Annotated in this window: 61 protein-coding genes (2 of these 61 only partly in view); 38 read left to right on the top strand and 23 right to left on the bottom strand. The window is 54.0% G+C overall.

All coding sequences use genetic code 11. The features are described 5' to 3' along the window. Nucleotides 1-898: the 3' portion of a class II fructose-bisphosphatase gene (gene glpX / locus ACXKZD_RS00815; protein WP_022624919.1), read on the top strand. Its footprint begins 113 nt before the window's first position; only the last 898 of its 1,011 coding nucleotides appear in the window; its start codon lies beyond the left edge, outside the window; the stop codon is at nt 896-898. Here glpX and emrD read toward each other — a convergent pair. Further along, nucleotides 888-2,081 (bottom strand): multidrug efflux MFS transporter EmrD, encoded by a 1,194-nt coding sequence (gene emrD / locus ACXKZD_RS00810; RefSeq protein ID WP_022624918.1) that lies wholly within the window; start codon nt 2,079-2,081, stop codon nt 888-890. The two genes, glpX and emrD, sit on opposite strands and share 11 nt — an antisense overlap. A gap of 273 nt (nt 2,082-2,354) precedes the next feature. On the opposite strand from emrD, the gene fpr reads away from it, so the two are divergent. Next, nucleotides 2,355-3,101, top strand: a complete 747-nt coding sequence (fpr, locus tag ACXKZD_RS00805) for a ferredoxin--NADP(+) reductase (RefSeq protein WP_033759204.1) — start codon at nt 2,355-2,357, stop codon at nt 3,099-3,101. Here fpr and ACXKZD_RS00800 read toward each other — a convergent pair. Next, entirely contained in the window at nt 3,092-3,526 is a 435-nt protein-coding gene (locus tag ACXKZD_RS00800) for a DUF805 domain-containing protein (RefSeq protein ID WP_010258192.1), read from the bottom strand. The two genes, fpr and ACXKZD_RS00800, sit on opposite strands and share 10 nt — an antisense overlap. A 98-nt stretch (nt 3,527-3,624) precedes the next feature. On the opposite strand from ACXKZD_RS00800, the gene ACXKZD_RS00795 reads away from it, so the two are divergent. Beyond that, nucleotides 3,625-4,215: a DUF1454 family protein gene (locus ACXKZD_RS00795; RefSeq protein ID WP_033759209.1), complete on the top strand. Its 591-nt coding sequence runs from the start codon at nt 3,625-3,627 to the stop codon at nt 4,213-4,215. 120 nt (nt 4,216-4,335) lie between these two features. Further along, a complete protein-coding gene (tpiA, locus tag ACXKZD_RS00790; protein WP_033759211.1) occupies nt 4,336-5,103 on the top strand; it encodes a triose-phosphate isomerase in 768 nt (255 codons plus the stop codon). Nucleotides 5,104-5,130: 27 nt separating this feature from the next. On the opposite strand, the gene ACXKZD_RS00785 is transcribed toward tpiA, so the two are convergent. The 6 genes from ACXKZD_RS00785 to cpxP form a co-directional block, all read right to left on the bottom strand. Next, a complete protein-coding gene (locus tag ACXKZD_RS00785) occupies nt 5,131-5,904 on the bottom strand; it encodes a CDP-diacylglycerol diphosphatase (RefSeq protein ID WP_033759213.1) in 774 nt (257 codons plus the stop codon). Nucleotides 5,905-6,065: 161 nt separating this feature from the next. Continuing rightward, entirely contained in the window at nt 6,066-7,055 is a 990-nt protein-coding gene (locus tag ACXKZD_RS00780; protein WP_022624915.1) for a sulfate ABC transporter substrate-binding protein, read from the bottom strand. 143 nt (nt 7,056-7,198) lie between these two features. After that, nucleotides 7,199-8,161, bottom strand: a complete 963-nt coding sequence (gene pfkA, locus ACXKZD_RS00775) for a 6-phosphofructokinase (protein WP_003851263.1) — start codon at nt 8,159-8,161, stop codon at nt 7,199-7,201. Nucleotides 8,162-8,368: 207 nt separating this feature from the next. Then, nucleotides 8,369-9,271, bottom strand: coding sequence for a CDF family cation-efflux transporter FieF (fieF, locus tag ACXKZD_RS00770; RefSeq protein ID WP_033786471.1), 903 nt, complete (start codon nt 9,269-9,271; stop codon nt 8,369-8,371). 239 nt (nt 9,272-9,510) lie between these two features. After that, nucleotides 9,511-9,666 carry a con-10 family general stress protein gene (locus ACXKZD_RS00765; RefSeq protein WP_010258211.1) on the bottom strand — a complete coding sequence of 52 codons (156 nt, stop codon included), beginning with the start codon at nt 9,664-9,666 and terminating at the stop codon, nt 9,511-9,513. A gap of 456 nt (nt 9,667-10,122) precedes the next feature. Beyond that, on the bottom strand, nt 10,123-10,632 hold the full coding sequence (cpxP, locus tag ACXKZD_RS00760; protein WP_010258214.1) for a cell-envelope stress modulator CpxP: 510 nt from the start codon (nt 10,630-10,632) through the stop codon (nt 10,123-10,125). Between the two features lie 148 nt (nt 10,633-10,780). Between cpxP and cpxR the strand changes: the two genes are divergently transcribed. The 3 genes from cpxR to trmL are packed head-to-tail and all read left to right on the top strand — an operon-like array spanning nt 10,781 to nt 13,364. Then, complete coding sequence (gene cpxR / locus ACXKZD_RS00755) at nt 10,781-11,479, top strand: envelope stress response regulator transcription factor CpxR (RefSeq protein WP_009088062.1); 699 nt, start codon at nt 10,781-10,783, stop codon at nt 11,477-11,479. After that, complete coding sequence (cpxA, locus tag ACXKZD_RS00750; protein ID WP_010258221.1) at nt 11,476-12,855, top strand: envelope stress sensor histidine kinase CpxA; 1,380 nt, start codon at nt 11,476-11,478, stop codon at nt 12,853-12,855. The genes cpxR and cpxA overlap by 4 nt, the downstream gene beginning before the upstream one ends. A gap of 35 nt (nt 12,856-12,890) precedes the next feature. Continuing rightward, nucleotides 12,891-13,364, top strand: coding sequence for a tRNA (uridine(34)/cytosine(34)/5-carboxymethylaminomethyluridine(34)-2'-O)-methyltransferase TrmL (gene trmL / locus ACXKZD_RS00745; protein ID WP_010258223.1), 474 nt, complete (start codon nt 12,891-12,893; stop codon nt 13,362-13,364). On the opposite strand, the gene cysE is transcribed toward trmL, so the two are convergent. The 5 genes from cysE to ACXKZD_RS00720 form a co-directional block, all read right to left on the bottom strand. Beyond that, the gene (gene cysE / locus ACXKZD_RS00740) at nt 13,361-14,182 is read right to left on the bottom strand and encodes a serine O-acetyltransferase (RefSeq protein ID WP_010258225.1); all 822 of its coding nucleotides are present in this window, start codon (nt 14,180-14,182) and stop codon (nt 13,361-13,363) included. The two genes, trmL and cysE, sit on opposite strands and share 4 nt — an antisense overlap. Before the next feature lie 68 nt (nt 14,183-14,250). Next, nucleotides 14,251-15,267, bottom strand: coding sequence for an NAD(P)H-dependent glycerol-3-phosphate dehydrogenase (gpsA, locus tag ACXKZD_RS00735; RefSeq protein ID WP_488981813.1), 1,017 nt, complete (start codon nt 15,265-15,267; stop codon nt 14,251-14,253). Next, complete coding sequence (secB, locus tag ACXKZD_RS00730; RefSeq protein ID WP_010258229.1) at nt 15,267-15,737, bottom strand: protein-export chaperone SecB; 471 nt, start codon at nt 15,735-15,737, stop codon at nt 15,267-15,269. The genes gpsA and secB overlap by 1 nt, the downstream gene beginning before the upstream one ends. Nucleotides 15,738-15,775: 38 nt before the next feature. Continuing rightward, nucleotides 15,776-16,030 (bottom strand): glutaredoxin 3, encoded by a 255-nt coding sequence (gene grxC / locus ACXKZD_RS00725; protein WP_010258231.1) that lies wholly within the window; start codon nt 16,028-16,030, stop codon nt 15,776-15,778. 19 nt (nt 16,031-16,049) lie between these two features. Beyond that, nucleotides 16,050-16,481 (bottom strand): rhodanese-like domain-containing protein, encoded by a 432-nt coding sequence (locus ACXKZD_RS00720; RefSeq protein WP_010258234.1) that lies wholly within the window; start codon nt 16,479-16,481, stop codon nt 16,050-16,052. Between the two features lie 252 nt (nt 16,482-16,733). On the opposite strand from ACXKZD_RS00720, the gene envC reads away from it, so the two are divergent. The 4 genes from envC (at nt 16,734) to ACXKZD_RS00700 (ending at nt 21,179) form a co-directional block, all read left to right on the top strand. Next, the gene (gene envC / locus ACXKZD_RS00715) at nt 16,734-18,035 is read left to right on the top strand and encodes a murein hydrolase activator EnvC (RefSeq protein ID WP_029519509.1); all 1,302 of its coding nucleotides are present in this window, start codon (nt 16,734-16,736) and stop codon (nt 18,033-18,035) included. 3 nt (nt 18,036-18,038) lie between these two features. After that, nucleotides 18,039-18,941, top strand: a complete 903-nt coding sequence (locus tag ACXKZD_RS00710) for a divergent polysaccharide deacetylase family protein (RefSeq protein WP_052061768.1) — start codon at nt 18,039-18,041, stop codon at nt 18,939-18,941. Nucleotides 18,942-19,045: 104 nt separating this feature from the next. Beyond that, nucleotides 19,046-20,275 (top strand): glycosyltransferase, encoded by a 1,230-nt coding sequence (locus ACXKZD_RS00705; protein WP_033759218.1) that lies wholly within the window; start codon nt 19,046-19,048, stop codon nt 20,273-20,275. Then, nucleotides 20,268-21,179 carry a hypothetical protein gene (locus ACXKZD_RS00700; protein ID WP_033759220.1) on the top strand — a complete coding sequence of 304 codons (912 nt, stop codon included), beginning with the start codon at nt 20,268-20,270 and terminating at the stop codon, nt 21,177-21,179. Before ACXKZD_RS00705 ends, ACXKZD_RS00700 begins: the two co-directional genes overlap by 8 nt. Nucleotides 21,180-21,207: 28 nt before the next feature. On the opposite strand, the gene tdh is transcribed toward ACXKZD_RS00700, so the two are convergent. Both tdh and ACXKZD_RS00690 read right to left on the bottom strand, forming a co-directional pair. Next, nucleotides 21,208-22,236: an L-threonine 3-dehydrogenase gene (tdh, locus tag ACXKZD_RS00695; RefSeq protein WP_033759221.1), complete on the bottom strand. Its 1,029-nt coding sequence runs from the start codon at nt 22,234-22,236 to the stop codon at nt 21,208-21,210. 10 nt (nt 22,237-22,246) lie between these two features. Continuing rightward, on the bottom strand, nt 22,247-23,443 hold the full coding sequence (locus tag ACXKZD_RS00690) for a glycine C-acetyltransferase (protein ID WP_033759222.1): 1,197 nt from the start codon (nt 23,441-23,443) through the stop codon (nt 22,247-22,249). A 230-nt stretch (nt 23,444-23,673) separates the two neighbouring features. On the opposite strand from ACXKZD_RS00690, the gene rfaD reads away from it, so the two are divergent. From rfaD to coaD, 11 genes are all read left to right on the top strand, one after another. After that, nucleotides 23,674-24,606 (top strand): ADP-glyceromanno-heptose 6-epimerase, encoded by a 933-nt coding sequence (gene rfaD / locus ACXKZD_RS00685; RefSeq protein WP_010258257.1) that lies wholly within the window; start codon nt 23,674-23,676, stop codon nt 24,604-24,606. 17 nt (nt 24,607-24,623) lie between these two features. Further along, complete coding sequence (gene rfaF, locus ACXKZD_RS00680; RefSeq protein ID WP_033759227.1) at nt 24,624-25,679, top strand: ADP-heptose--LPS heptosyltransferase RfaF; 1,056 nt, start codon at nt 24,624-24,626, stop codon at nt 25,677-25,679. Then, nucleotides 25,667-26,644, top strand: a complete 978-nt coding sequence (rfaC, locus tag ACXKZD_RS00675; protein ID WP_010672086.1) for a lipopolysaccharide heptosyltransferase RfaC — start codon at nt 25,667-25,669, stop codon at nt 26,642-26,644. Before rfaF ends, rfaC begins: the two co-directional genes overlap by 13 nt. Next, nucleotides 26,641-27,717, top strand: coding sequence for a glycosyltransferase family 9 protein (locus ACXKZD_RS00670; protein ID WP_022624909.1), 1,077 nt, complete (start codon nt 26,641-26,643; stop codon nt 27,715-27,717). The genes rfaC and ACXKZD_RS00670 overlap by 4 nt, the downstream gene beginning before the upstream one ends. Before the next feature lie 9 nt (nt 27,718-27,726). After that, entirely contained in the window at nt 27,727-28,731 is a 1,005-nt protein-coding gene (locus ACXKZD_RS00665) for a glycosyltransferase family 8 protein (RefSeq protein WP_010258267.1), read from the top strand. A gap of 327 nt (nt 28,732-29,058) precedes the next feature. Beyond that, a complete protein-coding gene (locus ACXKZD_RS00660) occupies nt 29,059-30,045 on the top strand; it encodes a glycosyltransferase (RefSeq protein WP_238697683.1) in 987 nt (328 codons plus the stop codon). A 73-nt stretch (nt 30,046-30,118) separates the two neighbouring features. Continuing rightward, nucleotides 30,119-31,195, top strand: coding sequence for a putative lipopolysaccharide heptosyltransferase III (gene rfaQ / locus ACXKZD_RS00655; RefSeq protein ID WP_010672090.1), 1,077 nt, complete (start codon nt 30,119-30,121; stop codon nt 31,193-31,195). Further along, nucleotides 31,188-32,321, top strand: coding sequence for a glycosyltransferase family 4 protein (locus ACXKZD_RS00650; RefSeq protein ID WP_010672091.1), 1,134 nt, complete (start codon nt 31,188-31,190; stop codon nt 32,319-32,321). The genes rfaQ and ACXKZD_RS00650 overlap by 8 nt, the downstream gene beginning before the upstream one ends. Nucleotides 32,322-32,413: 92 nt before the next feature. Further along, complete coding sequence (waaA, locus tag ACXKZD_RS00645) at nt 32,414-33,688, top strand: lipid IV(A) 3-deoxy-D-manno-octulosonic acid transferase (RefSeq protein ID WP_010672092.1); 1,275 nt, start codon at nt 32,414-32,416, stop codon at nt 33,686-33,688. Next, a complete protein-coding gene (locus ACXKZD_RS00640) occupies nt 33,688-34,464 on the top strand; it encodes a glycosyltransferase family 2 protein (protein ID WP_045139504.1) in 777 nt (258 codons plus the stop codon). The genes waaA and ACXKZD_RS00640 overlap by 1 nt, the downstream gene beginning before the upstream one ends. Further along, nucleotides 34,461-34,940, top strand: a complete 480-nt coding sequence (gene coaD / locus ACXKZD_RS00635; protein ID WP_488981812.1) for a pantetheine-phosphate adenylyltransferase — start codon at nt 34,461-34,463, stop codon at nt 34,938-34,940. The genes ACXKZD_RS00640 and coaD overlap by 4 nt, the downstream gene beginning before the upstream one ends. Here coaD and mutM read toward each other — a convergent pair. The 4 genes from mutM to radC form a co-directional block, all read right to left on the bottom strand. Continuing rightward, nucleotides 34,937-35,746 (bottom strand): bifunctional DNA-formamidopyrimidine glycosylase/DNA-(apurinic or apyrimidinic site) lyase, encoded by an 810-nt coding sequence (gene mutM / locus ACXKZD_RS00630; RefSeq protein WP_488981811.1) that lies wholly within the window; start codon nt 35,744-35,746, stop codon nt 34,937-34,939. The genes coaD and mutM overlap by 4 nt on opposite strands. Before the next feature lie 69 nt (nt 35,747-35,815). Further along, nucleotides 35,816-35,983, bottom strand: coding sequence for a 50S ribosomal protein L33 (gene rpmG, locus ACXKZD_RS00625; RefSeq protein ID WP_003024094.1), 168 nt, complete (start codon nt 35,981-35,983; stop codon nt 35,816-35,818). 19 nt (nt 35,984-36,002) lie between these two features. Next, nucleotides 36,003-36,239, bottom strand: coding sequence for a 50S ribosomal protein L28 (rpmB, locus tag ACXKZD_RS00620; RefSeq protein WP_006121249.1), 237 nt, complete (start codon nt 36,237-36,239; stop codon nt 36,003-36,005). Between the two features lie 241 nt (nt 36,240-36,480). Further along, a complete protein-coding gene (gene radC, locus ACXKZD_RS00615; protein WP_010258361.1) occupies nt 36,481-37,137 on the bottom strand; it encodes a RadC family protein in 657 nt (218 codons plus the stop codon). A gap of 180 nt (nt 37,138-37,317) precedes the next feature. On the opposite strand from radC, the gene coaBC reads away from it, so the two are divergent. The 3 genes from coaBC to slmA all read left to right on the top strand — a co-directional run bounded on the left by coaBC (nt 37,318) and on the right by slmA (nt 39,691). Further along, a complete protein-coding gene (coaBC, locus tag ACXKZD_RS00610; protein ID WP_029519510.1) occupies nt 37,318-38,538 on the top strand; it encodes a bifunctional phosphopantothenoylcysteine decarboxylase/phosphopantothenate--cysteine ligase CoaBC in 1,221 nt (406 codons plus the stop codon). Next, nucleotides 38,516-38,974, top strand: coding sequence for a dUTP diphosphatase (gene dut / locus ACXKZD_RS00605; RefSeq protein WP_022624903.1), 459 nt, complete (start codon nt 38,516-38,518; stop codon nt 38,972-38,974). Before coaBC ends, dut begins: the two co-directional genes overlap by 23 nt. A gap of 120 nt (nt 38,975-39,094) precedes the next feature. After that, entirely contained in the window at nt 39,095-39,691 is a 597-nt protein-coding gene (slmA, locus tag ACXKZD_RS00600) for a nucleoid occlusion factor SlmA (protein WP_192034182.1), read from the top strand. A 41-nt stretch (nt 39,692-39,732) separates the two neighbouring features. On the opposite strand, the gene pyrE is transcribed toward slmA, so the two are convergent. Beyond that, entirely contained in the window at nt 39,733-40,374 is a 642-nt protein-coding gene (pyrE, locus tag ACXKZD_RS00595) for an orotate phosphoribosyltransferase (protein WP_031591887.1), read from the bottom strand. A 49-nt stretch (nt 40,375-40,423) separates the two neighbouring features. Further along, nucleotides 40,424-41,140 carry a ribonuclease PH gene (gene rph, locus ACXKZD_RS00590; RefSeq protein ID WP_010258378.1) on the bottom strand — a complete coding sequence of 239 codons (717 nt, stop codon included), beginning with the start codon at nt 41,138-41,140 and terminating at the stop codon, nt 40,424-40,426. A gap of 150 nt (nt 41,141-41,290) precedes the next feature. On the opposite strand from rph, the gene ACXKZD_RS00585 reads away from it, so the two are divergent. Next, nucleotides 41,291-42,475 (top strand): NupC/NupG family nucleoside CNT transporter, encoded by a 1,185-nt coding sequence (locus ACXKZD_RS00585; protein WP_031591888.1) that lies wholly within the window; start codon nt 41,291-41,293, stop codon nt 42,473-42,475. A 38-nt stretch (nt 42,476-42,513) separates the two neighbouring features. On the opposite strand, the gene ACXKZD_RS00580 is transcribed toward ACXKZD_RS00585, so the two are convergent. Continuing rightward, a complete protein-coding gene (locus ACXKZD_RS00580) occupies nt 42,514-42,939 on the bottom strand; it encodes a DUF3574 domain-containing protein (RefSeq protein WP_010672099.1) in 426 nt (141 codons plus the stop codon). Nucleotides 42,940-43,094: 155 nt separating this feature from the next. Here ACXKZD_RS00580 and ACXKZD_RS00575 point away from each other — a divergent pair, with 155 nt between their 5' ends. The 9 genes from ACXKZD_RS00575 (at nt 43,095) to ACXKZD_RS00535 (ending at nt 51,578) form a co-directional block, all read left to right on the top strand. Next, a complete protein-coding gene (locus tag ACXKZD_RS00575; protein WP_010258384.1) occupies nt 43,095-43,958 on the top strand; it encodes a YicC/YloC family endoribonuclease in 864 nt (287 codons plus the stop codon). A 447-nt stretch (nt 43,959-44,405) separates the two neighbouring features. After that, nucleotides 44,406-45,218 (top strand): DUF3289 family protein, encoded by an 813-nt coding sequence (locus ACXKZD_RS00570; RefSeq protein WP_061704401.1) that lies wholly within the window; start codon nt 44,406-44,408, stop codon nt 45,216-45,218. Then, on the top strand, nt 45,218-45,697 hold the full coding sequence (locus ACXKZD_RS00565) for a DUF943 family protein (protein WP_061704400.1): 480 nt from the start codon (nt 45,218-45,220) through the stop codon (nt 45,695-45,697). The genes ACXKZD_RS00570 and ACXKZD_RS00565 overlap by 1 nt, the downstream gene beginning before the upstream one ends. A gap of 571 nt (nt 45,698-46,268) precedes the next feature. Next, nucleotides 46,269-47,192: a kdo(2)-lipid IV(A) palmitoleoyltransferase gene (gene lpxP / locus ACXKZD_RS00560; RefSeq protein ID WP_031591897.1), complete on the top strand. Its 924-nt coding sequence runs from the start codon at nt 46,269-46,271 to the stop codon at nt 47,190-47,192. A 234-nt stretch (nt 47,193-47,426) separates the two neighbouring features. Then, nucleotides 47,427-48,569, top strand: a complete 1,143-nt coding sequence (locus ACXKZD_RS00555; RefSeq protein WP_060681378.1) for an alanine racemase — start codon at nt 47,427-47,429, stop codon at nt 48,567-48,569. Between the two features lie 136 nt (nt 48,570-48,705). Further along, entirely contained in the window at nt 48,706-49,101 is a 396-nt protein-coding gene (locus tag ACXKZD_RS00550) for a hypothetical protein (protein WP_010258391.1), read from the top strand. Nucleotides 49,102-49,535: 434 nt separating this feature from the next. Beyond that, the gene (locus tag ACXKZD_RS00545) at nt 49,536-49,736 is read left to right on the top strand and encodes a hypothetical protein (RefSeq protein WP_060681361.1); all 201 of its coding nucleotides are present in this window, start codon (nt 49,536-49,538) and stop codon (nt 49,734-49,736) included. 146 nt (nt 49,737-49,882) lie between these two features. Next, nucleotides 49,883-50,527: an oligosaccharide flippase family protein gene (locus ACXKZD_RS00540; RefSeq protein WP_010258395.1), complete on the top strand. Its 645-nt coding sequence runs from the start codon at nt 49,883-49,885 to the stop codon at nt 50,525-50,527. Between the two features lie 433 nt (nt 50,528-50,960). Further along, the gene (locus ACXKZD_RS00535; RefSeq protein ID WP_010258398.1) at nt 50,961-51,578 is read left to right on the top strand and encodes a trimeric intracellular cation channel family protein; all 618 of its coding nucleotides are present in this window, start codon (nt 50,961-50,963) and stop codon (nt 51,576-51,578) included. On the opposite strand, the gene ligB is transcribed toward ACXKZD_RS00535, so the two are convergent. Continuing rightward, entirely contained in the window at nt 51,516-53,267 is a 1,752-nt protein-coding gene (ligB, locus tag ACXKZD_RS00530; RefSeq protein WP_060681363.1) for an NAD-dependent DNA ligase LigB, read from the bottom strand. The genes ACXKZD_RS00535 and ligB overlap by 63 nt on opposite strands. A 239-nt stretch (nt 53,268-53,506) precedes the next feature. Between ligB and gmk the strand changes: the two genes are divergently transcribed. The 3 genes in view from gmk to spoT are tightly spaced (at most 54 nt apart) and all read left to right on the top strand, a layout consistent with a single transcriptional unit that may run on beyond the window. Beyond that, the gene (gmk, locus tag ACXKZD_RS00525) at nt 53,507-54,130 is read left to right on the top strand and encodes a guanylate kinase (protein ID WP_010258405.1); all 624 of its coding nucleotides are present in this window, start codon (nt 53,507-53,509) and stop codon (nt 54,128-54,130) included. Between the two features lie 54 nt (nt 54,131-54,184). Further along, the gene (rpoZ, locus tag ACXKZD_RS00520; RefSeq protein WP_003851346.1) at nt 54,185-54,460 is read left to right on the top strand and encodes a DNA-directed RNA polymerase subunit omega; all 276 of its coding nucleotides are present in this window, start codon (nt 54,185-54,187) and stop codon (nt 54,458-54,460) included. 20 nt (nt 54,461-54,480) lie between these two features. Further along, nucleotides 54,481-55,375: the 5' end (the start) of a bifunctional GTP diphosphokinase/guanosine-3',5'-bis pyrophosphate 3'-pyrophosphohydrolase gene (gene spoT / locus ACXKZD_RS00515; RefSeq protein ID WP_010258411.1), read on the top strand. The gene runs 1,214 nt beyond the window's last position; 895 of the gene's 2,109 nt are visible here — the first part of the coding sequence; it begins with the start codon at nt 54,481-54,483; its stop codon lies off the right edge, out of view.

The following is a 55,375-nucleotide window of genomic DNA, read 5'->3' as shown; positions in this document are numbered from 1 at the left end:
TGCCATGCGTCATGTCCTGAACTCCATTGAAATCGACGGTCAGATTGTGATCGGTGAAGGCGAAATCGACGAAGCTCCGATGCTCTATATCGGTGAAAAAGTCGGTACCGGCCGCGGCGATGCGGTCGACATTGCGGTCGATCCGATTGAAGGCACCCGCATGACGGCGCTTGGCCAGGCTAATGCGCTGGCGGTGATGGCTGTAGGCGATAAGGGCAGCTTTCTGCACGCACCCGACATGTACATGGAGAAGCTGATTGTTGGCCCCGCAGCGCGTGGAGAGATCGATCTCGACCTGCCGCTGGAAACCAACCTGCGTAATATCGCCATCGCGATGAATAAGCCGCTATCACAGCTAACCGTATCGATTCTGGCAAAGCCACGTCATGACGCAGTGATCAGTCAGTTGCAGCAGCTGGGCGTGCGGGTGTTTACCTTCCCGGATGGCGATGTCGCTGCCTCCATTCTGACCTGCATGCCGGACAGCGAAGTGGATGTGATGTATGGCATCGGCGGCGCACCGGAAGGCGTGGTCTCTGCGGCGGTGATCCGCGCGCTGGATGGGGATATGCAGGGCCGGTTACTGGCGCGTCACCACGTGAAAGGCGACAGCGCTGAAAACCGTCTGCTGGGTGAGCAGGAGCTACAGCGCTGCGCAGAGATGGGGATTGAAGCGGGCAAAAAGCTGACGCTGAACGAGATGGCTCGCAATGACAATGTGGTGTTTGCCGCCACCGGCATTACCAGTGGCGAACTACTGAAAGGCATTACGCGTCAGGGCAATATCGCCACCAGCGAGACCCTGCTGATTCGCGGTAAATCACGCACCATCCGCCGTATTCAGTCGATTCACTATCTCGACCGTAAAGATCCGGCGCTCCATCCCTTTATCCTGTAACCGGCTGGTTGCCGCGCTCCGGCTGACGTGAGAGCGGCAACCAGCAGAGCAGCATCACCAGCGCCGTGAAGAACATCAGCATGCCAAGGCTGAACTGATCGCGCTGCGGCATCATGGCTGACAGCCACGCCACCAGGCCCGATCCCAGGTTCTGCATCCCGCCAATCAGCGCGCCCGCGCTACCCGCCAGCCAGGCATAAGGTTCCATCGCGCCTGAAGTCGCCAGCGGGAACAGCATGCCAGCCCCAAAGAAGAACAGCGCAGCCGGAACCAGCAGCGTCCAGATATTCATCACGCCGAACCATGCCGGGATCCACATCAGGATGCCCGCCAGCAGGCAGCTATTTACGCCCCACCACATCAGACTGTGCCATGAACCCTGCTCGCGACCGGCAAACCAGGCACCAAAAAATGCTGCCGGAATCGGCAGGATGAACAGGATGCTGACGGTCAGGCTATGCAGGCCGAGCACGCCGCCCAGCAGAACGCCACAGCTCGACTCAAATACCGCAATCCCGGCCAGCGCGCCAATCAGCAGCACAATGTAGCGAACGAAATTCGCGTCGCTGAGCAGGCGGGCGTAGCGTTTAAAGAAAGGGGTCACTTCCGCGCTCTGCGGTCGGGTCTCCGGTAGCCAGCGTGCCATTGAGACGGTTACCGCCAGACAAAGCAGCAGCAGAAAGGCAAAGCAGGCGTGCCAGCCAAAGAGCTGCGTCAGCAGTGCACCAATCACCGGCGCCAGCAGCGGGCTGACCAGAATGCCCATATTAAGCAGGCTGTTAGCGCGGCGCAGTGCGTGCCCCTCGTAGAGATCGCGCGGCATGGTGCGGGCCATCACGCCAGCTACGCCGGTGCCCAGTCCCTGAACAGCGCTGCCGAACACCAGCATATCGAGCGACGTCGCCATCAGTGCCGTAATTGCGCCGATCATAAAGATCATCATGCCCGCCAGAATCACCGGACGACGACCGATGCTGTCTGACAGCGGGCCATAGATCAGCTGGGATCCGCCATAGGTCATCAGATAGGCCGCCATCACACGCTGCAGCGCGCCATCCCGCACATTCAGAGCATCCGCCATCACCGACATCGCCGGGACGTAGATAGTCTGTGCCATCTGCCCTACTGCCACCAGCACAATGAGCATCACCAGCAGCGGGCGATTTTCGAGTTTAGTCATCATGATTATGCAAAATTTCTTTCTGTGAAAGGAGGTTAAAACAGCGGTTCACCCGCCAGTCATCTTGTTATGGCGGGCAAAATATCAGGATTAGATGACAAAGCGAGAGGTAAGCGAAAAGGTCCCGGCTTGCGCCTGTCAAGTTTATGGGCCAGCCTGTAAAGACAAAGTAACAGTTTGTCGATTAGAGCCTTTGCCCCGGCGCAGGCTGGCAATCTCACCGGGCAGCCGCGAAAATAGTGACCTGCCTGAATAATCAACAACCAGGGAGTGATTATGGCTGAGTGGGTCAATGCTGAAGTAAAGGAAGTGAAAAACTGGACGGATGCGCTGTTCAGTCTCCGGGTAAAAGCGCCCATCGATCCCTTTATCGCCGGGCAATTTGCCAAGCTGGCACTGGAAATCGACGGTGAGCGGGTACAGCGCGCTTACTCTTACGTCAATGCGCCGAAAGATGATCTGCTGGAGTTTTACCTGGTCACCGTGCCAGAGGGCAAACTGAGTCCGCATCTGCAGGCACTTCGGCCTGGCGATCAGGTGATGGTCACCAAAGAAGCGGCAGGATTCTTTGTGCTGGATGAGGTCCCTGAAAGCAAAACCTTATGGATGCTGGCAACCGGCACCGCTATTGGCCCCTACCTGTCGATGCTACAGCAGGGCGAAGGGCTGGATCGCTTTGAAAACATCGTGCTGGTCCATGCTGCACGCTATGCGGCCGATCTGAGCTTTTTGCCGCTGATGCAGCAACTGCAACAACATTATCAAGGCAAGCTGCACATCCAGACGGTGGTGAGTCGCGAAGAGATCGCCGGTTCGCTGACTGGCCGGGTCCCGGCGTTGATCGAAAACGGTGAGCTGGAGCGCGCCACCGGGTTAAGCCTGGATGCCGACAGCAGCCATGTGATGCTGTGCGGCAACCCGCAGATGGTGCGTGATACCCAGCAATTACTGAAAGAGACGCGCGAGATGCGCAAGCACCTGAAGCGTAAGCCGGGCCATATCACCAGCGAACATTACTGGTGAGCCGTTTGCCGGTATCTCACCGGTTGAGTCGCGGTACCAAACCGGTTAGCGCCGGGGGTACCGCGAAAGAGACCGAGATCGAGCAGCAGGCCAGCCAGTAACACAAACGGAATGGCGCGACCCAACAGCCAGGGCAGTATGCCGTCCAGCATGCTCCAGTTCCCTGCCACCAGCAGCCAGGCAACAATCACCAGAAATCCCCAGTAGCCACGGCGATTACGATCGTGCAACCGTTTAACGATAACCGCGCTGGCGGGCCACAGCAGGCAGACCACGCCAAAGGCCGCCATCTGAGTATCAAGCCAGTCGTTAGCCGCTAACGCGAATAACAGGGTTGTTGTCAGCAACCAGACCGCCTGCCAGATCCAGAAATCACGTCGTCCCAGCCGGCCGCGCCAGGAAAAACACCATTGTTGTAACGTCATGCATTATCATCCAGAGAGAAGAGAACCGCTGCGGTTTTGACCTTGCGGATAAAAACCGTTTTAATTTGCGCCTGAGTTTACGGGTTAGGATCGACAAAATGAAGAATTTGCCTGGCGCACTGCTGTTATCGTTTGCGCTGACGGTTCCGGTCTTTGCCGCCGATCCGCCACCGCAGGAACGGACCGATGCGTTGCCCACCGCCCCCTATCTGCTGGCGGGCGCCCCCACCTTTGATATGACTATCGGCCAGTTCCGCGAAAAGTATAATCAGGCCAACGGGGCGCTGATGCTGCCGGAATATCGCGCCATTGATAATCGGGGCGACAAAAGCACCCTGACGCGCGCCGCCAGCAAAATCAACGAGACCCTCTATGCGTCTACCGCGCTGGAGCCCGGTACCGGCAAAATTAAGACGCTGCAGATTACCTGGCTACCGTTGCCAGGTCCGGATCAGAACGCCTCACAGCAAAAAGCGCTGGCCTACATGACCGCCATGTTGCGCTTCTTTGTACCGGGACTGAGCGCCGATGAGGGACGTAAAAAGCTGGAGGGTTTGCTGAAGCAAGGTAAGGATTTACCCTACTTTGCGCAGGTCGAGGGCGCGTTGCGTTTTGTGGTGGCTGACAACGGCGACAAGGGGCTGACCTTCGCCGTTGAGCCGGTCAAACTGGCGCTCGCCAGCCCCTGATGATGAGGCCGAAAATGACGAAAAGCAAAGCCATCGCTACATTTGATCTCTATACTGTCTGGCAGACAACGCTGCCAGCTGGCAGCGATTTTTCATGTATCGCTTTATGCGGAGGATAGAATGCGACATCCACTGGTTATGGGTAACTGGAAGTTGAATGGCAGCAAGCAGATCACAGCTGAACTGATCGCCGGTCTGCGCAAGGAACTGTCTGGCGTTGAGGGTTGTGGCGTCGCCATTGCACCGCCAGCTCTCTATCTCGAGCAGGCAAAACACGCCATCTCCGGTAGCCACATCGCACTGGGTGCGCAGAACGTAGACGTTAACCTGTCTGGTGCGTTTACCGGTGAAGTTTCCGCAGAGATGCTGAAAGATATCGGCGCGAAATATATCATTATCGGTCACTCAGAGCGCCGCACTTACCACAAAGAGAGCGACGAATTCATCGCGAAGAAATACGCAGTGCTGAAGTCAGTGGGCCTGGTACCGGTGCTGTGCATTGGTGAAACCGAAGCGGAAAACGAAGCGGGTAAAACCGAAGAAGTCTGCGCTCGTCAGCTGGATGCCGTTCTGGAAAGTCAGGGCGCAGAAGCGTTTAAAGATGCGGTCATCGCTTATGAGCCAGTCTGGGCCATCGGTACCGGCAAATCTGCCACCCCTGCTCAGGCTCAGGCCGTTCACAAATTCATTCGTGACCATATCGCGAAGAAAGATGCGGCTATCGCAGAACAGGTCATCATCCAGTACGGCGGCTCAGTTAACGATAAAAATGCGGCTGAGCTCTTCACCCAGCCTGACATCGATGGCGCGCTGGTTGGCGGTGCTTCACTGAAAGCGGACGCTTTCGCTGTGATCGTTAAAGCTGCTGCGGCTGCAAAAAGCGCCTAAGCAGTAAACGTACCGATTAAAGGCGGCTTAAGCCGCCTTTTTTATGGGCGCTATCAGCTGACAGGCGTGATCCTGTACCTCCTCCGCCGAACCGCTGTTCAGCAGCAGCCAGTTTCGCTCTATCGCCATCAGCACCAGTCGTCCATCACTTAATTCAGCCAGTGCCAGCCCATATTTCCCCATCTCACTGCGTGCCTCTGGCCGCTCATCGGCCAGTCGGATAAACGCACTCTGCCGGGTCAGCTCGTCCGGGGTCAATGCACGCAGCCAGTAGCGGTGCTTACGCAGCGTGATACTCTGCCACCGCCCGTTAAGCTGCGGCGTCAGCTGATCAAGCTGCTGACGCACATCGGGTCGCAGGCAGGAGATATGAATATGGAGCTGGTTCTGCGTGCGGCCATACTGTGAATTGATAGCCAGTGACAGGACCCGATCATCAATAGGTGAGCCGTGTCGCTGCGCAAGCAGAGTCCGCTCATTCCAGGCAAGGGCAAAGTAGTTGGGCGTAGCGGATTGCAGTAACCCCGGGCTTTCGATGCCGGTGATCCTGTCGATCGGGATCAGCAGATACTGCAACGGCCCGTGCATATCTTTCAGCATGGCATAGCGATGCCGCTGATCGACGCGCTGACAGGGCGCAGGTTCTCCACTACTCTGCTGGTGAGGCAGACATTTCTCGCTGACGATCTGCCACAACGCATCACTGTTCTTTTTGAAATGCAGTGCGGCAGCCAGCATCCCCGCAATGACCAGTACCAGCAGAACCGCAACCAGGCGGGTTGCACGACGATGTGTCGGCATAACAACGCTTCCTGAATGGCTTAGCAGCCTGCATCCTCGCCTGGCGAGAAAAAAATGTCACGGGGAATTCTGGCAGATAACCCAGCGGCTGGGCGGAGAAGAGAAAAACTGGGATGGTAGAGGATAAGCGGCCAGCGCAGGGATGCGCTGACCGCAACGCATTACGGTTTCATGACCTGGTCATAGCTGCCGCCATCGGCGAAGTGAGCTTTCTGAGCCTGTGTCCAGCCACCAAACTTGTCCTGAATGGTAAACAGCTTCACTGGCGCAAAGGTGCTGGCGAATTTCTTCGCAATTTCAGCATCACGCGGACGGTAGTAGTTCTGTGCAGCGATAGTCTGGCCTTCTGGCGAGTAGAGGTATTTCAGATAAGCGTCGGCGACTTTACGCGTCCCCTTTTCATCTACCACTTTATCGACCACCGACACGGTCGGTTCCGCCAGAATCGATTCGCTCGGAGTGACAATCTCGAACTTGTCTTTGCCCAGCTTGTTAACCGCCAGATAGGCTTCGTTTTCCCAGGCGATCAGCACATCACCAATCCCGCGCTCAACGAAGGTGTTGGTTGCGCCGCGTGCACCGGAATCCTGCACTTCAACGTTTTTAAACAGCGCTCTGACGTAAGCCAGCGCTTTAGCCTGATCGCCGTTGTTATGATCCAGCGCCCAGCCCCAGGCCGCCAGATAGTTCCAGCGTGCGCCGCCGGACGTTTTCGGGTTAGGGGTGATAACAGATACGCCTGGCTTCGTCAGGTCGCTCCAGTCATGGATGCCTTTAGGGTTGTCTTTACGAACCAGGAAGACAATGGTCGAGGTGTAGGGCGCAGAGTTGTCCGGCAGACGCTGAATCCAGTTTTTATCAATACGACCGCGTTCTGCAATGGCATCAACATCCGATTGCAACGCCAGTGTGACCACATCCGCCCGAATGCCGTTAATCACGGAGGTCGCCTGCTTACCGGAACCGCCATGCGACTGACGGACCACGACATTATCGCCGGTTTCCTGTTTGTAGTGCGCACTGAACGCTTTGTTGTACTGTTCGTATAGCTCACGCGTTGGATCGTAGGAAACGTTTAACAGCTGAATGTCTTTCGCCAGAACGCTGGTTGAGGCCAGCAACAGGGTAACGCCGATACTCCACTTGTTCATTACGCACTCTCCCAATGTCGTTATGGGCTAAGCGTGACATAAACCAATACAGAGCTAAAAGAATTAAAAATAAGCTGTTATAACCATGGGGAATATAGAGGCGGGATGCCGGGGCGCGCCAGGTCGCACACCCCGAAGAGGAATTAATAGAGTTTTTTCGCGGTGTCGAGCCAGTCGCGTTTGAACGGACGCTTCATATTTTCAATGGCGTCGACGATGTCGTGATGCACCATCTTCTCGTTCTGAATACCGACGCAACGGCCGCCGTAACCCTGCATCAGCAGTTCAATGGAGTAGGCACCCATGCGTGAGGCCAGAATACGGTCATACGCACAAGGTGCACCGCCACGCTGAATGTGGCCCAGAACGGTAGAACGGGTTTCACGCTTGGTTTCTGTTTCGATGAAACGCGCCAGATCGTCGATATCGCAGATGTGCTCGGTAATCGCCACGATAGCGTGCTTTTTACCTTTGGCGATGCCCGCTTTGATTTCCGCTACCAGCTCTTCACGGGTATACGGGAACTCAGGCAGCACGATGAACTCACAGCCACCCGCAATGGCGGCCGCCAGTGTCAGATCGCCACAGTAGCGACCCATCACTTCCACAATCGAAATACGCTGATGCGATGAAGAGGTATCACGCAGGCGGTCAATCGCTTCAACCACGGTTTCCAGTGCAGTGAAATAACCGATAGTGTAATCCGTTCCGGCAACGTCGTTATCGATGGTGCCTGGCAGACCAATGCACGGGAAGCCCATTTCAGTCAGGCGCTTAGCCCCCATGTAGGAACCGTCACCACCAATAACAACCAGCGCATCAATGCCGCGCTTTTTCATGTTCTCAATGGCAACCTGACGCACATCTTCATTACGGAACTCAGGGAAGCGTGCTGAGCCCAGGAAAGTGCCGCCGCGGTTAATCATGTCGGAAACGCTGTAGCGATCAAGATTGATCATGCGATCTTCGTACAATCCCAGGTAACCGTCATAGATCCCAAAAACTTCCAGTCCTTCACTCAGCGCGGAACGCACCACGCCACGAATAGCTGCGTTCATGCCTGGGGCGTCACCGCCGCTGGTTAATACACCAATTTTTTTGATCATGACAACCTCTGGATTGTTCAAAACTAAGGGTTAATCCTGCCTGTCGATCGCTGCTGAAGCTCATTTTACGACTCGCGCGACACGTGATGGCAGATAGTATATCAAAGGCTTGCTGCTGAATTGATTCAGGTCAGACAACTTTTCACTATTTTTTGCAGCAATGTTAGCGTTACGTCATCCCTGCCGTATCGATTTGATTCATTTAAGTTAAAAACCTAAAGAATCCTCTCTCTCGAACGGTACCACAGAACAGGGATCCTGATGGATAATTACGTCTGACCCGGGAAATTCTTTGCGTAACGCCTTCTCAACCTGATCGGCTACCCGATGCGCCTGCACCAGTGGCAGCTGATCTTCCAGTTCCAGATGCAGCTGAATAAATTTGGTCGGCCCGGACTGACGGGTTCGCAGATCGTGAACGCCCTGCACCTGCGGCCAGTTTGTCGCAAGCGTCAGGATTTGCTGCCGTTCCTCTTCCGGTAACGCGCGATCCAGCAATGACTGAACCGCCTCGTAGCCCATACGCAGTGCGCTGTAGAGAATAAAAATACCAATGCCCAGCGCAAACAGGGCATCCGCCCGGGTAAAGCCATAGCTGCTCAGCACCAGCGCAACCAAAATAGCGCCATTCATGATGACGTCGGACTGATAGTGCAGCATGTCAGCCCGGATCGCCTGGCTGCGGGTTTTACGAACCACCCAGCGCTGAAAGGCCACCAGCACCAGCGTTGAGCTCAGCGCCACCACGGTCACTACAATACCGACGCCGGGCGCCCGCAACTCATTGGGCGTCGCCAGATGCTGCAGGCCGGTCAGAAACAGAAACAGCGCCGACCCGGAAATAAACATACTTTGCGCCAGCGCTGCCAGCGACTCCGCTTTGCCGTGCCCGAAAGTATGATCTTCGTCAGCAGGCTGCAGTGCATAACGCACCACCAGCAGATTGGTCAGCGAGGCGGCGATATCCACCAGTGAATCCACCAGAGAAGCCAGTAAACTCACCGAACCGGTGTACCACCAGGCAAAAATTTTCACGAGCAACAGCACAGACGCAAGAATGGTCGCGCCGAGCGCAGCACGCTTTACCAGTCGGCCATAAGAGGGTTGCATGCCAGGTTCCCTGTGCGGCATCAGTGATGATGCGCACCAAAATGAATGAATGGCTCAAGTTTAACATCGGGAGGCGGGCACTGCTTAGCGGGTCGATCAACGGATCAGGCTTTTTTGGGAAGGCGCGACAGGTACAAAAAAACAAGCCCCGGCCTCTGTGGGAGGTCGGGGCAAAGTGTCATACACATCAGTACCAGGCCACATTCAGGCCCAGGTCCGGGCTGAGAAAGGGCCGGCGACTACTTTTTGCCGCCTTTTTTCCCGGCTTCTGATGCTTTTTCACGATCGTTTTTGAAATTTCCGCCGCCGCTACTCTGGCCGCCTTTCTTACCGGCTTCAGACGCTTTTTGCGGATTATCTGCGAAATTACCTGAACCACCACGATGCTCTGCCATAAATTACTCCGTTAATAGATTCATTCAGGACTACATAATGTGGTTGCTGCTCCCTGAGACTTCGCAAAGACACTTAACTTCCCTGCAGTGACAGGATTAAGTGTAGAGGGTGCGCCTGAACCGGCAAGCGTAACGCGGGGGATTTATCTCATTGAAAAATATAATTAAAGCTTTCTATGCCTGCCTGTAATTCATTCACTTTCAGTGAGTTATAATATTTAACAGGCGGTAAAACCCTTACCGGTACGCTTAAATTTAAGTCATGACCTGAATAGTAAGGAATCGGTGAGGCTTACCCATAAAAGCTCAACAAGCGCTAATCAAACAGGGGTTTTATTGCGGGGTGATGATTCCAGTCAAAATAAAAAAAGTGAAAAAAAGATAAAAAAAAACCCCCACCATCATGGCGGGGGAAGACAGGGATGTGTCTATGGCAAGGAAAACAGGGATACTATGTTACTGGTTACTGCTGGTACTACTCACTGCCTGCAGCGATGACGCTGACTGCAAATTCGAAAACTGTCGCAGCTCATTAAGTCGCCGCTGGTAATTCTGCTGTAACGCCGACTGCTGGGCTGGCGTTAGCAGCTGGAACATTTGATTCTGTACGCGCGCCATCTCGACCTGCTGTTCAACCTGAACTCTGGCGATCACTTCCGCCTTCTCGCGGATGGCCGCTTCGTTAAACTGGTCTGCAGTCACTAACTCATGTAGTGCTGCGATATCGTCAATATGGACGACCGGGCGCTCATGTCGGGCCTGTTGCATCAGGTCACGCATCTGCTGACGTTGCTCTTCAGTCAGCTCAATGCCATCGAACATGTGGCTTTGCGGATTTTGCGTCATACTGCCTGTCGGCAATCCGCCATGATGCATCTCGTCAATCGTCGTCGCATCTTTAGCACCTGCGCTGGCGACACTCAGAGCCATCGCTGAGGCAAGGACGACGGCGGTTAATTTGCGCATCGTGTACTCCAGTTCGTTCCGTTTTGCGATTCAACGAGAGCCAGTGTACGGCGACAGCTGCAAACATCCGTCAGGGGGTGTAAAACTACGTAAAGCGATGGATAGGTGCGCCAGGAACACGGTATTTTGCCTGCGGAGGGCTACAAAAATGAATAAAATCCTGTTGGTAGATGACGATCGCGAATTAACTTCGCTTTTAAAAGAACTGTTAGAAATGGAAGGGTTTGAAGTGGTGGTAGCCAGCGATGGTGAACAAGCGCTGAACCTGCTCGATAACTCAATTGATCTGCTTTTACTGGATGTCATGATGCCGAAGAAAAACGGTATCGACACCCTGAAAGAACTGCGTCAGCAACATCAAACCCCCGTCATCATGCTAACGGCGCGCGGCAGCGAGCTGGATCGCGTACTGGGCCTCGAACTGGGCGCAGATGACTATCTGCCTAAGCCGTTTAACGATCGTGAACTGGTGGCGCGTATCCGCGCTATTCTGCGGCGCTCAAACTGGAGTGAACAGCAGCAGCAACACGACAATAGCTCGCCTACGCTGGAAGTGGACTGCCTGCGTCTCAATCCCGGCCGTCAGGAGGCCAGTTTTGATGATGTCACGCTGGATTTGACCGGCACGGAGTTCACCCTGCTCTATCTGCTGGCGCAGCATCTGGGCCAGGTGGTGTCGCGTGAGCACCTGAGTCAGGAAGTGCTGGGCAAACGCCTGACGCCTTTTGACCGCGCTATTGATATGCATATCTCCAATCTGCGTCGCAAGCTGCCTGAACGCCGTGACGGCCATCCCTGGTTCAAAACTTTACGTGGCCGCGGCTATCTGATGGTTTCGGCATCATGATTGGAAGTCTGACCACCCGTATCTTCGCCATCTTCTGGTTGACGCTGGCGCTGGTGTTGATGCTGGTGCTAATGGTGCCCAAGCTCGATTCACGACAGATGACCTCGCTGCTGGAGAGTGAACAGCGGCAGGGCATCATGATTGAGCAACACGTCGAAGCAGAGCTGTCACAGGATCCCCCTAACGATCTGATGTGGTGGCGTCGTCTGTTTCGGGCAGTGGAAAAGTGGGCACCGCCGGGTCAGCGGCTGCTGTTAGTGACGAGTGAAGGTCGGGTGATCGGCGCGCAACATAACGAAATGCAGGTTATCCGCAATTTTATCGGCCAGTCTGACAATGCCGATCATCCGCAGAAGAAGAAATATGGTCGTGTTGAGCTGGTAGGGCCTTTCGCCGTTCGGGATGGCGAAGATAACTACCAGCTTTACATGATTCGTCCCGCCAACAGTTCCCAGCTCGATTTCGTGAATCTGCTGTTTGACCGTCCCCTGTTACTACTTATCGTCACCATGCTCATCAGCTCCCCGCTGCTGCTCTGGCTGGCCTGGAGCCTGGCACGTCCGGCACGTAAGCTGAAATATGCTGCCGACGAAGTCGCAAGCGGAAACCTGCGTCAGCATCCGGAACTGGAATCGGGCCCACAGGAGTTTCTGGCGGCGGGTTCCAGCTTTAACCAGATGGTCAGTGCGCTGGAGCGGATGATGACCGGTCAGCAACGTCTGTTATCAGATATCAGCCATGAGCTTCGTACCCCGCTCACCCGCTTGCAACTGGCTACCGCGCTGCTGCGTCGGCGCCAGGGTGAAGGCAAAGAGCTGGGCCGCATTGAGATGGAAGCACAGCGTCTTGATGGCATGATTAACGATCTGCTGGTGCTGTCGCGCACCCAGCATAAAAATGCGCTGGTCAGCGAAGCGATGAAGGCGAATCAGTTGTGGAATGGGGTGCTGGAAGATGCCCGCTTCGAAGCGGAGCAGATGGGCAAGAAGATGGATATCCCCTATCCGCCTGGCCCGTGGCCGCTTTATGGTAACCCCCATGCGCTGGAGAGTGCGCTGGAAAATATCGTACGCAATGCGCTGCGCTATTCACACACCCATATCAGCGTCAGCTTCTCCGTCGATATTTCCGGCATCACGGTACACGTTGATGACGATGGTCCAGGCGTGAGTCCGGAAGATCGTGAACAGATTTTCCGGCCTTTCTACCGTACCGATGAAGCACGCGATCGCGAATCAGGCGGCACCGGTCTTGGCCTGGCGATTGTTGAAACGGCAGTGCAGCAACATCGCGGCTGGGTTAAAGCGGATGACAGCCCATTGGGCGGCCTGCGTCTGACCCTCTGGTTGCCGCTCTACTCCTCCGCTCGTCAATAATTTGTTATGCTTCGGCCCCTGTCATCGGGGGCCTTATGCTTAACATTGTCTTGTTTGAACCAGAAATTCCGCCGAATACCGGCAATATCATCCGCCTGTGTGCCAATACTGGCTTTCAGCTTCATCTGATTCAGCCGCTTGGTTTTGCCTGGGATGACAAGCGTTTACGCCGCGCCGGGCTGGATTACCACGAATTTACTGCCATTAAATTCCACGCCGACTATCAGGCGTTTATCGCCTCAGAGTCGCCTGAGCGTCTGTTTGCGCTGACGACCAAAGGTACGCCCGCACACAGTGCCGTAGCGTATCAGGCTGGCGATTATCTGCTGTTTGGCCCGGAGAGCCGTGGACTTCCGGCTGAGATCTTAGCGGCGTTACCGGCTCAGCAGAAAATCCGTATCCCGATGAAAGCGGAAAGCCGCAGTATGAATTTGTCGAACGCCGTCTCGGTGGTGGTCTATGAAGCGTGGCGCCAGCTTGATTATGCGGGCGCGCTGATTAAAGACTAGATGCCGTCGCCAAACTGAAAACCCGCCAGGCTGCCATTAAAGTGCTGATCCATATCCATCGACGGCTTTTCACTGCCTGGCTTACCAACGATTCGCGCGGGTACGCCTGCTGCAGTGGTGTGCGGCGGCACGGGCTGTAACACTACGGATCCGGCACCGATTTTGGCTCCCTTGCCAACTTCAATATTGCCCAGGACTTTCGCACCGGCACCAATCATCACCCCTTCACGGATTTTCGGGTGACGATCGCCGCTGGTTTTGCCGGTTCCGCCCAGCGTAACCGATTGCAGGATCGAGACATCATTCTCAACCACGGCGGTTTCACCAATCACAATGCCTGTGGCATGGTCGAGCATGATGCCGTGGCCGATGTTGGCGGCGGGATGAATATCGACGGCAAAGGAGACGGAAATTTCATTCTGCAGATAAACCGCCAGCGCGCGCCGGCCTTCATTCCACAGCCAGTGACCAATGCGGTAGGCCTGTAAGGCGTGAAAACCTTTGAGGTAGAGCAGCGGCGTGGAGTATTTATCGACTGCCGGGTCACGCTGACGCACCGCCTGAATATCGTACGCCGCTGACATAATCATCGACGGATCTTCACGGTAGGCTTCTTCAACGATTTCACGAATGGCGATGGCGGGCATAATCGGGTTAGCCAGCTTGTTGGCCAGCATATAACTCAGTGCACTACCGAGATTTTCATGCTTGAGCAATGTCGCGTGGAAGAAGCTGGCCAGCATCGGCTCACAATCAGCCAGGGCGCGCGCTTCTGCTTTGATATTATTCCAGACCAGTTCTAACTCATCAGACGACATTGCTGTTTTCTCCCGATAAAAAAAGCGCCTGAATGGGCGCTGCAGGTGATGATGCTACGCGTCCTGCGTTAGCCAGTGCTGTTTTCGTCCTTCCTTGTTCGTCCCAGCAGACTCAATGCTGCATCTCTCGCCGGTTTTTCGCAATACAGCACCTGATAAATCTGCTCGGTGATCGGCATTTCCACACCAAAACGGGCTGCCAACGCTTTGACTTCTTTGGTGTTTCTGTAGCCTTCTACAACTTGTCCGATAATGCGTTGCGCGCTATCTACATCCTCGCCCTGGCCCAGCATCATGCCAAAACGACGGTTACGTGACTGATTATCGGTACAGGTCAGCACCAGATCGCCCAGACCCGCCATCCCCATAAAGGTGGTGGGATCGGCACCCAGCGCGGCGCCCAGCCGGCTCATTTCAGCCAGACCACGGGTGATCAGTGCGGTACGTGCATTCGCGCCAAAACCAATCCCGTCAGAGATCCCGGCACCGATAGCAATCACGTTTTTTACCGCGCCGCCCAGCTGTACGCCGATGAAGTCAGGGTTGTTATAAACGCGGAAGCTCTTACCGCAGTGCAGCTTCTGCTGCAGATCCTCAGCAAACTGCGCATCCGTTGCGGCCAGCGCGATAGCCGTCGGTAATCCGGCAGCCAGCTCTTTCGCAAAGGTCGGTCCGGAGATCACGGCCAGCGGAATAGCATCGCCGACAATTTCCCGCGCCACATCCTGCAGCAGGCGTCCGGTCTCTTTTTCCAGCCCTTTGGTCGCCCAGACAATACGTGAGTCGGATCGCAGATGAGGCTTGATCTGCTGCAGCACCTCGCCAAACACATGACTCGGCACCACGATCAATAAATCGCGGCTGGCAGCAATAGCTTTAGTCAGATCAGGTTCAATAGAAAGATGGTCGGGGAACGGGACATCAGGCAGGAAAGCGGTGTTGCAACGGTCACTCTGAAGCTGCGCCAGATGCGCCGGGTTATGTCCCCACAACAGCACCGGATGGCCGTTACGGGCCAGCGTAATCGCCAAAGCGGTGCCGTATGAACCGGCACCGATGACGCTAATCGAAGCGTGAGTTGTCATCAGGCATCCTGATGTGGTTCAGCACCTTCTTCACCTTGCTGCTGCTGCAGGTAGTTCATGAACAGCGCATCAAAGTTAACCGGTGCCAGGTTCAGCTGCGGGAAGGTACCACGTGATACCAGGCTGGTAATGCATTCGCGTGCGTACGGGAACAGGATGTTCGGGCAGTATGCGCCCAGGCAGTGTGCCATCTGCGTTCCTTCAATACCGCTGATGGTGAAAATACCGGCCTGCTGAACTTCACACAGGAAAGCGGTCTCTTCGCCCACGGTGGCGGTTACAGTCACACGAAGTACCACTTCGTAAACTTCGTCAGCCAGCTGAGAAGATGCAGTGTCCAGATCCAGTTTAACGTCCGGTTCCCACTCTTTCTGGAAAACCTGCGGTGCATTTGGCGCTTCAAAAGAGATGTCTTTGGTGAATACGCGCTGAATCTGGAATTGCATTTCGTTGGTGTTATGTTCTGACATGTGACCAAATCCTATGTATGAGATTGTCCGGCGTAAAATTACGCCTGCAGTAAGGGATCTAAACCTTCGCGATTATCGAGTGCGAATAAGTCGTCGCAGCCACCAATGTGCTGCGCATCAATAAAAATCTGAGGCACGGTGGTGCGGCCGCTACGCTTGATCATCTCTTCGCGTTTCGCCATGTCTCCATCAATGGGGATCTCCTGAAACGATACGCCTTTTTGCGTTAACAGCGCCTTCGCCCGATGGCAGTAAGGACAGGTCGCCTTGGTATACACTTCAACATTTGCCATGATCAGCACCTCTGTAAGATTATTTGCCGCGAACTAACGGCAGATTTTCGCCGCTCCAGCCACTGATACCATCTTTCAGCACTGAAACCCGCTCAAAGCCGGCCGCGCTGAGATGCGCAGCAGAATCACCCGCGCTTTGTCCGGTTGCACATACCACAATTATGGGCTGCGCTTTATGCTTTGCCAGTTCGTCGATGTTGCCTTTTTTAATCTCAGCGGCTGCGACATTCAGCGCACCTGAAATATGGCCTCTGCGGAAATCGTCGCGCGAACGCACGTCTACAACTACCGCGTCCTCTTTGTTAATCAGGCGGGTTGCTTCACCGCGGCTGATCGTTTTTACCTTAGAGAACATTCCTTTAACGGTAGTCACAATCACCAGAACGAGTAAAACGACCCATGCCAGACTCAGGATGGGGTGATTGCTTGCAAACTGCATAATTTCTTGCATGAGGGGTAACGACTCCAGACCGGGCTAATAAGCTAAAACAAGGGTTCTGAGTATACCTGCGCCACTTCGCATGTACAGATGCTATGCGGCCAGAGTATCGATTTGTGCTTCATTTTCCAAAAAAAGTGGCTGAATAGCAAAAATGGCGTAAGGCTTAACCCATGTCATTGTGAAAGTGGACATAACTGGAAAAGCAAATGCCAGTGGGGAGCACTGGTAAGCGGCGGTTCATCGTGGAATAATCATTGGCCTATGAAGGGAAAAACAACCGTTTCGCACACAAGGACCCGTCCCAACGGCGATAACCTGCCGTTGTTCACACACTTGTCCAGCCTCTCCCTTAGCCTGCTTTGTGCGGGGGCACTGTTATTGCCTGCGGCCGCCGTTAGTGCAGAAGACAGCAAATCTCAGCTGCAATCTATTCAGCAAAACATCGCTGAAAAAGAGAAAAGCGTTAAAGCGCAAAAGTTGCAGCGCAGCAAATTACTGGATCAGTTGCAGAGCCAGGAAAAAATCATCGCTCAGGCGAGCCGTCAGTTGCGTGACACCCGCAATAGCCTCAACGCCCTGAATGACGAAATCAAACAGCTTGCCACCTCCATCGCCCGCCTTGAAAAACAGCAAACCCAACAGGAAAACCTGCTTTCAGAGCAGCTTGATGCGGCGTTTCGTCAGGGTAAGCACAACGGTGTACAGCTGTTGATGGGCGGTGAAGAGAGTCAGCGCAGCGAGCGTATTCTGGCCTATTTCGGCTATCTGAATGCGGCGCGCCAGAAAAGTATCGAATCGCTGCAACAGACGCGTCAGGACTTAGCTCAGCAACGCGCCACGCTGGAGCAGAAGCAACAGCAGCAGAAAGGCTTATTAGCGCAGCAGCAGGGCCAGCAGCAGAAGCTGCAACAGGCGAGCGAAGCGCGGAAAAAAACCCTGACGACACTGGAAAGCGCGCTGGAAAAAGATCAGGCCGATCTGGTCGAGATGCGTCAGAACGAAAGCCGTCTGCAGGATAAGATCGCCCGTGCGGAACGCGAGGCGCGCGAGCGCGCCGCCCGTGAAGCGCGTGAGGCGGAAAAAGTGCGTCAGCGTCAGGCGCAGGCGAAAGCCAAAGGCTCCAGCTATCAGCCGACCCAGAGCGAACGCGAACTGGTGGCGCGCACCGGTGGACTCGGTCGCGCGGGCGGGCAGGCCTTGTGGCCGGTACGCGGACGCATTGAACATCGTTTTGGTGAACAGCTGCAGGGTGAACTGCGCTGGAAAGGACTGGTGATTGATGCGCGCGAAGGTACCGAGGTGAAAGCTATCGCCGATGGCCGCGTGCTGATGGCCGACTGGTTACAGGGCTACGGCCTGGTGGTCGTGCTGGAACATGGTAAAGGCGATATGAGCCTGTATGGCTACAACCAAAGTGCGCTGGTGAGCGTGGGTACGCAGGTGAAGGCAGGACAGCCTATCGCACTGGTGGGCACCAGTGGTGGCCGCGGTACTCCGTCGCTCTATTTTGAAATCCGACGTCAGGGACAGGCCGTCAACCCACTCCCGTGGTTAGGAAAATAGGTTTTGCTGCAACTTCGAAAAATCCCCGTTCTGTTGAGCGCCCTGCTGTTCAGCTACGCTGCGCAGGCGGGCAAACTGGCCATTGTCATCGATGACGTAGGCTATCGCCCTGCTGAAGAGAACAAGGTCCTGCAGATGCCACAGGCCATTTCAGTGGCGGTTTTGCCCAACGCGCCACATGCCCGTGAAATGGCCACCAAAGCGCACCAGAGTGGTCACGAGGTGTTGATCCATCTGCCCATGGCGCCGCTGAGCAAACAGCCGCTGGAAAAAGATACCTTAACGCCGGAGATGAGCAGCGATGAGGTTACCCGCATCATGCGCAATGCGGTTAACAACGTGCCTTATGCCGTAGGTCTGAACAACCATATGGGCAGCAGGATGACCTCCAGCCTGCCTGGCATGCAGAAAGTGATGCAGGCGCTGAACCACTACAATCTCTACTTTCTGGATAGCATGACCATCGCTAACAGTCAGGCTGTTCCTGCCGCACAGGGCACCCAGGTCAGGGTATTAAAACGCCGGGTATTTCTGGATGACAGCCAGGATATTAATGCCATCCGCCAGCAGTTCAGTCGGGCGGTGAAACTGGCGCAGCGCGACGGTTACGCCATTGCCATTGGTCATCCCCACCCTAACACCGTGCGGGTGCTGCAGCAGATGTTACCCACATTGCCAGCCGACGTTACGCTGGTTCGCCCCAGTCAGCTGCTGAACGAATCACTCCGCAGCAACTCACGGCCGCCTGTGGCGCCGGAAAAACCGGTGACACCGCGCTTCCAGCCTGCAGACCTGTGTAAGCCGAAACAGCCGCTGGCGCCGGTTCCTGCCACCCGAGCCTTAACGGTAATAGCGGAAAGTGTGAATAACAGCCCGCTGTTTAACACGCTAAAAAATCTGTTCTGAATTTGCTATGAATGCTAAGTGTTCAGCTTAGCGTTCATTTATACGCAGAAATTACTATAATCCTGGGTCGGGCAATAACAGGCTGTGCAGGAACAGTGATAGGGATGACGATTATTAAACAAAAAATCCTGCTGCTGGATAACGGCAGAGAGTGGGGCGGCGGCACCAACAGTATGCTGGAGCTGTTGAAGCGTATTGATCGTCAAAAGTTTGATATCACCTGCTGCTTCTATCACAACTACAGCCGTGGCAACGACGAAACCATTGAGGCCACGCTGAATGCGCTGGCTATCCCGGTCTTTTTTATTCCGCAAATCAGGCAGCCACGCTGGGCAAAGTTTGTTAAAGAAGTCGCGCGGGCACTGCTGTTTTTTAATAAAAAGCTCAAGAAGCGCGCCATCGATCAGATTGATACACACTGGCGCATTATGCCCAATGCCAGCAAAATCAACTCACTGCTGCAGCTGGGGAAGTTTGACACGCTCTATATGAATAACCAGCCCAGCACCAATATGGAAGGTTATCTGGCGGCGCGCAGCCTGGATGTTGCGGTAGTGCAACACTGCCGTATCGATCCGGTTCTGGAACCGCGGCTGGTCAGCATGGTTAATCAGGATTGCCAGGCGATCATTGCCGTGTCGCAGGGCGTGAATAACACCCTGCGCAGCCACGGTGTTGACGCGGAACGCTGTTTTACCGTCAATAACGCTATCGACATCCACCAGCCTCTGCCCGACCGCCTTGAAGTACGCCAGCGCTTTAAACTCTCCCCTTCGACCTTTGTGTTCGGCACGATTGGCTCGCTGATATTGCGTAAATCTAATCACCATATTCTGCAGGCGCTGGGCCGTTTTAAACGCGCTAATCCCGATGCCGACTGGAAGATGGTGGTGGTCGGAGCGGGTCCGGAACTTCAGCATCTGCTGCAACTCGCTACTGCAGAGAACATCCAGCAGCACGTGGTCTTTACCGGCTTTCAGAACAACGCGCTGGATTACCTCACTGCCTTTGATGCGTTTATTCTTGCCTCACGCAGTGAGGGATTACCAAGGGTTGTGCTGGAGGCGATGCTGGTGAATACCGCCGTAGTGGGATCCCGCGTGGTCGGTACTGCCGAATTGATCAGTCATGACGAAACCGGGCTGCTGTTTGACTATGGCAACGTGGTGCAACTGACCCAGCATCTGACCGCGCTGTGGCAGGATGCGGATTTACGTCAACGCCTGATCAATGCGGCAGCGAAACGCGTACGTGAACAGTACGCTATTGAAACTTATATCAGCGGCGTCGAGAATATTTTGCAAAGCGTCGTGAAAAAGAAACCTCATGCTTAATTTTTTAAATCCCCGTTATCGCCATATCAGGGCGAGTCATAACCTGCCTTATTCGCAGAAAGAGGTTCAGGGCACTGTACCGGTCACTTCTGTCGTGATCCCCTGCACCGGCGCGGACTATATCGAAGAGGCCCTGCTCAGTGCCGATTTTGCGGCGCGCTTTGCGACAGAGGCTGAAGAGATCGTGATTGTCAGCGATCAGCCGGCTCACGCCTTTGGCAGCCTGCCAGTAAAAACCCGCGTGGCGACGCTGGATGTCCCGCATCGGGAAGAGAGTTATCGCTACAAGCAGATCTATCGCAGTCGTTTGATTAAATTGCAGGCGCCCTTACAGGCAAAAGGCGACGGCATTCTGATGATCGATTCCGACCTCAATCTGCTTAAGATGCCGGAGATCATGATGAAGCCCGGCCATCTCTATTCCAGTTTTCGTCAGGGGAAAATGATTGCCAAGCTGGCTGATGCGCCGGAAGAGGCGATTCCCGCCTACTACCCGCACAGTATCCGGCCCTGGCTGGTGGATCACGTGAATGGGGCTTACCTGGCTGCCACCCGTGAAGTCTGGCAGCGTATTTCACCGCTGTGGCTGACGCTGTTTAATGATACCTGGAATTTAATGAACGACAGCCAGCCGCCTACTGACCAGCTGCCGCTCGCGGTATTGCTGGACATGCTGGATATTAAAACCGTCAATCTGGGCGAATGGGCTAACTGGCCGGTATCAAAGAAAATTGGCGGTCAGTCGGCGGTGATCCCGCCTGAAGTGGTAGGCGCACATGGCGGCTTTCCGCTGTCGGAATGGCAAAAATACCTCGCCGATCCGCAACAGCCGCTGAACTTCAAAGGCCAGGACTACACGCGCAAAGTGCGCTACCTGACCGATGAAGAGAAAAAACAGAGCTAATCATACGGCCGCTCTGGCGGCCGCAGTTTTAATCCCAGCTCAGTATCACCTTTCCCGAGCGTCCAGAGCGCATCTCATCAAAGCCCTGCTGGAAATCGTCGATTCCATAGCGATGGGTAATAACCGGCGTTAAATCAAGCCCGGACTGGATCAGCGCCGCCATTTTATACCAGGTTTCAAACATCTCCCGGCCATAAATGCCCTTGATAAAAAGCCCTTTGAAGATCACCTGGTTCCAGTCGATCGCCATTTCACCCGGCGGGATGCCCAGCAGTGCAATCCGCCCTCCGTGGTTCATTACCTCCAGCAATGAACGGAAGGCAGGCGGTGCACCAGACATCTCCAGTCCGACATCGAATCCCTCCGTCATGCCCAGCGAGTGCATCACGTCTCGCAGATCCTCATTCGCCACATTGACCGTGCGCGTGACGCCCATTTTGCGCGCCAGTGACAGACGATACTCATTGATGTCTGTGATCACCACGTTACGTGCGCCGACATGGCGACAGACCGCGGCGGCCATGATGCCGATAGGACCCGCGCCGGATATCAGCACATCCTCACCCACCAGATCGAACGATAGCGCGGTATGCACGGCGTTGCCGAACGGATCAAAGATTGCCGCAAGCTCATCGGAAATGTTGTCGGGAATTTTGAACGCATTGAAGGCCGGGATAACCAGATACTCCGCAAAGCAGCCCTGGCGGTTAACGCCTACACCCATTGTGTTACGGCATAAATGCGTTCGCCCGGCACGGCAATTACGGCAATGTCCGCAGGTGATGTGCCCTTCGCCCGAGACCCGATCGCCAATCGTAAAGCCTTTCACTTCCTGTCCTATCGCAACCACTTCCCCCACATATTCATGACCGACAATCATCGGTACCGGAATGGTTTTGCGCGACCAGTCATCCCAGTTGTAGATATGGACATCGGTACCGCAGATAGCGGTTTTGCGAATCTTAATCAGCAAATCGTTGTGGCCCGGCTCCGGAACCGGCGCATCGGTCACCATCCAGATGCCCGTTTCCTTCTTCAGTTTGGCGAGTGCTTTCATGACGGACTCCTCAGGCGATAACGCCCAGTTGTTTGCCGATACGGATAAAGGCCGCCACCGCACGTTCCAGCTGTTGCTGGGTATGCGCCGCAGAGATTTGGGTGCGAATGCGTGCCTGACCTTTTGGCACCACCGGATAGAAGAAGCCGGTAACGTAGATGCCTTCCTGTTGCAGCAGGCGGGCGAACTCCTGGGCGACGCTGGCTTCACCCAGCATCACCGGGATAATGGCGTGATCGGCTCCCGCCAGCGTAAAGCCCGCCGCCGTCATCTGCTCCCGGAAGTAACGGGCGTTGTCCCACAGACGCTGACGCAGCCCGTCGCCTTCACTGAGCAGATCCAGCACCCGCAGCGAGGCGGCAACAATGGCCGGGGCCAGCGAGTTAGAGAACAGATAGGGACGGGAACGCTGGCGCAGCCACTCCACCACTTCTGCTTTTGCGGCGGTGTAGCCACCGGAGGCGCCACCCAGCGCTTTACCCAGCGTGCCGGTAATGATGTCGACCCGGCCCATGACGTCGCAATATTCATGGGTTCCGCGTCCGGCGTTCCCGACAAAGCCCACCGCATGGGAATCATCCACCATCACCAGCGCAGAGAACTCGTCGGCCAGATCGCAGATAGCGGGCAGATTCGCAATCACCCCATCCATTGAGAAGACCCCATCGGTGGCGATCAGAATATGACGCGCGCCTTTATCGCGCGCTTCCTGCAAGCAGGCGCGCAGCTGCGCCATATCGTTATTGGCATAGCGGTAACGCTGCGCTTTGCACAGCCGGACGCCATCGATAATGGAAGCGTGGTTCAGTGCATCAGAGATGACGGCATCCTGCGCATCGAGCAGGGTTTCAAACAGGCCGCCATTGGCATCGAAACAGGAGGAGTAAAGAATGGCATCCTCCATGCCGAGAAAGTCTGCCAGCCGCTTTTCCAGCTGCTTATGACTATCCTGCGTGCCGCAAATAAAGCGCACCGACGCCATGCCAAAACCATGCGAATCCATCCCCTCTTTCGCCGCCTGAATCAGCGCCGGATGGTTCGCTAAACCTAAGTAGTTATTGGCACAGAAGTTAATCACCGCCGGAGCGCCGCCAACCGCGATCTCCGTCTGCTGGGCAGAGGTGATGATCCGCTCCTGTTTAAACAGTCCTTCCTGACGTGCATCATCAAGTTGCTGACGAAGTTGTTGATAAAATTGCGCAGGCATCATTGCTCTCCTCAGATGGCAAAAATCTGGCATATCTTACTGAACAGGCCGCTTCTTCACGATAAATCGCCCAACAGAATGTCATTTTTGCAGCATAGTTCACGCCGCAAGGATGTACGCACAAAGCGTTACAGAGTCATCTGGCTGTCTGCACCCTGATGAAATGTTATGATGTGAGGTATTCGTGTGTGAAACCTCCTGTTTCACCCCACAACGTTGAAGGTAACAACATGATTATCGTAACTGGCGGCGCAGGAATGATTGGCAGCAACATCGTCAAAGCGCTGAACGATCGCGGTCACACCGACATTCTGGTGGTGGATAATCTGAAGGATGGCACCAAGTTTGCCAATTTAGTCGACCTGGATATCGTCGATTACATGGACAAAGAAGAGTTCCTGATGAGCGTGATGGCGGGCGATGATTTAGGCCCGATAGAAGCGGTGTTCCATCAGGGCGCCTGCTCCTCCACCACCGAGTGGGATGGCAAGTACATGATGGAGAACAACTATCAGTACTCCAAAGAGCTGCTGCACTTCTGTCTTGAGCGCGAGATCCCGTTCCTCTACGCTTCTTCCGCAGCGACCTACGGCGGACGCAATGAGAATTTCATTGAAGAGCGTCAGTATGAGCAGCCGCTTAATGTTTATGGCTACTCCAAGATGCTGTTCGACCATTACGTCCGTCAGATGCTGCCGGAAGCGAACTCGCCGGTATGCGGCTTCCGCTATTTCAATGTCTATGGACCGCGTGAAGGCCACAAGGGCAGCATGGCAAGCGTGGCCTTCCATCTGAACACGCAGATCAGCAACGATGAAAATCCAAAACTGTTTGAAGGCAGCGACGGCTTTAAACGTGATTTCATCCACGTTGATGATGTTGCGGAAGTGAACCTGTGGTGCTGGGAAAATGGCGTCTCCGGGATTTACAACTGTGGCACAGGCCGCGCCGAGTCCTTCCAGGAAGTGGCTGACGCAGTACTGAAGTTCCACCAGAAAGGTCAGATCGAGTACATCCCGTTCCCGGAAAAACTCAAAGGACGGTACCAGGCCTATACTCAGGCCGATCTCACTAAGCTGCGTGCGGCCGGCTACGACAAGCCATTTAAAACGGTGGCGCAGGGCGTCGCTGACTATATGGTCTGGCTGAACCGTAACGCATAAAGGAAGCTGCTCCGGCGATGAAAATTCTGGTAATCGGCCCGTCGTGGGTCGGCGATATGATGATGTCGCAAAGTCTCTATCGCACCCTCAAGGCCGAACATCCCGATGCGGTGATTGACGTGATGGCACCTGCATGGTGCCGTCCGTTGTTGTCACGCATGCCGGAGGTGAATCAGGCGCTGGCGATGCCGCTTGGGCATGGCGCACTGGAAATCGGTGAGCGTCGCCGGTTGGGCAAAGTGCTGCGCGCCAGTCACTACGACCGTGCTTATGTGTTGCCTAACTCCTTCAAGTCGGCGCTGGTCCCCTTCTTTGCCGGAATAAAACGCCGCGTCGGCTGGCGCGGTGAAATGCGCTATGGCCTGCTGAATGATTTGCGCGTGCTGGATAAAGCCGCATTTCCACTGATGGTTGAGCGCTACGTTGCGCTGGGCTACGACACACCTGTTGCGTCGGCGGCGCAGCTGCCCCAGCCGTTGTTGTGGCCAAAACTGCAGGTTGAAGAGCAGGAAAAAATTGAAACGGCCGCACAGTTTCAGCTCGCCGCGACCCGTCCGGTCATCGGTTTTTGTCCGGGCGCTGAATTTGGTCCGGCCAAACGCTGGCCGCACTATCACTACGCCACGCTGGCCCGCCAGTTGATTTCTGAAGGCTTTCAGATCGTGCTGTTTGGCTCCGCCAAAGATCGCCCGACCGGCGAAGAGATTATCGCGGCGCTGCCCGAAGAGGCTCGCGGCCACTGCCGTAATCTGGCGGGTGAAACCCAGCTGGAACAGGCGGTGATTCTGCTGGCACAATGCCGTGCCGTGGTCAGCAACGACTCCGGCCTGATGCATATCGCCGCGGCGCTGGATCGTCCACTGGTGGCGCTCTATGGACCAAGCAGTCCTGACTTTACGCCGCCGCTGGCAAAGCAGGCGCGAATTATTCGCCTGATTACCGGCTATCACAAAGTGCGCAAAGGCGATGCCGAACAGGGCTATCACCAGAGCCTGATCGATATTCAGCCTGAACGTGTACATCAGACGCTGAGCGAACTGCTCGCGCCACAGGAGGTGCCATGCACGTCCTGATTGTTAAAACTTCGTCAATGGGCGATGTGCTGCATTCGCTCCCGGCACTGACCGATGCAATGCATGCCATTCCCGGCATCCGTTTCGACTGGGTAGTGGAAGAGAATTTCGCACAGATCCCTGGCTGGCATCCCGCAGTAGATAAGGTGTTACCGGTTGCGATTCGCCGCTGGCGCAAACACTGGTTTGGCAGTCAGCAGCGTGAAGAGCGCGTGCTGTTTAAGCGCGCGTTACAGTCACGTGAGTACGATATCGTGATTGATGCACAGGGCCTGATCAAAAGTGCCGCGCTGGTCACCCGCTTATCGAAAGGGGTGAAACATGGGCAGGACAGCCGTAGCGCACGTGAGCCGTTCGCCAGCTGGTGGTATGACATCCGCCATGAGGTTAGTAAGCGACAGCACGCGGTTGAGCGGACGCGCGAACTGTTCGCCAAAAGCCTGGGCTATGAAAAGCCGCAAAGTCAGGGTGACTACGCCATTGCCGGACACTTCCTGCATCATCTGCCCGCTGACGCACATCATTACCTGGTCTTTCTGCATGCCACAACGCGTGACAACAAGCATTGGCCGGAATCACACTGGCGAGAGCTGATTGAGCTGATGCAGCCCAGCGGGTTGCGGGTGAAATTGCCCTGGGGTGCTGAACATGAGCATCAGCGTGCGCAGCGCCTTGCAGAAGGATTTGAGCATGTCGATGTGCTGCCTAAGCTGACGCTGGAAGCGATAGCACAACAGCTGGCGGGCGCACGCGCGGTGGTCTCAGTGGATACCGGATTGAGCCATCTGACGGCGGCACTGGATCGCCCCAACCTCACGCTTTATGGTCCGACCGATCCTGGACTGATTGGCGGTTACGGGCAGAACCAACAGGCATTGAGCGCCCCGAATCATAATCTGGCGGAGCTGACTGCTGACACGGTGGCAGAGAAACTGCGGGCCGTTATTACGGAAAACATGCCATGAACTATGTGCTGATCTACCTGCTGTTGCTGCCTTTCCGGGCCATAATGCGGCTGTTTTACCGGCCAACCGGACGCAGCCTGATCATCCAGACGGCGAAGATTGGTGATTTTATTAATATCACCCCGATGCTGCGTGCGCTGGGTCAGTCTGAGTTGCTTATCAGCAAAGCGGTGGAGCCGCTGGTGCGTCACGATGACACGGTCAGCCGCTATTTCCTGATTGAAGAGGCGAAGCGCAGCTTTTTTGCCAAACTGAAGCTCGCGTTCACTCTGATGAACCGCTATGACAACGTCTATCTGGTGCAGCCAAACAGCGTGAACCTGTTTTTCGCCGCGCTCTGCAACGCACCGAACAAGCAGTTTCTGCGCACCTATGTGCGTAAGTCCTACCATAAGACCTTCTATCGCAGCGCCAGCGGAATTGTCGACCACACCAAAACGGATTTAACGCTCGACAGCTACCTGAAGCTGATTAATCGTGACTACCGCTACACCGATTTCCCTAAGCATGCGACCTCACCGCTCTGGCAGCCGCCTGCGCCACCCGCCGCGCTGCTTAATCCGCGCAGCGGTATTAAAATTGGCATCAGTATTTCTGCTGGTAACCGGGCTAAAACCATTCCTGCCAGCATCTGGCAGCAGCTGATGGCGTCGCTGGCTGACCTGCCCTGCACCTTTTATGTGTTTGGCCCACCGGCTGAGCAGCCGTGGCTGGATGAGTTACTGAGCCTGACCGGCCCGAAAGACAATATCGTCAGTCTGATTGGTGAGCTAAAACTGGAAGAGGTTCCGTGGGCCATTGCACAGATGGATTTCTACATCTCCTCTGACTCTGGCAATGCTTATATTGCGGATGCGCAGCAGATACCGGTGATCATGCTTTATGGCCCGTGTGAAGTCCGGGAACAGCGTCCGGTCAATAACGTTTTGTTTATCGGACCGGATAATATTGCTGCGTCGACGTTCGTTTTTGCCACCCGTTTTCAGTTTGATCAGCCTGCTGAAAAATTATTCGGGCTGGATCACGATAAACTGACTAGAATACAAACGTTTATTACTCATAATCTGGAATAGTGAAGCGTAATGGCAATTACCCCTCTTGCTGAGGCCGTTCAGCAAAGTCAGCTGCTGGTTAACACGCTTGCTGACACGGATGATAATCCGGTTCATGTTGCGTTTGGCATCAACTACGCCTACGCGCGTGGCCTGGGCATTACGTTGTTTTCACTTCTCAGCCATCATCCTGATACCGCTTTCCACGCCCATGTTTTTTCAGACTCGCTTTGCGAAGAGGATGTGGAAAAACTGCGTTCACTGGCCACGGGTCATCGTCTGGCGATCACGCTGCATATCTTTAACCGTGCCTGGGTTGATCAGTTGCCTGCAGTCGGACGCTATCCCAAAAGTATCCACTACCGTTTCCTGATCCCGGAAACCGTGGCGAGCTACAGCGATCGGGTGATCTATATTGATGCTGACACCCTGGTGGTGGGCGACTACTCTCCCCTGTTCACGCTGGATATCACTGATTACACGCTGGCGGCCTGTAATGACACACCGCGAGCGCGACATAACCAGTGCGCAAGGCTGGGGCTGAAGCACCACCACTATTTCAACTCCGGCTTTATGCTGATTAATATTCCACGCTGGCTCGAAAGGCAGACCACCGCGCGCATTACCGACGTGCTGGTAACGCGGGGCGCAGAGTTTGGTTTTCCCGATCAGGATGCGCTGAATATCGTGCTGGAGGATGAGGTCCTGATCCTGCCAGACCGCTATAACCACATTTACGACATCATCGCCAATAAAGTCTGGGATCACACGGGCGTGCCAGAAGAGACGGTGATGATTCACTACACCGGTAAATGCAAACCCTGGCATGCATGGGCTGGCAGCGATCTTTCCCACCGCTACTACAGCTATTACCAGCGCTCACCCTGGGCTTCACAACCGCTTGATACACCAAAGCATTATAAAGAGATGAAGCGATTCGCCCGCGTAAAGTGGCATCAGAAACAGTATGCTGAAAGCCTGAGCTGGATGATGAAGTATGTCAGTCTCAAGTTTTTTAAGCAGAGTGAGCAATAGCACACTCAGGTTTATCAGATTGATGCGGGCGCTGTTATTTCAGCGCCTGACTTTCCCGTCACTTATCCCGCCGGCTGTTTGCCACGACCTCTGTAATAACGACGCTGACAGCAAGCCAGCATAATAATCTGTTTACCTGCACGACCACATTGCGTAAAAAAAGCGCATATAGCGCATTATTATTGTCGGGCGTGGTTTTTAGTAAAGCAGGGATGCAACATCGTTTTATAATTGTGAACTCCCTGATTTCACTCTGCTGATTTGGAAATGATTTATGACGAGGCAACGCCCTTTCGCAGTGAATACAATGCTGGTGCAGATATTGTCATGAGTACTTCTCCTCTGCTGAGTATCATTACCCCGATGTACAATGCGGGCAGCATGTTTGATGAGTTCATGCAGTCACTGCTGGCGCAGACGCTGACTCTGCTTGAGATCATTATCGTCGATGACGGTTCAACCGATGGCTCAGGCGAGCGCGCCGATCAGTATGCACAGCAGCATTCTCACATTCGTGTGATTCATCAGGAAAATGGCGGCGTCTCGCGCGCCCGTAACGCCGGGCTGGCGATTGCCCGCGGGAAATATGTCACCTTCCCTGATGCGGATGACACCATGCAACCCGATATGTATCAGACGCTGGTGACGCTGGCGGAAGCAGATAATCTGGATGCGGCACAGTGCAACGCCGAGTGGTTTTTCAAACACAGCCAGCGGGTAAAACCGCTGATTCCGCTGGATCGCCTGCGCAGCACGCCGGTGCTGAGCGGTGCCGACTGGCTGAATACCGCGCTAAAAACCCATCGTTATATGCATGTGGTCTGGCTGGGCATCTATCGCCGGGAACTGATTGAGCATCATCAGTTGCAGTTTGAACCCGGCCTGCATCATCAGGATATTCCCTGGACCACCGAGTTTATGCTGCTGGCAAAACGCGTGCGTTATACCGAAGCGGTACTCTATCGCTACTATATGCACGACGCCTCAATCAGCAATCGCAAACGTACCGGCGAGCGCAACGTTGAGTATCAGCGCCACTACATGAAGATTGCGCGACTGCTGGAAGAGCTCAATGACCGCTATCGTGACCGCGTGAAGATTTACCCGTCGTTTCACTATCAGGTGACCCATGAAGCGCTCAGTGTTTGCCACAGTGTAAGACGTGAGCCTGACGCCCGCGCACGCCAGGCAATCATTGCCGAGCTGTTCGCCACCCGGACACACCTGCGCATGTTACGCAACGCCCGGGGAATTAAGCAGTGGTATCAGTTGCTGTTGTGGCTGGCCCGGCTCTATCGCTGGCGTGATAAATAACCTTTGAGGCTGGCTTTATCCTAAAAAGGGTTTGCCCTACAATCGGTTCACTGAATTCTGAGAACTCTTGTTTATGGCCAGCCTGACTCCAGCAAACATCTCTCCAAAAAATATATTACTGATTAAGCTGCGCCATCATGGTGACATGCTGCTCACAACGCCCGCCATCAATGCGCTTCATGAGCGTTATCCGCAGGCCAGCATCGACGTGTTGCTCTATCAGGAGACGCGTCCGATGCTGGAAGCGCATCCGGCTATCCGCCATTTGCACGTCATCGATCGTAAATGGAAGCAGGAGGGCACCTGGCGCAAGCTGGGCCATGAGCGTGCATTAATTCGCGCCATACGTGACGCACATTATGATCTGGTGATTAATCTGGCCGATCAGTGGCGGGCTGCCCTGATTACGCGGCTCTCTGCGGCACCCGTTCGCATCGGTTTTGCCTATAAAAAACGTGATAACGTCCTGTGGCGATGGTGTCACAACCAGCTGGTCTCCACACACAATCACAGCAAGCTGCATACCGTTGAGCAGAATATGTCGGCGCTGGCACCCCTCGGCATCAGCAGCGACGGCGCACGTGTCTCAATGCACTACAGCGACGCTGACCAGCAAATTGTGCTGACCCGACTGGCAGAACACCAGGTAACCGCGCCCTATATTGTGGTGCAGCCGACCTCACGCTGGGGCTTTAAATGCTGGGAAGAGGAGAGTGTTGCCGCCACGCTCGATCAGCTGGCGCAGCCGGGCCGCAAAGTGGTGCTGACCGCCGGGCCGGACAAACAGGAGCTGGCAATGATCAACCGCATTCGGGCACTGTGTGCATCGCCGGATGTGGTTTCGCTGGCCGGTCAGTTTACTCTGCCACAGCTGGCGGCGCTTATCGATCATGCCCGACTGTTTATTGGTGTCGACTCTGCACCAATGCACATGGCCGCCGCACTTGAAACGCCCTGTATTGCGCTGTTTGGCCCGACCAAGCTGCAGCACTGGCGGCCATGGGGCGACAACAATCATGTCATCTGGGCGGGTGATTATGGCCCGCTGCCCTCACCCGATTCCATCGACACCAAAACAGACCAGCGTTATCTGTCGGCCATTCCGGTGAAGGATGTGGTCGCGGCAGCGAGGAGCTATCTGAATGAGTAAGTTACGGCTGGCGATTGTCCGGCAGAAATATCGTCCGGATGGCGGTGCCGAGCGTTTTATCTCGCGCGCGCTGGAAGCGCTGGGCAGCGAGCAACTCGATCTCAACATCATTACCCGCAGCTGGCAGGGCACACCCAATCCTGACTGGCATCTGCATATCTGTAATCCTGCAAAGCTGGGCCGGGTATCCCGTGAGCGCGGTTTTGCCCTTGCAGCACGCGCCTGCTGGGAGCGCGAAAAGTTCGATATTGTGCAAAGCCACGAGCGCATCGCGGGCTGTGATATTTTTCGCGCGGGTGATGGTGTTCATCGCGTCTGGCTGGAACAGCGCGCCCGCATCGTCTCATCGTGGCAACGACTGAGTGCTGTGCTCAGCCCTTATCATCGCTATGTCCTGCAGGCGGAAGCGGAGATGTTTAACTCTCCGACGCTGAAAGCGGTGATCTGTAATTCTGAGATGGTAAAGCGCGATATCCTGCGCTGTTTCTCGCTCGACGCCGGAAAAATCCACGTTATTCATAATGCTATCGACGCCAGCCGTTTCCAGCCCGCCACGGAAGCAGCACGTCGCGCCACCCGTCAGCAGCTGGCGCTGCCCGATGCGGCCACCGTACTGATTTATGTCGGCTCCGGCTTCGAACGCAAGGGCTTGAAAGCGGCGATACAGGCGCTGGCTGCCAGCGACCGTTATCTGATTGTGGTGGGTCAGGATAAGCAACTGCAGCGGTATCAGCAGCTGGCAAATCAGCTTAACTGTCTGGACCGCCTGCGCTTTGTCGGCGTACAGCAGGATGTGCAGCCGTTCTATCACGCGGCTGATGGCCTGCTGCTGCCCACCCTCTACGATCCTTTTCCTAATGTGGTACTGGAGGCGATGGCCTGCGGCTTACCGGTGATTACCAGCACTGGCTGCGGTGGCGCAGAATTTATTACCGCTGGTCAGGAAGGCTTCGTCTGTGATGCGTTGGATATCAACGGGTTAAATCAGGCTGTTAATGCATTACCGGCGCTTTCCGTCGATTCACGAATGGGTGACGCGGCGCGGCGCAAAATTGAACCTTATGGTCCACAACGGCTGGCGCAGGCGCTGACTTCGCTTTATCAGCAGGTCCTGAGCAGCAACTGACAATGTGGGATGAGTGCATGCGGGGTTTCTGATAACATGCCGCCATCTGATTTTAATCTGCTTTTAGACGCGAATTTGCTGTAACGGTAACTATGACGACCTTTTACACCGCATTGCTCTACTTAATTCAGCCACTGATTTGGCTGCGCCTGTGGCTGCGCGGTCGTAAAGCGCCTGCCTATCGCAAACGCTGGGCAGAACGCTATGGCTATTGTATCGGCAAAGTTAAGCCCGACGGCATTGTGCTGCACTCGGTCTCTGTGGGTGAAACCCTGGCTGCGATCCCGCTGGTGCGCGCTCTGCGTCATCGTTACCCGACCCTGCCGATTACCGTCACCACCATGACGCCTACCGGCTCTGAACGCGCGCAATCTGCATTTGGCAAAGATGTGCATCACGTCTATCTGCCTTATGATCTGCCGGGTTCGATTAATCGTTTTCTGGATACGGTCAACCCACGCCTGGTGATCATCATGGAAACCGAGCTGTGGCCGAATATTATCCGCATTCTGCACCAGCGTAATATTCCGCTGGTGATCGCCAATGCCCGCCTCTCGGCCCGATCGGCCAAAGGCTACCGCAAGCTGGGTAAATTCATGCGCCGGCTGTTGCAGAGCATCACGCTTATCGCGGCGCAGAATGCGGAAGATGGCGACCGTTTCCTGAGCCTGGGCCTGAAACGTTCTCAACTAACGATTACCGGCAGCCTGAAGTTTGATATTTCCGTGACGCCAGAACTGGCCGCCAGAGCGGTGACGCTGCGTCGTCAGTGGGCGCCGCGCCGTCCGGTGTGGATCGCCACCAGCACGCACGAAGGTGAAGAGGCCATTGTGCTGGATGCCCATCGCCGCCTGCTGCAGACCTTCCCGGATCTGCTGCTGATTCTGGTGCCCCGCCATCCCGAGCGTTTTAACGATGCCCGTGAACTGACGCAGGAACGCGGCTTCAGTTTTATCCTGCGCAGCAGCGGCGAGATCCCGTCTGGCTCAACGCAGGTGGTCATCGGAGATTCAATGGGCGAACTGATGCTGCTATACGGCATTGCCGATCTGGCCTTTGTCGGCGGCAGCCTGGTTGAACGGGGTGGACACAACCCGCTGGAGCCTGCTGCCCATGCGCTTCCGGTTCTGATGGGACCCCATATCTGGAACTTCAAAGATATCTGCAGCAAGTTGCAGGAAGGCCAGGGGCTGATCACCGTCACCGACGTGATTTCGCTGGAAAAAGAGGTCACCAACCTGTTACAGGATGATGATTACCGCCGTTATTACGGACGTCATGCGGTAGACGTGCTGCACCAGAATCAGGGTGCGCTACAGCGTCTGCTACAGTTACTCGAACCGCATCTGCCACCACGGGCCCACTAATGTCAGCACGCCAACGTCTTTCCGTGGTGATGATCGCCAAAAACGAAGCGGAACTGCTGCCTGATTGCCTGGCCTCGGTCAGCTGGGCCGATGAAATTATCGTGCTGGACTCAGGCAGCCATGACAACAGTGTCGACATCGCCACACAGGCTGGGGCGAAGGTCTACCTCAATGATGACTGGCAGGGCTATGGTATCCAGCGCCAGCGCGCGCAGCACTATGCCACCGGCGACATGATTCTGATGATCGATGCGGATGAACGCGTGACACCTGAACTGCGCGCCGCGATTGAGCAGGTGCTGGTCGCGCCACCCAGCCGTACGGTTTATAGCCTGGGCCGCAGTAATCTGTTTCTCGGCCGCTTTATGCGCCATAGCGGCTGGTATCCTGACCGAGTAATGCGACTCTATCCTCGCACCTTCCGCTACAATGACAATCTGGTGCATGAATCACTGCAGAGTGACGGCGCGCCGGTGGTGGCATTACCCGGCGATCTGCAGCATCTGACCTGCCGCGATTTAATCGCCTTTCAGCGCAAGCAGCTGGCTTATGCCGAAGCCTGGGCTACGGAGCGCCATCGGCGCGGTAAGCGTTGCAGCCTGTTTTCTCTGTTCAGCCATACGCTGGGCGCGTTTATGAAAACCCTGCTGCTGCGTGCCGGTTTTCTCGACGGAAAACAGGGCTGGATTCTGGCGGTGGTCAATGCGCAATATACCTTCAATAAATATTCAGCCCTCTGGGCGCTGAATCATGCTTCGGCAAAAGGGCGAGTATGATTATGAAAGCCATCTATCCCGGAACGTTCGATCCTGTGACGCTCGGCCATCTCGACATCGTGACGCGGGCAGCGCAGATGTTTGATCAGGTCATTCTGGCCGTTGCCGCCAGCCCCAGCAAAAAACCAATGTTCAGCCTGGATGAGCGCGTGGCGCTGGCCGGTGAAGTGATAGCCCATCTGCCCAACGTTGAGGTGGTCGGATTCAGCGACCTGATGGCGAATTTCGCCCGTGACCAGCAGGCGAATGTGCTGGTTCGTGGCTTGCGTGCGGTGTCAGACTTTGAATATGAAATGCAGCTGGCGCAGATGAATCGTCACCTGCTGCCAACGCTGGAGAGTGTTTTCCTGATGCCGTCTGAAGGCTTCTCGTTTATCTCATCTTCGCTGGTCAAAGAGGTGGCGCGTCACGGCGGCGATGTTACCGCCTTCCTGCCCGCGCCGGTGCATCAGGCATTGCTGGCTAAACTGGCTTAATGCTGGCAGTTCGGGCACCAGTAGGTGCTGCGCTGCCCGTGTCTGCCGCTGACAATCGGCGTACCGCATGCCCGGCAGGGTTCGCCTGCTCGCCCATAAACCTGTAACTGCTGTGCAAAATAGCCAGGTTTACCGTCGCTCTGCAAGAAGTCACGCAGTGTGGTTCCGCCCTGCTCAATGGAGCGTAACAGCACCGCTTTGATGGTATTGACCAGCAGTTCCGCTTCGGCCTGCGACAGACTGCCGGCAGCACGATCGGGAATGATCCCGGCGGTAAACAGTGACTCGCTGGCGTAAATGTTGCCCACGCCCACCACCACTTTGTTATCCATCAGCCACTGCTTGATGAGCGTCCGCTTGCCGCGTGACTTCTCAAACAGGTAAGCGCCGTCAAACTCCTCGCTAAGCGGCTCCGGCCCGAGATGTGCCAGCACGCTGCTGCCCGCCAGATCGCTGCTCCAGAGCCAGGCACCAAAGCGGCGCGGGTCGGTGTAGCGCAGCACTTTGCCTTTGCTCATGACCAGATCAACATGGTCATGCTTCGCCGCTGGCAGCTCTTCTGACAGCACGCGCAGGCTACCGGACATGCCAAGGTGGATAATGATCCAGCCATGCGGCAGCTCCAGCAGCAGATATTTCGCCCGGCGCTGCACACTGAGCACCGGCTGATCGCTTAGCGCCAGGATCTCCTGCGAAACAGGCCAGCGCAAACGTGAATTACGCACCACGGCGTGAAGGATGGTTTCACCGACCAAATGCGGTTCGATACCGCGACGGCTGGTTTCAACCTCTGGCAACTCTGGCATACCCTCTCCTCAGCGTTTTACACAAACAAAAAACCCGGCCGGAGCCGGGTTTTTAGCAGAACACTAAAATTACTTAATTTTAGCTTCTTTGTAGAGCACATGCTGACGTACAACCGGATCGAACTTTTTCAGTTCCAGCTTCTCTGGTTTAGTACGTTTGTTCTTCGTGGTGGTATAGAAGTGACCTGTACCAGCAGAGGAAACCAGCTTGATCTTCTCACGAATACCTTTAGCCATGATTCAGTTCCTTAGTACCTTAGTACTTCTCACCACGGGCACGCATATCGGCTAACACCGTATCAATGCCCTTTTTATCAATAATACGCATACCTTTAACAGATACACGCAGAGTAACGAAGCGCTTCTCGCTCTCAACCCAAAAACGGTGTGAGTGCAGGTTCGGAAGGAAACGGCGTTTCGTCGCGTTCATTGCGTGGGAACGGTTGTTACCCGTCACCGGACGCTTTCCAGTTACCTGGCAGACTCGTGACATGTCAATATCTCCAAAAATCAAATCAGCTCGAGCTTTAAAAATTAGGTTTGGGCCGCCTCGTCAGGCTTGCAGCCCGCCAGGCGAATTCCATGGAACCCGCTAAGCTGGCCTAACCGCCAAACCCGAGATTCTCAAAGGTGGCGTAGTATACGCCGCTCAGCCCAAGTGCTCAAGTCCCGAACAGATAAAGATCCCGAATGATCGGGCAAAAAGCCGCCACCTGGCGTGAAATTTCCCCCTGTCAGAGCCATCCCCGCTCGGCAAAGGAGACATATTCGCCATGACCAATCACCAGATGATCGAGCAGACGGATGTCGAGTAGCTGGCAGGCTTCGCTGACTTTATGGGTCACTTCACGGTCTGCACGGCTCGGCTCCGCCATGCCCGACGGGTGATTATGCGCCAGTATCAGAGCGGCAGCATTGAGCTTCAGCGCTTCCCGGACGATCTCGCGGGGGTGAACTTCCACGCTGTTAATGGAACCAGAGAACATATTTTGTGCCCGCAGCACCCGATGCTGATTATCCAGAAACAGTGCCATGAAGATCTCACGCTCCTGATGGGCTAACAGACTTTGCAGATACTGGCGCGTGATTTGTGGATTTTCCATTGCGCTTTCGCGGGCCAGCTTACTGGCGAAAAAACGCTTCGCCAGTTCGGCAATCGCATGAAGCTGTGCCAGCTTGGCATCGCCGACCCCTTTGATTTCACCGAATGCCGCTTTGTCTGACGTCATGAGCTGATAAAGCGAGCCAAAACCGTCCAGCATCTGTCCGGCCAGCTCCAGGACGTTCTGTCCAGGCGATCCGGTACGGAGAAAAATGGCCAGTAGTTCGGTATCGCTGAGGGCATGCGCACCCAGCTTCCGGAGTTTTTCCCGTGGTCCCTTTATTTTCATGTCCGCTCTCCCTGAGATGAGCCTCAGCATGGCCCATCATGAAGAGTGCAGCTATCAGTGAAGCTGCAATCTACGAGACGGCTCGCAAACGCAGTCAGTGAAAAGGCGCATCCGCGCTTTTGTGATAAAGTCCGTGCATTCGCCGCCGCGAGCGGCAGAGAGCTTAGTGAGGCCAACATCATGATGGGATTAGCCGGCAAAAAAATTCTTCTTGGCGTGAGCGGCGGTATTGCTGCTTATAAAGCACCTGAGCTGGTGCGCCGCCTGCGCGATCGCGGTGCTGATGTCCGCGTGATGATGACAGAGGGGGCGAAAGCATTTATTACTCCGCTCAGCCTGCAGGCTGTCTCCGGCTATCCGGTATTTGACGATCTGCTTGATCCGGCAGCGGAGGCGGCGATGGGTCATATTGAACTGGCAAAATGGGCCGACCTTATTGTGCTGGCACCGGCCACTGCTGACCTGATTGCCCGTATTACTGCCGGTATGGCAAACGATCTGGTGACGACCGCCGTGTTAGCGACGGCCTCACCCGTGGCAGTGGTGCCCGCTATGAATCAGCAGATGTATCGTGCGGCGGTGACCCAGCATAACCTGCAGAGCCTGCAGGCGCGTGGCGTGCTGATTTGGGGACCGGACAGCGGCAGCCAGGCCTGCGGCGATGTCGGGCCGGGCCGGATGCTCGACCCGCTGGTGATTGTTGACCATGCGGTGCAGTGGGCTACGCCCGTCAACGATCTGCAACATCTCAACATTATGATTACCGCCGGTCCTACCCGTGAGGCGCTGGACCCGGTGCGCTACATCACTAACCACAGCTCCGGCAAAATGGGCTTTGCTATTGCCGCCGCCGCCGCCAGACGCGGTGCACAGGTCACGCTGGTCAGCGGCCCGGTCAACCTGTCTGCGCCAGCGGGTGTGCGGCGAATTGATGTGACCAGCGCGCTGGAGATGCAGGCCGCCGTCATGAGTGAGATAGATAAACAACATATTTTCATTGCAAGCGCAGCCGTGGCAGACTACCGGGCAGCCGATATTGCGGCCGATAAAATCAAGAAACAGGGCGGCGATGATAACGTCACGCTGAACCTGGTAAAGAATCCCGATATTGTTGCCGGCGTCGCTGCACTTCAGGAAAACCGGCCGTTCGTCGTTGGATTTGCTGCTGAAACACAGAATGTGGAAGAATACGCCCGGCAAAAACGGGTGCGCAAGAATCTGGATCTGATCTGCGCTAACGACGTCGCTAAAGCCGGACAGGGGTTTAATAGCGACACCAATGCTCTTCACCTTTTTTGGCAGGATGGAGAAAAACGCTTACCGCTCAGCGATAAGTCACTCCTTGGCCAACAATTAATAGACGAGATTGTCAGCCGTTATGATGAAAAAAATAGACGTTAAAATCCTGGATCCGCGCGTCGGCAAAGAGTTTCCACTGCCGACCTACGCGACTTCAGGTTCCGCTGGGTTAGATTTACGCGCCTGCATTGATGATGTTCTCGACATCGCACCAGGCACCACAACGCTGGTTCCGACCGGCCTGGCAATTCATATTGCCGACCCCGATCTGGCCGCTGTGATCCTGCCGCGCTCAGGCCTTGGCCATAAACATGGCATCGTGCTGGGCAACCTGGTGGGTCTGATTGACTCCGACTATCAGGGACAGCTGATGGTCTCGGTCTGGAATCGCGGCCAGGAAAGCTTCTCGCTGCAACCCGGCGATCGCATGGCACAACTGGTCTTTGTACCGGTGGTGCAGGCGGAATTTAACCTGGTCGAAGATTTCGACGCCAGCCTGCGCGGCGAAGGCGGCTTCGGCCACTCCGGTCGCCAGTAACCCGCATTACCGACTTTCACTTACGCCCGTTATTTTTTCCTCATCGCCACAGGACGCGTTCCTGTGGCAGATGCGTAGGTGTTGCCTGTTTTTAGGTGAATTTCAGGGGTCTTTAAGGTCATGGCAGAAAAAAAAGTCGCGAAGCGGAATCGTCGCGAAGAGATTTTGCAGGCGCTGGCGCAGATGCTGGAGTCGGGTGATGGCAGTCAGCGCATTACCACAGCCAAACTGGCAGCCACGGTGGGCGTTTCCGAAGCGGCGCTGTATCGTCACTTCCCGAGTAAGACACGAATGTTCGATAGCCTGATTGAGTTTATCGAAGACAGTCTGATTACCCGCATCAATCTGATCCTCAAGGATGAAAAAGAGACCATGACGCGTCTGCGTCTGATCGTGCAACTGATTCTGGGATTTGGTGAGCGTAATCCGGGACTGACGCGCATTCTGACCGGCCATGCATTGATGTTTGAGCAGGACCGACTGCAGGGACGCATCAATCAGCTGTTTGAGCGGATTGAAGTGCAGCTGCGACAGGTGATGCGGGAACGGAAAATGCGCGAGGGCAAAGCCTTTCAGGCTGATGAGGCGCTGCTGGCAAGTCAGTTGCTGGCATTCTGTGAGGGTTTACTGTCACGGTATGTCCGTTCTGAGTTTCGTTTCAGTCCTACCGCAGACTTTGAGGCTCGCTGGCCGCTGATTGCCGCCCAGCTGGCGTAAAGCGTAAAAGAAAGAGAAGGCGGGCATTGCGCCCGCCTCTGTTAAATCCCGTACGCTTTCTGATAGGCACGTACCTGAGCCAGATGATCGGCCATCTCAGGCTTCTCTTCCAGCCAGGCAATCAGGTCTGCCAGCGTTATAATCGCGGTCACTTTGCAGCCGTAATCACGTTCCACTTCCTGAATCGCCGACATTTCTCCGCGTCCACGCTCCTGACGATCAAGCGAGACCAGCACGCCTGCCAGAGTGGCGTTGTGCGCGCCGATAATATCCATCGACTCACGAATCGCGGTGCCTGCGGTGATCACATCGTCCACCAGCATCACTTTGCCCTGCAGCGGACTGCCAACCAGCAGGCCACCTTCGCCGTGATCTTTCGCTTCTTTACGGTTAAAGCAGTAAGGCACATCGCGGTCATGATGATCCGCCAGCGCCACCGCCGTGGTGGTGGCAATCGGAATGCCTTTATAGGCCGGGCCGAACAGCAGATCAAAATCAACAGCGCCATCCACCAGCGCCTGCGCGTAGAAGCGTCCCAGCAGCGCTAAATCCCGTCCGCTGTTAAACAGACCAGCATTAAAGAAATAGGGGCTTTTACGCCCGGACTTCAAAGTGAACTCACCGAACTTCAGCACCTGCTTGTTCAGGGCAAATTCAATAAACTGACGCTGCCAGGCTTTCATTTCTCACTCCTCAAATAAAGAAAAGGCGACTCTGAGGTCGCCTGTTACATCAATTTTCCAGCGCTGCTTTCTGCGCCTGAATTAATTCCTCAATTCCGCCCCGAGCCAGCGCCAGTAGCGTCAGCAACTCTTCATGGCTGAACGGTTCGCCTTCGGCAGTGCCCTGCACCTCGATCATGCGGCCATCTTCCAGCATCACGACGTTCATGTCGGTTTCTGCGGCTGAGTCTTCAACATACTCCAGATCGCACAGCGCTTCGCCTTTGACGATGCCCACTGAAATCGCCGCGACCATGCCCTTCATCGGGTTCGCTTTCAGTTTGCCGCTGGCCACCAGCTTGTTCAGCGCATCAGCCAGCGCCACGCAGGCTCCGGTGATTGATGCGGTGCGAGTGCCGCCATCGGCCTGGATCACGTCACAGTCGAGCGTAATAGTAAATTCACCCAGCGCTTTAAGATCAACCGCGGCGCGCAGTGAACGGGCGATCAGACGCTGAATCTCCAGCGTACGGCCGCCCTGCTTGCCTTTTGCGGCTTCACGCGCCATACGGCTGTGGGTCGAACGCGGCAGCATGCCATATTCGGCCGTTACCCAACCCTGGCCCTGGCCTTTGAGGAAACGCGGAACCCCTTCGTCTACCGAGGCAGTGCAAAGCACTTTCGTTTCGCCGAATTCCACCAGAACGGAACCCTCTGCGTGTTTGGTGTAATTGCGGGTCAATGTGACTGGACGCACCTGTTGTGCGCTACGGCCTGCTGGACGCATGGGTATTCTCCGGCTTGCTAATGATTGGCTGCGCATTATACGGACTTCCTTGTCCGCTGTCTCTTACGCTGGTCTGACGCAGGCATCAGATGAAATTCCCCGCCAGCTGTGGCTAAATGCGCGTTCCTTTCTCTCTGATAAAAAAGACATATGGCCGCCATTCTTCATTTCCTGCTGGCGCTGGTGGTGATCTTCGCCCTTGCGCTGCTGGTCAGTCATGACCGTAAACAGATTCGCCTGCGCTTTATTATTCAACTGATTGTGGTGGAAGCCGCGCTGGGTTGGTTCTTCCTTCACTCTGCCGGGGGTCTGGCGCTGGTCGGCTCGTTCGCCGGTTTCTTTGAGACGCTGCTGGGTTTTGCCGCACAGGGCACGGAGTTCGTGTTTGGCGGAATGAGCAAACAGGGGCTGGCATTTATCTTCCTTGGCGTGCTCTGCCCGATTGTCTTTATTTCGGCACTGATCGGCATATTGCAGCACTGGCGCATCCTGCCGCTGCTGATCCGTATTTTCGGGACGCTGCTGTCGAAGATTAACGGCATGGGCAAGCTGGAGTCGTTCAACGCCGTCAGCACGCTGATTCTTGGGCAGTCGGAAAACTTCATCGCTTATAAAGGGATTCTGGGTGATATCCCGCCGCGCCGGCTCTACACCATGGCAGCGACCGCGATGTCTACCGTTTCGCTGTCGATTGTCGGTGCTTATATGTCGATGATCGAACCGAAATATGTGGTTGCGGCACTGCTGCTTAACATGTTCAGCACCTTTATTATCCTGTCGATCATCAACCCGATGAAAAGCCAGGATGAGCAGCCTATCGCGCTGGATAAACTGCATGAAGAGCAGAGCTTCTTTGAGATGCTGGGTGAGTACATCCTGGCAGGCTTCAAAGTCGCGATGATTATTCTGGCCATGCTGATTGGCTTTATTGCCCTGATTGCTGCCGTCAACGCGCTGTTTGCGGCGGTGTTCGGCTACAGCTTCCAGCAACTGCTCGGCTACCTGTTCTATCCTCTGGCCTGGCTGATTGGCATTCCCAAAGCCGATGCCCTGCAGGCGGCCAGCATCATGGCAACCAAACTGGTGGCGAATGAGTTTGTGGCGATGATTGAACTGCAGAAAGTCGCGGCAGGCATGAGTGCGCGTGGACTGGGTATTCTGTCGGTGTTCCTGGTCTCGTTCGCTAACTTTGCCTCTATCGGCATTGTGGCGGGCGCAATAAAAGGCCTGAATGAGAAACAGGGAAATGTGGTTTCCCGTTTTGGCTGGAAGCTGGTCTATGGCTCCACGCTGGTCAGTCTGCTCTCCGCAGCCTTTGCCGGTCTGTTTATCTGATTATTCAACGGGCGGCAATTCTGCCGCCCGCTTTCGCCTTAGAATCCGACGCAGACGGGTGCATCCACCCGCATAACCGACTCCTGACCAAACCGTTTTTTATAGAGGCTGCGTAACGCCTCAATATCAACGTTGGTGGCGGGGTCGATCCCGTGGATCAGCATCAACGCCTTACTGTTCTCCCGTGCCAGCTGACCGTTCTCGCCCAGCCATTGCCCTTTGGCATCATAGACCGACAGGCCCGCTTTAAACCGTGGCGTGACCTCATTATCCACGAAGTTCATCCAGTCGAGTGAACTCACCCTGCCGCCATCAGGCTTGCTCAGTCCAAACCACAACGTGGTCTGCATCATCATGTCGCCACCCGCACAGATGGGTTGCGGTTTAGTGGGCGGCGAGTGGCGTGCCTGGCAACCTGCCAGCAGCAGAGCCATCACAACAGGAAGGGCAATAACGCGAGACATAGATCAGTCATCCTCACAAAGGGTCAATGGTCATCATAAGTGGCTGTCGCTGAAAGCGGAAATGGTTCGTTATTTTCCTGTGCGACGCTTATGCCTGTTATGCCGTGGCTCGCCTCGCTATACTTCACCCATCTTTCCGCAAATGAGTACCGCTTATGATCCGCAGTATGACCGCTTATGCCCGCAGCGAAGCCAAAGGCGAATGGGGCAGCGCCGCCTGGGAGCTGCGTTCCGTGAACCAGCGTTATCTGGAAACCTACATCCGCCTGCCGGAACAGTTTCGTGGGCTGGAGCCGGTTATCCGCGAGCGCATTCGCCAGCGTCTGACGCGCGGTAAAATTGAGTGCAACCTTCGTTATGATGCCGATCCCAGCGCACAGGGCGAACTGATGCTCAACGAAACGCTGGCGAAACAGCTGGTGCAGGCTGCCAACTGGGTAAAAATGCAGAGCGACGAAGGCGCGATTAATCCGCTGGATATTCTGCGCTGGCCGGGTGTGATGTCTGCGCAGGAACAGGATCTGGATGCCATCAACACCCAGTTGTTGCAGGCACTGGATGGTGCGCTTGATGACTTTATTGCGGCACGTGAAAGCGAAGGTACCGCCCTGAAAGCGATGATTGAGCAGCGTCTGGAAGGCGTCTCGCAGGAAGTCAGCAAAGTGCGCGCGCAGATGCCTGAGGTGATCAAATGGCAGCGTGAGCGGCTGGTCGCCAAACTGGAAGATGCTGAAGTCCAGCTGGAAAACAATCGCCTTGAGCAGGAATTGGTGATGATGGCGCAGCGTGTTGACGTTTCTGAAGAGCTGGATCGTCTGGATGCGCACGTTAAAGAGACTTACAACATCCTGAAAAAGAAAGAAGCAGTTGGCCGCCGTCTCGACTTTATGATGCAGGAGTTCAATCGTGAGTCGAACACGCTGGCTTCGAAGTCGATCAACGCCGAAATCACCACGTCAGCCATTGAACTGAAGGTGCTGATTGAGCAGATGCGCGAGCAGATTCAGAATATCGAGTAATTTCCACACCTGCACAGTACATCCCACAAGCCCATGTTAAATGGGCTTTTTTACTTTTCCATGATGCCCATATTCCACTGTCAAAGTTCAATGATTTTGGGAGTAAAGTGGGGAACTCGTCTGCTTAACCAGCTATAAATGAATAGTCAGAATGGTGTAGTCCTGAGTCTGGTTTAACAGGTCAGTTATATGGGTAACATTTTGTCCTGTGAGGTCAGGGATAGTCATTGGTCATAATGAAAGGTGGGACTTACACTCCTTCACTTTTCCGACCATGCCGTTTAGTATTACATCAGTCTGCTTAATACCTGCGACTGGTAGTTATATGAACAGGGCTGTAGCAAAGAAGCATTGGATTTTACAGATATGTCGATATTAGAATAATTTAGCATTCGATTAATTACATGATTTTTCAGGATGAAACATTAATATCACAAGGAAGTCATCATGCCAGCATTGAAGTTTCCTGCCACCATTTTTCAAACGAAGCACAAGTTTAATGACTACAGCACTGACGATATGAAGTGTGGAGATCTTAGTGAAAAGCAACTCAGAAGCGATTTGGGTTTGGATGATGTTTCTGATGTCATTGACCCTTGGACTGGAAAAGAAGTATCTATATTCAACTCCTTCCGGGATACCCGTCCAAAATCCAGAACAGAAATGGCTGAACTTCTTTTCAATGAGTTTCTTCGTGTTTCTATGCCTGCATATTATCTTGGACACCACCAAATATTCAACAATCTCGTAAAGCATCTTTACCACGGGAATGGGAAAAGTTATTCCAGCCCTTTTCTTGATAGTGCATATAAAAATCTAATTATTAGTCGGCAAACATCTCCGCTCTCACCACTTACAGTAATTAAGTCTTCATTAGATAAAATCATAGTTACTGGACAAAAAAGTTTATCAGATCCAGATATAGATTTAATAACACAAGCTATAAGAAATTCAATACTTCCTAAGTTCAATAGATGGGCTGACAGCTTCAATGGATTAGGAATGTCGATACATGATATTCATGCTACAAACATACAGATAAATCAACTTGATATAACTGATAACGGTTATGTAGCAAAAATAACATTTACAGGTCAAGACCATTTCGGTCTCGATAAATCTGACATCATGAATCCTAAATTTCATTTTATCAGAGCCTTTCGTATTTGGTTTGTTCTTCAAAGATGGGAACAATTTGCTTTCAAGCCTTTTTTAACCAATATGAAAGCAGAGTTTGAAATTAATAGCAGGAGAAACTAATGAGAATCAAAAAGGTTATCGTTTTTATTGTAGCATTGGCAATGTTAGCATTATTTTATGTTAGCTTCTTTAATTCTCCAAAAGTGCTTGCAATTCACAGTTCTGATACGAGAAAAGATTTTTTAGTTAAAAAAATTCCTTTCTCTGATACTGATAAAATAAAATGGTGGGATAACAATGGAGTCAAAACCATTTCTTCTCGTGAAACTTATAACATTTCAGTATGGAATTTTGATGGTAAGTATCAAAAGCTCGCTCCTAAAAACTCTGGTGCTTTTCCAGACCACGACACTGACTACTTACTGTGCTTTGATGACATGAAATCAGATGAGAATTGTATAGACAAGTCAAACTGGATCATGGACATCACTAAAACAAAAGATGGATACACTTACTACCGACTTGATGGCGAGTCTTACTATCGAAAACCTTCTGGTGAACTAGTCAAAGGTGAACGATTTACGACAACTATTAAGTGAGCATTTTAGCTAACCAGCTTGTAGCGGTGCTTACTGTAGAGTGGTTTGATGAGTAAAATTGAAAAATATCGCAAAAAAAATACCCAATTCATTGATATAAAAGACTAATTTTAAAAAAATCAATTTTCAGATTCAGAATATCGAGTAATATCCACTCAACAAAGCGCTCGCAGTAGCGCTTTGTTCCCCTTTCAGGCGCTGTCAGCACTTAAAGAGTTAACTCCTTCCGTCAATTGTTCTCTTTTTCAGCGCGGCCAGCATCAGAATCAGGTAAAGATAAATAAATAATCATTTCCAGACTGTTCCTGAAACGGCCTCGCTTACAATTAAAGCTTCTTTCAGGCCTAAACTAATTATTTGAAAAATAATGATTTTATATGATTAATGTACTTTTATAGCCGGTATTAACTCCTCTCCATGAAACAGGTCAATCCTGTAGATGCCGGAGTTTCCCTTTCTTTGAAGGCACTTTTTGATAAAATGTTGGTCGAAATCAGTACAGCTGTACCGCCTTAAGACTCATGGAAGTGCTCTTTGTGCGATGCATCCCTCTATCCCATGAAGGTTGTTAATGAAAAACACCGGAAAATTTAGCAGTTCGCTGCTGCATCCGCGTTATTGGTTTACCTGGTTTGGCCTTGGCGTACTCTGGCTGCTGGTCCAGCTCCCCTATCCTGTTCTTATGCGTCTCGGTGCCGGTGCCGGCAAAATCTCTCGCCATTTCCTGCAGCGCCGCGAGCGTATTACCCGTCGTAACATCGAACTCTGCTTTCCGGGCATCAGCGAAGAAAAAACAGAACATATGATTGCCGGCAATTTCGCGTCGCTTGGGATGGCGCTGGCTGAAACCGGTATTGCCTGGTTCTGGTCTGACCGTGCGGTAAGACGTCTGTTTAAAGTATCGGGAATGGAAAACCTGCATGCCGCGCAGAAAGAAAAGCGAGGCGTGATGCTGATTGGTGTGCATTTCATGTCACTGGAGCTGGGCGGCCGCATCAGCGGACTCTGTCAGCCAATGATGGCGATGTATCGCCCACACAATAACCAGGCGATGGAGTATGTGCAGACCAAAGGGCGGATGCGCTCAAATAAAGCGATGATCGACCGTCGTGATCTACGCGGTATGGTTAATGCCCTGAAACAGGGTGAATCGGTCTGGTTTGCGCCTGATCAGGATTACGGCCCCAAAGGCAGCACCTTTGCGCCGCTGTTTGCGGTGGAAAAAGCCGCCACGACTAACGGGACTTTTGTTCTGTCGCGTCTGGCGAAGCCAGCGATGGTGCCGATTATGCTGATTCGTAATCCAGGAAATGATGGCTACCATTTGATCATCGAACCGATGCTGGAAAATTATCCTCATACGGACGAGGCTGCAGCTGCAGCTTATATGAACAAAGTGATCGAAAATCAGATCCTTCGCGCACCCGAACAGTATCTTTGGCTGCATCGTCGCTTCAAAACCCGGCCACCGGGTGAAGAGTCGCTCTACGTCTGAGTTAACTGATAAAGCAGGCCTCGCGCCTGCTTTGTTGTTTTAATCTGCTGAACGACATCTGCTCTACGTCCACTCTCTCATCCTCGTTTGCTGTGCTCTCATACTGACTCTGCCGTTATAGCTACCACTGCAGTTTCAGCTGTTCAGCACACCTGTCTGCGTCCGGCAGGCTGGTATCAAAGAGATAATTAAGGAATGATGAATCCCCTTACCTCGTCAATGCCGGACAATCTTATGGATATCAACGATACACAGCAGTGGCAGCGTCCGCTGATTGATGATCGCCTTACGCCCTATATTGAAGTGGATGCAGAGCGCCTGGAGCAGAACCTGCAGCATATGCAGCGCAAAGCCAGTGCGGCAGGCGTCGCGTTGCGACCGCATATCAAAACGCATAAAAGCGTCTGGATTGCGCAGCGTCAGATCGCGTCCGGCGCCCAGGGTGTTACCGTCTCAAAGCCCAGCGAAGGCATCAGTTTTATTCAGGGCGGCGTTCGTGATCTGCTATTAGCCTACCCGATTGTGCAACCGCAAAGCGTGGCTGAATTGCTGCGCCACGCCGTGCTTCATCAGGTAAAGCTCATCCTGATTGCGGACAGGCTGCAGGGCGTAGCGGCTATTGCTGATGCCTGTCAGCAGCAACCGGAATGCGACCTTGCGGTAGCGATTAAGGTTGATGTTGGATTACATCGGATAGGTGTCAATCCTGATACAGATGAAGCGGTGCTGATTGCTCAGGCGCTGCAGGACAAAGGGTTACGCTTTGCCGGATTAGTGTCACATGCCGGCCACGCTTATGGTGCCGGTAATGCCGCGGCCATTGCGGATGTCGCCCGGCAGGAAACGGCATTGATGCAGCAAGTACAGGCAAAACTGCAGGCGGCTGGTTTTACCGACTGCCCACTCTCTGTAGGTTCAACGCCTACGGCGCTGGCAGCAGAGATTGCACCCTGCATGAATGAAATCCGGCCCGGAAACTATGCACTACTGGACCTTACCGCCTGCCGTCTCGGATTAAGTCACGTCGATCAGCTGGCAATGAGCGTCATTACCCGTGTCGTGGCGGTGAACGATCATTTCGCGATTGTGGATGCCGGGTCAAAAATGCTGAGTTCGGATAAAGGACCACACGGCACCAATGCCAGCGGCTTTGGTGTGGCAGCCGACAAAGCGGGTCATACTTATGAAGTGGCAAAATTATCTGAGGAGCACGGTTTTCTGCTTTATCAGGATCGCCGCCCTGAAATCGGCACGCTGCTGCGTATCTTCCCTAATCACAGTTGTGCCGTGATGGCGCAGTCGGACAGCTTTGTTTTGCGGCACGCAAACGGCCATAGCGAAGATCATGTGGTTTCTGCGCGCGGCAATTTCATTTGAGTCAGTGGCAGACAGCATCATCCGTTGTCTGCCATTTGTACGAAACCCTTTCAACACCACACTTCTGCTGTTACAACGTTTTAACAAGCCTGGCCTCATGCTTTAATGCTTTTTTAGCTTATTCACCGGAGGTTACATGCTCTCCTCTCGCACTCTGAGCCTGACGATTCCACGTCACTGGTTAGATCTTTATGAAACCATCTGGAAGCCAGAGTTTTTCCCAAAGTGGGCTTCCGGGCTGACGCACAGTGCGTTAGAACCCGATGGCAATCGCTGGCGTGCTAAAGGCCCCCAGGGCAATGTGAAGATCCGGTTCTCGCCACATAATCCGTTTGGGGTAATGGATCACTGGATTGATAGCGGCTCGGGAAAGGAGATCTACGTACCGATGCGCGTGATAGCAAACGAACAGGGCGCCGAGGTGATGGTAACGGTTTATCGCCAGCCATTTACTTCAGATGAGAAATTTAAGCAGGATATTGAATGGGTTAGCAACGATCTTGAGAAACTCAACCAGCTTCTTACACAATAAATCAATGACTTAGCGCGCCTTTTTCTCTGCATTTATCACTGGCCGCTAATGAAAAAAAATAGAAAAACTTTCGACGATAAAGCATAAAGCGCTTATCTGATTACTCATCATCCTTACGCATTTATCACCAACCCTGCTTAAGCATCGTTGCCAGGAAAAATCCTGGCAAAATCCTCTGAAAGGCAGGCGACCCCCTCTGATTTCGGGCCTCCTGGTTTGCCGCACAAACAATTTCTGACTTACCTATACATTAATCATTAACAATCGTTTATTAGCAATCTGCTGGGGATTTAATATTTATCATGCATAAAGTGAAACCATTTATTTCTGCGGTCACGTAATCAGACTTTTCTTATGGTGTTAAATTAAATAAAACAATGTATAAATCATTCCACACACAGCAATACCCATAATGATAAAGCAGGAAAAAAGTCATGGACCGCTCAGCGTATCCTTTGTTATCAGAAAAAGAATGCGTTGAGATTGCCGCAAGGATGCTGGCAGGAGAATATAAAACTACAACAGGATTTATTCGTGATCTGGCGGAATTCTTTTTCGCTGCAGGGAATTCCGCCATGACACGAAAAAGCAATTTTACCAGGGATATCTTTTTTATCCAGGCATCATTTGATTGAACCCATAATAACATGGCAAGCCTGTAAAGCGTTTTCAGGACTTCGGCCGGAAAAATTGCACTAACTAACGGTGTTACAGCAACCTCTCCTTGCCGTTACACAACTATTTAATTCTCACAGAGTCGATGGACTCTAACGAGTATATTATGGCAATACGTGAAAGCAGTCTGAATGGCGCAAAATGGTCTCTGCTCTCTTCAATCAAAATTATTGGCATCGGCGTATTACAACTCTCGTTGCTGGCGCAGATTCTGCAGGCGAATGAGCTCAATCTGCTGGCGATCGCCGTGATAGCTTTACTGGCTATCGATACTCTGGCCGATCGGGGCTTCTCAAATACGCTGATCCGCCGCTCGATTCTCTCTATCAATGACCTCTCCACGATCTACTGGGGTAATATGTTGATGGGGGTCGCGGTGTTTGGTCTGTTATTTACTGGCAGCCACCTGCTGACCAGCCTTTTTGATCAACCTGAACTGGCATTAATGCTGCAGATGGTCTCAGTGGTGTTTATTATCATCCCACAGGGTCAGCATTACCGTGCGATATTACAGCGCGAAAAACAATATACCCGTATCGCTTTTGCTGAAACCTCCTCGGTATTAGCCGGACTTGCCGTCACCTTATTTACCGTCTGGCTGACCCCTTCAGTATTGTGTGCGATCTGGGGTTACCTGGCGATGGCATCCATTCGTATGCTGATTTATTGCTACTATGGTCGTTCATGGTTCCAGCCGGAATACCGTTTTAGCCTGAATGCATTTTCTAAAATTCGTGCAAGAAACAAATAATAAAATAAGTCTGTATGGTGGGCTCTGAGCATCCGAAACGATGCGTTGGCGTGCTGTTAACCAGCACGCCTTTTCTTTTTATTTATTCTGTCGCAATATTTACCTGATCGATTCTTTTCCCGCAGCATCCAGCCCTTTTTTATCTCCTGTATAAACTGGTTTTCGACCAGCGGCTATCTGGCGATCGTCGTCAGTTCACCGCCCGCCCTGGGTCGGAAAACCCCGCGCCGGAACGCGCAAACCCTCTGTACGTTGTTTCCTCTCAACTTTTTCAATCACCTGCTGCAGGCCCTTCGCAAAAAAGTCTTTCTATGATGACGCCAGCGCTGGCTGGTATAAACTGCGCTCATCCCGGACGCCGATCGCCAGAAAAGCTCAGTCGCCGTCTCTCAGGCAATACCGTAGTCTTGCCGCCGTCTTACTGGAGTCTGCTATGTTACTGACCGTTCTCTACATTATTGGTATTACTGCTGAAGCCATGACGGGTGCGCTGGCGGCGGGGCGTCGCAAAATGGATCTGTTCGGTGTCATCATTATCGCGTCCGTGACCGCCATTGGTGGCGGTTCGGTGCGCGACATCCTGCTGGGTCACTATCCGCTGGGCTGGGTGAAACATCCCGAATACATCATGATTGTTGCAGCGGCGGCGGTAGTGACCACTTTCCTGGCACCCCTGATGACGCATCTGCGCAAAGTGTTTCTGGTGCTCGATGCGTTAGGACTGGTGGTCTTTTCTATTATCGGCGCGCAGGTTGCGCTCGATTCAGGACACGCCATGATTATTGCCGCGATAAGTGCGGTCATTACCGGCGTCTTTGGCGGCGTGCTGCGTGACATGTTCTGTAATCGCATTCCGCTGGTGTTTCAGAAGGAACTCTACGCCGGTATCGCTTTCGCCTCTGGCTGGATGTATATCCTGCTGCTGAAAACCACACTGGCGCATGAAGCGGTGATTATCATTACCCTGTTGTTCGGATTCTTCGCCCGTTTACTGGCGCTGCGCTTCCGTCTTGGTTTGCCGATTTTCAACTATCCCCATCCCGAGCATTGAGGATGCGGGAATTCCCTGCTGTCTCAGAAAAGCGATCAGCGTCTGCAGGCGGGCATCATGGAACTGCGCAACCAGGCGCTTTGCCAGCGCCGCACCGACACCCGGTAAAGCTTGCCAGTCCCTGACATCCCGCTGCGTTAAGCTCTCCCACTGCTGATCGGGCAGCGCATTGAGGGCCTTCCGCGGCAGTGAAACACCTAAGGCATCCACCCAGCGACGAAGCGGCTGCTGACGGGTGAGATTAAAACGGTGCCAGAGCTGACCCGCCCGCTCCCGAGAGAGGCCCGTTGCGGCGGCGATCTGTTCCGGTGTTAACGTCAGCCAGCCGAACAGGTGCGTCATACTGCCGGTTTCCAGTAAGTGCAGCCAGGTGCTGCGCTCAACGCCAGGAATATTCAGTACCGTTTTCTGACTGAGCCAGCGTAATTTTGCCAGTAGCTGCTTCTGGCATTCAGCGCTGAAGGTGTAACAACTCAGCGGCGTGTAGCGCGACGCGTCGGGAGGCTGAGGATAGTGCCGCTCTGCCACGCGCCAGATCACCCGCTCCAGCCGGGGAATGCCCTGGCCTGCCAGACTCAGTGTGATGACATCTCCCGCCACGATATCGCTCTCCTGCCAGCGACGCAGCGATCCAACATTGACCCGCCTGACCGTCTTATCATCCAGCTGTACCGGCTGCAGATTAAGTACCGCGGCTATCTTCCCGGTTCGGCCGACTGGAAAATCGACGGAGAGCACTTCAGCGCTGACTTCCGGAGGCTGATATTTCCAGGCAACGGCCCATGTTCCCTCTCCAGGCAGCCAGTTTTTGCCCGCAGGTCGCAGGCTCTGATGAACGACGACACCGTCAGTGACAAAGGGCAGCTCAGCATGAAACCAGCGCTCCCGCCACGCTGCAACCTCCTCTTCGTCTTTAACGCTGTGGCTCCATTTTGCGGCAACGCCCAGTCCCCAGCGGCTGAGTTGCTGAAGGCGTTCCCTCATCGTGGCGGGGCCATCTGGCCAGGCCCAGATAAAAATATCGAGCGAGTCCAGCAGAGGAACCCGCTGCTTGCTCATCATGGCGCCTGCTACCTGTGAGCGCGCATTCCTGCCGCCATGAACCGCCTGCTGATGACCGGTCATCGACAGAAACAGCTCACCCTGCAGCACAACCTCTTCAAGTCCGGTCTCGATCTGCAGCGGAATCGCAGGGATCCAGGCGGCTTTAGCCAGCCACTCTTCACCGCGTAATCCATCACCACGACTCAACAGTGAAACCAGTCTGCCGTGGCGATAAACCAGGGAAACGGCAATGCCATCCACTTTCGGCTGCACCCAGAGATCGTGCCGCCCCTGCATCCAGTAAGCCAGGGCCAGCTTGTCGCGCATCTTTTTTACGCCCGTGTGGGCGACCGGATGCAGGTGCTCACCCTCACCCGGCAGTTGCGGTACGTAAGCAGGCTGCGGAGGGTTAAAGCAGTGCTGCCAGTGATTCAGTCGCTGCTGCAGACTGTCATAATCTGCATCAGCCACCGGACTCTGCCCCTGACGATAGTAAGCATCATCCCAATGCTGCAGCTGCTGTTGCAGACGACGGATCTCTTCTGTCGCCCGGGTGGGAGTCCAGACCGGACAAAGGGCGCTATGCGCAGGCCATAGGACGATCCACAGAGCAGCCGCAAACAGCGGCCAGCCGAATCCTTTCATGATCTCTCTCCTGACGTTTTGCAGCATTCAATACCGGTGCTTCAGCGTCAGCCAGAGGTGATGTTCAGCTATGGAAGGAATGCCGTCGCAATCAGGGGATAATTACAGTCGTCCGACAGAGATTTGCGCGAAGATGCGCAAAAGTTGGGTGTTGCCGCTGCGCAAACGCTGCGTGGCGGCGGGAAGCTGTGTATACTGTGCAGGAAATCGACTCCGCTTTTAATCAATTCAAGAAAACCATGGCTCAAGGCACGCTCTATATTGTTTCTGCTCCCAGCGGCGCAGGTAAATCCAGCCTGATTCAGGCGCTGTTAAAGACCCAGCCGTTGTATGATACGCAGGTCTCTGTTTCGCACACGACGCGCGGTATGCGTCCGGGTGAAACCCATGGCGAACATTACTTTTTTGTTGAGAAGCATGAATTTGAGCAGATGATCGCGGAAGAGGCTTTCCTCGAACATGCCAAAGTTTTCGACAACTATTACGGTACCTCGCGCCATGCTATTGAGCAGGTGCTGGCAACTGGCGTTGACGTGTTTCTCGACATCGACTGGCAGGGTGCGCAGCAAATTCGCACCAAAATGCCTGGCGCACGCAGCATCTTTGTTTTGCCGCCTTCGAAAGAAGAGCTCGATCGCCGTCTGCGCGGTCGTGGCCAGGACAGCGAAGAGGTGATCACGCGTCGCATGGCTCAGGCGGTAGCGGAAATGAGCCACTACGCCGAGTATGACTATTTAATTGTGAATGATGATTTCGATCTGGCGCTGTCCGATCTGAAAACCATTATTCGCGCAGAACGTCTGCGTATGGCGCGCCAGAAGGCGCGTCACGATGCTTTAATCAGCAAACTGTTGGCAGTCTGAATACAGTTTCAGTATGATGCGCAGTCATTTCTTCATCTGTGGAGTAGCACACCTATGGCACGCGTAACCGTTCAGGACGCAGTAGAAAAAGTTGGTAATCGTTTTGACCTGGTGTTGGTCGCTGCACGTCGTGCACGTCAGATGCAGGTAGGCGGCAAAGATCCACTGGTTCCGGAAGAGAACGATAAACCTACCGTTATCGCCCTGCGCGAAATCGAAGAAGGTTTGGTCACCAATCAGATTTTAGATGTGCGTGATCGTCAGGAACAGCAAGAGCAGGAAGCCGCTGAGTTACAGGCCGTTACCGCTATCGCTGAAGGTCGTCGTTAACAGCCACCTGCAGGTCGCCCTTGTATCTGTTTGAAAGTCTCAATCAACTGATTGAAAAATACTTGCCAGAGGAGCAGATCAAGCGCCTCCAGCAAGCCTACCTTGTCGCACGTGATGCCCACGAGGGACAGACACGCTCCAGCGGTGAGCCTTATATCACCCATCCGGTTGCCGTGGCCTGTATTCTGGCGGAAATGAAGCTCGACCATGAAACTCTCATGGCCGCGCTGCTGCATGACGTGATCGAAGATACGCCTGCCACTTACCAGGACATGGAACAACTGTTCGGTAAAAGCGTGGCGGAACTGGTCGAAGGCGTTTCCAAGCTGGATAAGCTGAAATTCCGCGACAAGAAAGAAGCGCAGGCAGAGAACTTCCGCAAGATGATTATGGCGATGGTGCAGGATATCCGCGTCATTCTCATCAAGCTGGCTGACCGCACCCACAATATGCGCACTCTCGGCGCATTACGCCCGGACAAACGTCGCCGCATCGCGCTGGAAACGTTAGAGATTTACAGTCCGCTGGCGCACCGCCTGGGTATTCATCATCTTAAAACAGAGCTGGAAGAGCTCGGTTTTGAGGCCCTCTATCCGAACCGTTATCGGGTCATTAAAGAGGTGGTGAAAGCCGCGCGCGGTAATCGTAAAGAGATGATCCAGAAGATTCTTTCTGAGATCGACGGCCGTTTGCAGGAAGCGGGCATTCCCTGCCGCGTCAGCGGGCGTGAAAAGCATCTTTACTCGATTTACCGCAAAATGACGCTGAAAGAGCAGCGTTTTCACTCGATCATGGATATCTATGCCTTTCGCGTCATCGTGAAAGATCTGGATACCTGCTATCGCGTTCTGGGCCAGATGCACAGTTTGTATAAACCGCGTCCGGGCCGCGTCAAAGATTACATTGCCATCCCCA

Source organism: Pantoea sp. ABR1s (genome assembly GCF_057812235.1).
Note: the sequence above shows the minus strand (reverse complement) of the source record. Positions and strands in the feature narration are given on the sequence as shown.

Excerpts from the sequence above, each read along its gene's own strand:
- emrD (WP_022624918.1), bottom strand. The coding sequence starts at position 2,081 with ATGATGACTAAACTCGAAAATCGCCCGCTGCTGGTGATGCTCATTGTG.
- fpr (WP_033759204.1), top strand. The coding sequence starts at position 2,355 with ATGGCTGAGTGGGTCAATGCTGAAGTAAAGGAAGTGAAAAACTGGACG.
- ACXKZD_RS00800 (WP_010258192.1), bottom strand. The coding sequence starts at position 3,526 with ATGACGTTACAACAATGGTGTTTTTCCTGGCGCGGCCGGCTGGGACGA.
- ACXKZD_RS00795 (WP_033759209.1), top strand. The coding sequence starts at position 3,625 with ATGAAGAATTTGCCTGGCGCACTGCTGTTATCGTTTGCGCTGACGGTT.
- tpiA (WP_033759211.1), top strand. The coding sequence starts at position 4,336 with ATGCGACATCCACTGGTTATGGGTAACTGGAAGTTGAATGGCAGCAAG.
- ACXKZD_RS00785 (WP_033759213.1), bottom strand. The coding sequence starts at position 5,904 with ATGCCGACACATCGTCGTGCAACCCGCCTGGTTGCGGTTCTGCTGGTA.
- ACXKZD_RS00780 (WP_022624915.1), bottom strand. The coding sequence starts at position 7,055 with ATGAACAAGTGGAGTATCGGCGTTACCCTGTTGCTGGCCTCAACCAGC.
- pfkA (WP_003851263.1), bottom strand. The coding sequence starts at position 8,161 with ATGATCAAAAAAATTGGTGTATTAACCAGCGGCGGTGACGCCCCAGGC.
- fieF (WP_033786471.1), bottom strand. The coding sequence starts at position 9,271 with ATGCAACCCTCTTATGGCCGACTGGTAAAGCGTGCTGCGCTCGGCGCG.
- ACXKZD_RS00765 (WP_010258211.1), bottom strand. The coding sequence starts at position 9,666 with ATGGCAGAGCATCGTGGTGGTTCAGGTAATTTCGCAGATAATCCGCAA.
- cpxP (WP_010258214.1), bottom strand. The coding sequence starts at position 10,632 with ATGCGCAAATTAACCGCCGTCGTCCTTGCCTCAGCGATGGCTCTGAGT.
- cpxR (WP_009088062.1), top strand. The coding sequence starts at position 10,781 with ATGAATAAAATCCTGTTGGTAGATGACGATCGCGAATTAACTTCGCTT.
- cpxA (WP_010258221.1), top strand. The coding sequence starts at position 11,476 with ATGATTGGAAGTCTGACCACCCGTATCTTCGCCATCTTCTGGTTGACG.
- trmL (WP_010258223.1), top strand. The coding sequence starts at position 12,891 with ATGCTTAACATTGTCTTGTTTGAACCAGAAATTCCGCCGAATACCGGC.
- cysE (WP_010258225.1), bottom strand. The coding sequence starts at position 14,182 with ATGTCGTCTGATGAGTTAGAACTGGTCTGGAATAATATCAAAGCAGAA.
- gpsA (WP_488981813.1), bottom strand. The coding sequence starts at position 15,267 with ATGACAACTCACGCTTCGATTAGCGTCATCGGTGCCGGTTCATACGGC.
- secB (WP_010258229.1), bottom strand. The coding sequence starts at position 15,737 with ATGTCAGAACATAACACCAACGAAATGCAATTCCAGATTCAGCGCGTA.
- grxC (WP_010258231.1), bottom strand. The coding sequence starts at position 16,030 with ATGGCAAATGTTGAAGTGTATACCAAGGCGACCTGTCCTTACTGCCAT.
- ACXKZD_RS00720 (WP_010258234.1), bottom strand. The coding sequence starts at position 16,481 with ATGCAAGAAATTATGCAGTTTGCAAGCAATCACCCCATCCTGAGTCTG.
- envC (WP_029519509.1), top strand. The coding sequence starts at position 16,734 with ATGAAGGGAAAAACAACCGTTTCGCACACAAGGACCCGTCCCAACGGC.
- ACXKZD_RS00705 (WP_033759218.1), top strand. The coding sequence starts at position 19,046 with ATGACGATTATTAAACAAAAAATCCTGCTGCTGGATAACGGCAGAGAG.
- ACXKZD_RS00700 (WP_033759220.1), top strand. The coding sequence starts at position 20,268 with ATGCTTAATTTTTTAAATCCCCGTTATCGCCATATCAGGGCGAGTCAT.
- tdh (WP_033759221.1), bottom strand. The coding sequence starts at position 22,236 with ATGAAAGCACTCGCCAAACTGAAGAAGGAAACGGGCATCTGGATGGTG.
- ACXKZD_RS00690 (WP_033759222.1), bottom strand. The coding sequence starts at position 23,443 with ATGCCTGCGCAATTTTATCAACAACTTCGTCAGCAACTTGATGATGCA.
- rfaD (WP_010258257.1), top strand. The coding sequence starts at position 23,674 with ATGATTATCGTAACTGGCGGCGCAGGAATGATTGGCAGCAACATCGTC.
- rfaF (WP_033759227.1), top strand. The coding sequence starts at position 24,624 with ATGAAAATTCTGGTAATCGGCCCGTCGTGGGTCGGCGATATGATGATG.
- rfaC (WP_010672086.1), top strand. The coding sequence starts at position 25,667 with ATGCACGTCCTGATTGTTAAAACTTCGTCAATGGGCGATGTGCTGCAT.
- ACXKZD_RS00670 (WP_022624909.1), top strand. The coding sequence starts at position 26,641 with ATGAACTATGTGCTGATCTACCTGCTGTTGCTGCCTTTCCGGGCCATA.
- ACXKZD_RS00665 (WP_010258267.1), top strand. The coding sequence starts at position 27,727 with ATGGCAATTACCCCTCTTGCTGAGGCCGTTCAGCAAAGTCAGCTGCTG.
- ACXKZD_RS00660 (WP_238697683.1), top strand. The coding sequence starts at position 29,059 with ATGAGTACTTCTCCTCTGCTGAGTATCATTACCCCGATGTACAATGCG.
- rfaQ (WP_010672090.1), top strand. The coding sequence starts at position 30,119 with ATGGCCAGCCTGACTCCAGCAAACATCTCTCCAAAAAATATATTACTG.
- ACXKZD_RS00650 (WP_010672091.1), top strand. The coding sequence starts at position 31,188 with ATGAGTAAGTTACGGCTGGCGATTGTCCGGCAGAAATATCGTCCGGAT.
- waaA (WP_010672092.1), top strand. The coding sequence starts at position 32,414 with ATGACGACCTTTTACACCGCATTGCTCTACTTAATTCAGCCACTGATT.
- ACXKZD_RS00640 (WP_045139504.1), top strand. The coding sequence starts at position 33,688 with ATGTCAGCACGCCAACGTCTTTCCGTGGTGATGATCGCCAAAAACGAA.
- coaD (WP_488981812.1), top strand. The coding sequence starts at position 34,461 with ATGATTATGAAAGCCATCTATCCCGGAACGTTCGATCCTGTGACGCTC.
- mutM (WP_488981811.1), bottom strand. The coding sequence starts at position 35,746 with ATGCCAGAGTTGCCAGAGGTTGAAACCAGCCGTCGCGGTATCGAACCG.
- rpmG (WP_003024094.1), bottom strand. The coding sequence starts at position 35,983 with ATGGCTAAAGGTATTCGTGAGAAGATCAAGCTGGTTTCCTCTGCTGGT.
- rpmB (WP_006121249.1), bottom strand. The coding sequence starts at position 36,239 with ATGTCACGAGTCTGCCAGGTAACTGGAAAGCGTCCGGTGACGGGTAAC.
- radC (WP_010258361.1), bottom strand. The coding sequence starts at position 37,137 with ATGAAAATAAAGGGACCACGGGAAAAACTCCGGAAGCTGGGTGCGCAT.
- coaBC (WP_029519510.1), top strand. The coding sequence starts at position 37,318 with ATGATGGGATTAGCCGGCAAAAAAATTCTTCTTGGCGTGAGCGGCGGT.
- dut (WP_022624903.1), top strand. The coding sequence starts at position 38,516 with ATGATGAAAAAAATAGACGTTAAAATCCTGGATCCGCGCGTCGGCAAA.
- slmA (WP_192034182.1), top strand. The coding sequence starts at position 39,095 with ATGGCAGAAAAAAAAGTCGCGAAGCGGAATCGTCGCGAAGAGATTTTG.
- pyrE (WP_031591887.1), bottom strand. The coding sequence starts at position 40,374 with ATGAAAGCCTGGCAGCGTCAGTTTATTGAATTTGCCCTGAACAAGCAG.
- rph (WP_010258378.1), bottom strand. The coding sequence starts at position 41,140 with ATGCGTCCAGCAGGCCGTAGCGCACAACAGGTGCGTCCAGTCACATTG.
- ACXKZD_RS00585 (WP_031591888.1), top strand. The coding sequence starts at position 41,291 with ATGGCCGCCATTCTTCATTTCCTGCTGGCGCTGGTGGTGATCTTCGCC.
- ACXKZD_RS00580 (WP_010672099.1), bottom strand. The coding sequence starts at position 42,939 with ATGTCTCGCGTTATTGCCCTTCCTGTTGTGATGGCTCTGCTGCTGGCA.
- ACXKZD_RS00575 (WP_010258384.1), top strand. The coding sequence starts at position 43,095 with ATGATCCGCAGTATGACCGCTTATGCCCGCAGCGAAGCCAAAGGCGAA.
- ACXKZD_RS00570 (WP_061704401.1), top strand. The coding sequence starts at position 44,406 with ATGCCAGCATTGAAGTTTCCTGCCACCATTTTTCAAACGAAGCACAAG.
- ACXKZD_RS00565 (WP_061704400.1), top strand. The coding sequence starts at position 45,218 with ATGAGAATCAAAAAGGTTATCGTTTTTATTGTAGCATTGGCAATGTTA.
- lpxP (WP_031591897.1), top strand. The coding sequence starts at position 46,269 with ATGAAAAACACCGGAAAATTTAGCAGTTCGCTGCTGCATCCGCGTTAT.
- ACXKZD_RS00555 (WP_060681378.1), top strand. The coding sequence starts at position 47,427 with ATGGATATCAACGATACACAGCAGTGGCAGCGTCCGCTGATTGATGAT.
- ACXKZD_RS00550 (WP_010258391.1), top strand. The coding sequence starts at position 48,706 with ATGCTCTCCTCTCGCACTCTGAGCCTGACGATTCCACGTCACTGGTTA.
- ACXKZD_RS00545 (WP_060681361.1), top strand. The coding sequence starts at position 49,536 with ATGGACCGCTCAGCGTATCCTTTGTTATCAGAAAAAGAATGCGTTGAG.
- ACXKZD_RS00540 (WP_010258395.1), top strand. The coding sequence starts at position 49,883 with ATGGCAATACGTGAAAGCAGTCTGAATGGCGCAAAATGGTCTCTGCTC.
- ACXKZD_RS00535 (WP_010258398.1), top strand. The coding sequence starts at position 50,961 with ATGTTACTGACCGTTCTCTACATTATTGGTATTACTGCTGAAGCCATG.
- ligB (WP_060681363.1), bottom strand. The coding sequence starts at position 53,267 with ATGAAAGGATTCGGCTGGCCGCTGTTTGCGGCTGCTCTGTGGATCGTC.
- gmk (WP_010258405.1), top strand. The coding sequence starts at position 53,507 with ATGGCTCAAGGCACGCTCTATATTGTTTCTGCTCCCAGCGGCGCAGGT.
- rpoZ (WP_003851346.1), top strand. The coding sequence starts at position 54,185 with ATGGCACGCGTAACCGTTCAGGACGCAGTAGAAAAAGTTGGTAATCGT.